The sequence below is a fragment of the Janthinobacterium algoris genome (assembly GCF_051380935.1).
Classification (GTDB): Bacteria; Pseudomonadota; Gammaproteobacteria; order Burkholderiales; family Burkholderiaceae_D; genus Janthinobacterium.
This window is the reverse complement of record NZ_JBNYXZ010000021.1, coordinates 1-56,719: the sequence shown is the minus strand read 5'-3', so window position 1 is coordinate 56,719 and position 56,719 is coordinate 1. Positions and strand designations below refer to the sequence as shown.

Sequence of the window (56,719 nt, the reverse complement as noted above, 5' to 3'; positions counted from 1 at the left end):
GGAAGCCCAGTTCGGCGACTTCGCCAACGGCGCGCAAGTGGTAATCGACCAATTCATCAGCTCCGGCGAAGTGAAGTGGGGCCGCGCTTCGGGCCTGGTCATGATGCTGCCGCACGGTTATGAAGGCCAGGGTCCTGAGCACTCGTCCGCGCGTCCTGAGCGCTTCCTGCAGCTGTGCGCAGACAACAACATGCAAGTGGTGCAGCCGACGACGGCTTCGCAGATCTTCCATTTGCTGCGCCGCCAGATGGTGCGCCAGTTCCGCAAGCCGCTGGTCATCCTGACGCCGAAGTCGCTGTTGCGCAACAAGGATGCCGGTTCGCCGCTGACCGACCTGGCCAAGGGCGGTTTCCAGACAGTCATCGGCGAAGTCGACGACAAAATCGATGCCAAGAAAGTCAAGCGCGTGGTCGCTTGCTCGGGCAAGGTCTACTACGACCTGGTCAACGCACGCAAGACCCGTGGCCAGACCGACACGGCCATCGTGCGCCTGGAACAGCTGTATCCGTTCCCGCACAAGTCGTTCGCTGCTGAACTGAAGAAGTTCCCGAATCTGGTCGAAGTTGTATGGGCCCAGGACGAGCCGCAAAACCAGGGCGCCTGGTTCCAGATCCAGCACAATATCTTCGAAGGCCTGGAATCGGGTCAGCGCCTGGCCTACGCCGGTCGTCCTGCTTCGGCGTCGCCTGCTGTCGGTTACTATGACAAGCACTACGCCCAGCAAAAAGATCTGCTGGAAACGGCATTCTCGAAGCTGAAGGGTTTTATCCTGACCAAGTAAGTGGCAGGATAAGGGGCGCCATGTCTATGCATGGCGCCTGCTCGCATACATCATGACGGAGCGCTGCCTTTGCTACGCAGGGGCGGCGCCGCAATAACAAAATAAACGGAGTTTTACATGGCACAAATCGAAGTCAAAGTTCCCCAGTTGTCGGAATCAGTTGCAGAAGCAACCCTGCTCGCATGGCACAAGAAAGTCGGCGAGCCAGTCGCGCGCGACGAAAACATGATCGATATCGAAACCGATAAAGTGGTGCTGGAACTGCCGGCACCTGCCGCTGGCGTGATCGTGCAAATCATCAAGGCCGACGGCGCCACCGTCGTCGCCGGCGAAGTCATCGCCATCATCGATACCGACGGCTCGGCCAAGGTCAGCCCGATGGAAGTGTCGGCTGTGCCTGCGCCAGCCCTGGCTGCCGCCGCGCAAGACGCCGCGACCGCCTCCGCACCAGCTGCCGCGACCAAAGGCGATGTCGCCATGCCTGCCGCTGCCAAGATCCTGTCCGAAAAAGGCCTTTCCGCTGGCGACGTCGCCGGTTCCGGCAAAGATGGCCGCGTGACCAAGGGCGATGCCCTGGCCGCTTCCGCCAAGCCAGCTGTTGCGCCATTGGCGCCAGCCGCTGCCAAGCCAGCGCTGCAGCAAGTTGCCACGCCGTCGGCTGCCAGCCTGGGCGACCGTCCGGAAGAGCGCGTGCCGATGAGCCGCCTGCGCGCGCGTATCGCCGAGCGCCTGCTGCAATCGCAATCGACGAACGCCATCCTGACCACGTTCAATGAAGTGAACATGCAGCCGGTCATCGACCTGCGCAACAAGTACAAAGACAAGTTCGAGAAAGAGCACGGCGTCAAGCTGGGCTTTATGTCCTTCTTCGTCAAGGCCGCCGTCGCTGCCCTGAAAAAATACCCGATCATCAATGCCTCCGTTGACGGAAACGACATCGTCTACCACGGTTACTTCGACATCGGCATCGCTGTCGGTTCGCCACGCGGCCTGGTCGTGCCTATCATCCGTAACGCGGACCAGCTGTCGATCGCCGACATCGAGAAAAAAATCGGTGAATTCGGCGCGAAAGCCAAGGAAGGCAAGCTGACGCTGGACGACCTGACGGGCGGCACGTTCTCGATCTCGAACGGCGGCACCTTCGGCTCCATGCTGTCGACCCCGATCATCAACCCGCCACAATCGGCCATCCTGGGCGTGCATGCGACCAAGGACCGCGCCGTTGTCGAAAACGGCCAGATCGTGGTGCGTCCGATGAACTACCTGGCCATGTCTTACGACCACCGCATCATCGACGGCCGCGAAGCCGTCCTGGGCCTGGTGGCGATGAAAGAAGCGCTGGAAGATCCTGCACGCCTGTTGCTGGACCTGTAAGCACTGTAGACCCCCGGCGTCGCCGCCGGGGCAATGTAGCTGATACCCCTTGCCAGAAGACGCAGCTGGCTGATCTCAATGAAAGAGGATTCCTATGAACGTCTCTGAAGAAATCAAGCGTCTGCACGAGTTGCACCTGGCGGGCGCCCTGAGCGACGCGGAATTCGCGCAAGCGAAAGCCAAGCTCCTGAGCAATATCAACCTGGACAAACCGGACAGCACGTCCGGCGCCGATGCCGCCTCCGGCCCGTCGAACGACCTGGTGCAGGAATTCAACCGCCTGCGCCGCTCGCGCAACGACCGCTGGCTCGGTGGCGTCTGCGGTGGCCTGGGCCGCGCTTCCGGCATGGAAGCGTGGATCTGGCGCCTCGTCTTCGTCCTGTTTACATTGACCTTCGGCTTCGGCGTGGTGATTTACCTTTTATTGTGGATTTTCGTACCAGACGAAGAGATTGGAATAACAAAACATGAGTACTAAACAATTTGACGTAGTTGTCATCGGTGCGGGCCCTGGCGGCTATATCGCCGCCATCCGCGCAGCCCAGCTGGGCTTTTCCGTCGCCTGCGTCGACGAGTGGTCGAACGCCAAGGGCGGCGCCGCGCCTGGCGGTACCTGCACCAACGTCGGCTGCATCCCGTCGAAAGCGCTGCTGCAATCGTCCGAGCATTTTGAACACGCGGGCCACAGCTTCGCCGAGCACGGCATCGATGTCGCCGGCCTGAAACTGAACCTGGGCCAGATGCTCAAGCGCAAAGACACGGTCGTCAAGCAAAACAACGACGGCATCCTGTACCTGTTCAAGAAGAACAAGATCGCCTTCTTCCACGGCCGCGCCGCTTTCGCTGCCGCCGCCGCTGGCGCGTATGAGATCAGCGTGACGGGCGAAGCCAACGAAACATTGAGTGCCAAGCACGTGGTCATCGCCACGGGTTCGAACGCACGCGAACTGCCGGGCGCACCATTCGACGAGAAACTGATCTTGTCGAACACGGGCGCATTGGCCATCGACGCCGTACCAGCCAAGCTGGGCGTCATCGGTGCCGGCGTGATCGGTCTTGAAATGGGCAGCGTCTGGCGCCGCCTGGGTTCCGACGTCACCGTGCTCGAAGGCCTGCCGGTCTTCCTGGGCGCTGTCGACGAGCAGATCGCCAAGGAAGCGTCGAAGTTGTTCATCAAGCAAGGCTTGAAGATCAACCTCGGTTGCAAGATCGGCGCGATCACGCCAGGCAAGAAAGACGTCACCGTGGAATTCGTGGACGCCAAGGGCGAAGCGCAAAAAGCCGTGTTCGACAAACTGATCATTTCGATCGGCCGTACGCCGAACACGAATGGCCTGGGTTTTGACAAAGTCGGCCTGCAGCTCGACGAGCGCGGCTTCATCGCCGTCGACGGCGACTGCAAGACCAACCTGCCGAACGTATGGGCAGTGGGCGACGTCGTGCGCGGCCCGATGCTGGCGCACAAGGCGGAAGAAGAAGGCGTTGCCGTGGCCGAGCGTATCGCTGGCCAGCATGGCCACACCAACTTCAACACGATTCCGTGGGTGATCTACACCTCGCCGGAAATCGCGTGGGTCGGCAAGACCGAGCAAACCCTGAAGGCCGAAGGCATCGCCTACAAGGCTGGCACCTTCCCGTTCATGGCCAACGGCCGTGCGCGCGCGCTGGGCGACACCTCGGGCATGGTGAAATTCCTGGCCGATGCGACCACCGATGAAATCCTTGGCGTGCACATCGTCGGCCCGATGGCCTCGGAACTGATTTCCGAAGCCGTCGTGGCGATGGAATTCAAGGCCTCGGCCGAAGACATCGCGCGCATCTGCCACGCGCACCCATCCTTGTCGGAAGCGACCAAGGAAGCGGCACTGGCCGTCGATAAGCGTACGCTGAACTTCTAAGCGGTACGGTACTTCGCAGCGGGCCGGCAAAGCAGTTTCTGCCTTGCCGGCCCGTTTGCGCTATGTCAAGAATCCCTGTTGAATCGAATCCCATGAACGTTGAAGAGTTTTACCAGCACGCGTTGCAGAAGCGCGATTTCAAGGCCGATGCCGCCCAGCGGCGCGCGGTCGACCGTCTGCAGCTGTGCTATGACGAGTGGGTGGCTTACAAAGGCCAGCGCTCGAGTACCTTCAAGCGCCTGCTCAACCGTCCCGCCGTACCGAAAGGCGTGTACATGTGGGGTGGCGTGGGGCGCGGCAAATCGTTCCTGATGGACAGTTTTTATTCGGTCGTGCCCCTGGTGCGCAAGACGCGCCTGCACTTCCACGAATTCATGCGCGGCGTGCACCAGCAGCTCGATGAATTGAAAGGCGTGGCCGACCCGTTAGATGAGGTGGCCAAGCGCATCGCCAAGAAATACCGCTTGATCTGCTTCGATGAATTTCACGTCTCCGACATCGCCGACGCGATGATCCTGTATAACCTGCTGTCGGCCCTGTTCGCCAATGGCGTGTCCTTCATCATGACCTCGAATTACGATCCGGACCTGCTGTATCCGGACGGCCTGCACCGCGACCGCATGCTGCCGACCATCGCCCTGCTGAAGGACAAGCTCGACGTGATGAACGTCGATGCGGGCGTCGATTACCGCGGCCGCGCGCTGGAGCAGGTGGAAAGTTACTATACGCCACTGGGCGCAGCGACCGACAAGGCCCTGCGCGACGCCTACACGCGCATCGCCGAGACGGCCGACGAAGACGCGCGCATCCGCATCGAGAGCCGTGAAATCCATTGCCTGCGCCGCGCGGGCGGCATCATCTGGTTCGACTTCGCCACCCTGTGCGGCGGCCCCCGTTCGCAAAATGATTACCTGGAAATCGCCAGCCGCTTCCATACGGTGATATTGTCCGGCATACCGGCCATGTCGGCGGCGCAGTCGTCCGAAGCGCGCCGCTTTACCTGGCTGATCGACGTGTTTTATGATCAAAAGGTTAAGCTGATCATGTCGGCCGAAGTGGCGCCCGAGCAGCTGTACACGAACGGCATGCTGGCCAACGAGTTTCACCGTACCGTTTCGCGTATCATCGAGATGCAATCGCGCGAATACATGGAAAAAGAACAGCGCGGCGCGGCCGACGCGATCGTTTGAGGCAGGGATAATGAAGATAATGGCAAATACACTATACAAGCTGGGAGCGGCGCTGGGTCTGACCCTGGCATTGTCCGCCTGCGCGCACCAGGGTGGTGCGGCGTTGGATGAGGTCGGCGCCCCGCAGGTGTCCGCCACCTTGTCGGTGGAAGAGGCGGACGCCAAGTTGAAGCAGTCAGCCAGCGAGCGCGAGGCGGCGGAAAATGAGTTTGTGGCGCGCGAACTGGAGTGCTACGACAAATTTTTCGTGAATAACTGCCTGGACAAGGCCAAGGAAAAGCGCCGCCTGATCCTGCTGCGCCTGCGCGCCGTCGAAGCGGAAGCGAACTATTTCAAACGGGCCGAGTCCGTGCGCCTGCGCGATATGGACTTGGCCAGGACGCAGGAAAGTGCGCGCCTCGATGCCGAGCAGCGGGCTGCGGCCATGCCCAAGCCCGTGAAGGTCGTCGCGCCCGAGCCGGCGCCGCCCAAGCCGGAAGGCAAGAGCGTTGCCGAGCGCGAGGCTGAGCAAGCGGCGAAGGTGGCGAGACAGGCTGCCGCCGACGCTGCCGACGCGCCGCGCCGCGCGGCCCGCGAGGCAGACTATGCGCGCAAGCAGGCTGACGCCGTGGCGCGCCAGAAACGCGTGGCGCAACGCCTGGCCCAGCGCCAGGCCGAAGCGCAGGCCAAGGCGGCAGCCGCCGCTGCCAGCACGCCGGCCGTTGCTATACCCGTGCCGCCTGCCAAGTAAAACCGCCGTGTAAGGGGCCATGCCGGAAATGGCGTGCCCTAACGCGCGCGGCAGGTTAAACTACGCACTCGCCGGTGATGCTGGCGCCGATGGCTGCCTGCGTACGCTGCGCGCACCGGTTTAACAACACTGTTACCAACACTGCCTGGAACGCAACACATGAGCGATGCACAGCATATAGAGCGGCGCCTGATTGAACTCAACGTGGAACACCGTGACCTCGATGCCGTCATCGAGTTGCTGATACTCGATGGTCACCATGACGAGCTGCAACTGCGCCGCCTGAAAAAGCGCAAATTGCAATTGAAGGATCACATCACCTTGCTGAAAATGCAGTTGGTGCCCGATGTTCCCGCCTGAGGGGCGCCAGTAGCGTCCAGTCCAGCCTTCACCTAAGTATATTTTGACCGATCACAATTTATTGCCCGCAAGCCCAGATGGCCAGCCTGCCGATCTGCCAGCCAGTCTGCCAGCCGAACCGCAGGCACCGCCTGGCAAGCACGATGCCGACATCGAGCGCCTGTTTGGCGCCGGCGGCCCGCTCGGTCCCGCCGTGGGCAGCTACAAGCCGCGCCGTTCGCAAACGGAAATGGCCAAGGCCATCGCCCATGCCATCGACAGCCAGACAACCCTGATCGCCGAGGCGGGCACGGGCACGGGTAAAACCTTCGCCTATCTGGTGCCGGCCTTGATGTGGGGTGGCAAGACTATTGTTTCCACCGGCACGAAGAACTTGCAGGACCAGCTATTCCTGCGCGATATCCCTACCGTGCGCGCCGCGTTGCAGGCGCCCGTCTCCGTGGCCTTGCTGAAGGGCCGCTCGAACTACGTTTGTCACTATCACCTGGAACGCACCCTGCAGAACGGGCGCATGACCTCGCGCGACGACGTGGGGCATTTGCGCGAAATTTCGCGTTTCATCAAGATGACCAGCTCCGGCGACAAGGCGGAGCTGGCCAAGGTGCCGGAAAACGCCATGATCTGGAACCTGGTGACGTCCACGCGCGACACCTGCATGGGCGCCGAGTGCCAGTATTACCAGGATTGTTTCGTCATGAAGGCCCGCAAGGAAGCGCAGCAGGCCGACGTGGTGGTAGTCAACCACCATTTGTTCTTTGCCGACGTGGCCCTGAAGGACACGGGCGTGGCGGAATTGCTGCCATCGGCTAACACCATCATCTTCGATGAGGCGCACCAGTTGCCCGACACGGCCACTTTATTCTTTGGCAATACGGTGTCCACCTCGCAAATCCTGGAGCTGTGCCGCGACGTGCTGGCCGAAGGGCTGGCGCATGCGCGCGGCATCGACTGGGCAAAAACCGTCACGGTGGTGGAAAAGGCGGCGCGCGACCTGCGCCTGACGTTCCCGCAGGATATCGTGCGTCTGTCGCTGCCCCAAATCGCCCCGTCGAGCGACTTCTTTCCCGCGCTGGACACCCTCAAAGATGAGCTTGACGGTATGGTGGCGGTGCTGGAAACCCAGGCGGAACGGGCGGAAACATTGGAGCAGTGCCGCGTGCGCGGCGTCGAGCTGGCGCAGCAGCTGAGCGGCTGGAAGTTCGATCCGAAGGCCAAGGTGGCGGCCGGCGAAGAAGCCGTGTTCTGGGTGGAAGCGTTTTCCAGCTCCTTGCAGTTGCATAAAACGCCATTGTCGATCGCGCCGATTTTTAATAACCAGCGCGAAGGCACGCCGCGCAGCTGGATTTTTACTTCCGCCACTCTGGCCGTGAAGAACGATTTCAAGCATTTTTCCGAACAGATGGGCTTGACGGGCGAACCGTCGCACACCTGGCCGAGTCCCTTCGACTATGTCCAGCAGGGCTTGCTGTTCGTGCCGCAAAACCTGCCGCAGCCGAACTCGCTGGGCTACACGGACGCCGTCATCGACTGCGCCTTGCCCATCATCGAGGCGGCGGGCGGGCGCACCTTCTTCCTGTGCACCACCTTGCGCGCCGTGAAGCGCGCGGCCGAGCGCCTGGCCGATGAATTCAAGCAGCGGGGCCTGAACTTTCCGCTGTTCGTGCAGGGCGACAAGGGCCGCACGGAATTGCTCGATCAGTTCCGCGCCGCCGGGAACGGCGTGCTGATCGGCAGCCAGAGCTTCTGGGAAGGCGTCGACGTGCGCGGCGATGCGCTCTCTCTGGTGATCATCGACAAGCTGCCGTTCGCGCCGCCTGACGATCCCGTGCTGGCCGCGCGCATCGAAGTGATGGAAAAGCAGGGCAAGAATGGCTTCATGCACCATTCCCTGCCGGAAGCCATTATCAACCTGAAGCAGGGCGCGGGACGGCTGATTCGTGACGAGGGTGACCGCGGCGTGCTGATGATCTGCGATCCGCGCCTCATTTCCAAGCCGTACGGCAAGCGCATCTGGCAAAGCCTGCCGCCCTTCAAGCGCACGCGCGATACCGCCGAAGTGGTGGAGTTCTTCCGCAACCTGCCTGCCAAGGGCGCCTAGTCGTCTTGCCGGCGCCATCAGCGCGCCGGCTTATTTCCCTTTGTTATCAAGCCACTAGCGCTTTCTGTGCGGCGCCTGCCTGCGTGCCTGGCATGCTAAAAATGGGCGTGATCGCGCCAGTTTCTGGCTTCTTTCCGCATGTCCAGGACGCCAGACACATCTTTGCGCCAGCGCAAACAGGGCCGTTGCCGGGCGGTCTACAGTGAACTCATGCCTTGCAGGATCAAGGCGCGGCGATGGCAGGGCCGCACGGGGAACAGGGGGATGCCATGGAGATCCGCTACGGCTGTTTCTTGAGCTATGCACACGGCCAATATGCGTTCATGAACAAGTTCAAGAACGATCTCATCGAGGCGCTGGCTTGCTATCTGGAGCCGCACCTCGACCGCGAGGAAGTGCTGTTCATCGACAGCGAGCAACTGGGTGGCGGCGACGATATCGACCTGCGCGTGGCGCGCGCCATGTGCCAGAGCGTCTGCATGATCGTGCTGTACACGCCCAAATATGAGGCGCACGGCTATACGCGGCGTGAATTTGCTGCCATGCAACTAATCGAACAGGAGCGGCGCGCCTGGTATGAACTGCCCAGCCACCTGATCATCCCCATCATCATGACGCGCCATCCGGACGGCTTGCCGTCGCAAATCACGGAGTCGGGCCTGTACGTCGATTTCTCCGGCTATACGCTGGCCAGCGGCGACCTGAAGTCGAATCCGCAATACCTGCCCGATATCGAACGCATCGTGCAGCGCATTGCCACGCATTACCACTTGCTCAAACGGTCGACACCGCCCGGCCACGATTGCAGCCGTTTCGTGTTGCCCGCTATCCCGCCGGAATGGCGCGCCATTCCGCCTCCCCACTTTCCACGTTAATCACGTAAAAGGTCCCGTCATGGAATGCCAACGCCTCTCCCTGCCACCTTTGAGCGCCCCTGGCGAAGTCGTCACCTTCTATTCTTACAAGGGCGGTACCGGCCGCACCATGGCCCTGTCGAACATTGCCGTCCTGCTGGCGCGGCGCGAAAACGCCAGCGTGCCCGTGCTGATGCTGGACTGGGACATGGAGGCGCCGGGCCTGCACCATTATTTCGAGCAGCACGAAGAGCGACCTGGCGTGCTCGAGTTCTTCGAGGCGTGCCGCCAGCAGCTCGAGCGCATCAGCCTGCAAAAGGCGGGCGCGCGCGCCGGCGGGCAGGCTAGGGGGCGCGAAGGTGGGGGACGCGAGGATGCGGCGCTGGCGCAGCGCGTGCTCGACGCCATCGACTGGCAGCAATATGTGGTGCGCGTCGACCAGGGCAGCCCGCTGTACCTGATGCGCGCGGGGCGTTTCGATGCCAGCTATAGCGAGCGCCTGGCGCAGATGCGCTGGGACCAGCTGTTCGACACCTGCCCGGCCCTGTTTCGCTGCTTCGCCGATACCCTGGCCCAGCATTTCCGCTATGTCCTGGTCGATTCCCGCACGGGCCGCACGGACAGTGCCGGCATCTGCACTACCTTGCTGCCGAATAAGCTGGTGGTGGTCTTCACGCCGAACCGGCAAAGCCTGGAAGGCGTCGATGCGCTCGTCACGCGGGCCATCGAGTACCGCCGCAGCCATGAAGACGAACAGCGTCCGCTGCTCGTGTATCCCTTGCCCTCGCGTATAGAAATGGGCGACGGCGCGCAGCGCGCCGAGTGGCGCCGCGGCGACGCGCACAAGGGTATCGCCGGCTTCCAGCCCCTGTTCGAGCGCTTGCTGCGTACCTCCTACGGTTTGCCGCAGATCTCCCTCGACAGCTATTTCGACGAAGTCCAGTTGCAGCAGACGAAAACCTTTGCCTATGGCGAGCAGCTGGCCGTGCGCATCGATCAGGGCGGCGACCGCTTTTCCCTCACGCGTACCTTCGAAGCGTTTCTGCACTGGCTGACGGGCGGCTACTTTGCATGGCAATCGAGCCGTGAAATCGCCTTGCTGGGCGCCATCAGCGAAGCGCGCCAGGCCTTGCTGCTCGAACCGGGCCGCGCCGTGGCGCTGCCGCTGGCGCGCGACTTGGCCCGCCTGGGCGAGCTATACCGCAAGGACGGGCGCAGCGCGCAGGCGCTCGATGCCTTCCGCCAGAGCGTTGAAATCCGCGTGCGCCTGCTGGGCGAGGAACATCCCGACAGCCTGGCATGCAAGAGCGGCATGGCGCGCCTGCTGCGCCAGCTGGGCAAGCTCGATGAAGCCCGCTTCCTGGAAGAGGACGTGCTGGACGTGCGCGAGCGCGTGCTGGGCAGCGAACATCCCGATACCCTGGTCGCCCGGGCCTGCCTGGCGCAAACCCTCTTGCTGCAAGGAGAGCTGGCGGCGGCGCTGCTGCTGCAAGATACCGTGCTGGCCATTTACGCGCGCCAGCTCGGTGGCGAGCATCCGCTGACTCTGGAGGCGATGGATGGCCGCGCCGCCACCTTGCTGCGCATGGGCCGGCTGGCGCAGGCGCAGCAAGTGCTGGGCACGGTGGTAGCGGCGCGCGAGCGCCTGTTTGGCGCCGAGCATGGCGACACCTTGCGCAGCAAGCTGGCTCTGGCGCAGGCGCTGGGACACGAAGGCGACCTGAAAGGCGCGCGGCGCATGTTTGTTGCCGTGCTGCAGGCGCAGGAGCGGCGCCTGGGCAGCGACCATGCGGCCACCCTGGCCACGCGCGACTTGCTGGCCGATATCGTGGCCGGGCAGGGCGACTGGGCCGGCGCGCGCCAGTTGCACGAAGACCAGGTGGCGGCGCGCGAGCGCATGCACGGGCTCGACCATCCTGAAACCCTGATGAGCCAGCGCAAACTGGCCGAAGCGCTGCTGCGGCGTGGCGAGCTTGATGCGGCGCGCAGCGTGCAGGAGCAGGTGCTGGAAGTGCATGCGCGCCTGCTGGGCGAAGATCACCTCGATACCTTGCACAGCAAGAAGCAATTGGCTGGCACCCTGCAGCAGCAGGGCGAGAGCGAGGCGGCGCGCCTGCTGGAAGACGCTGTGCTCAGCGGCAGTGACCGGCTGTTGAATGCGCCCGTCACGGGGCATGCGGACAGCGTGCTGGACGGCGCCCGGCATTTGCAGCAAACCATCCTGGCTGGCCGCGCCAACGGGTACGAAGGGGCCGAACCGGACACCCTGGCCAGCATGGTCTTGATGTTGCAAGGCATGATAGAGCGCGAACAGTATCCGCAGGCGGGCGAACTGGCCGAACATTTGAAGTCTTGCCTGCTGCGCCCGGGGGTGCCAGGCAAGCTGCGCAGGCGCGGCATGGCGCAGCTGAAAAGAATGTATAAATTGCAAGGTGATCTGAATGCTTTGCTGGCCTTGCAGGAAGATGAAGTGCAGGCGCTGGAAGGGGCGTTGTCGGAGGCGCGCATCGAGCAGCGCTGACGCTGCGCGCCATGTCCGCGCGGCGGCATAAATAATGCAATCTATCGGTGCGTGGCACGCGCAGTGTTGGCATTGCTTCAGGTAAAATCTCGTTATGAGAATTCTTATCAGTAACGACGACGGTTACCTGGCGCCAGGCTTGGCAGCCTTGGCCGACGCGCTCGCGCCCATTGCGGACATCGTCGTGGTGGCGCCCGACAGCAACCGCTCGGGCGCATCCAATTCGCTGTCCCTGGACCGGCCCTTGTCCGTGCACAAGGCTGCCAACGGCTTCTATTTTGTCAACGGCACGCCCACCGACTGTGTGCATGTGGCGCTGACGGGCATGCTCATCGAACGCCCCGACCTGGTGGTGTCCGGCATTAACAACGGCCCCAACATGGGCGACGACACTTTGTATTCGGGCACCGTGGCCGCCGCCACGGAAGGCTATCTGTTCGGCATTCCCTCCATCGCCTTTTCCCAGTCGCAGTTTGGCTGGGCCAACCTGGATGCGGCCGCCCGCGTGGCGAGAGAAATCGTCGAGCGCCAGTTTGACGCCCTGCAGAAACCGTATTTATTGAATGTGAATATACCCGCCATTCCTTACGCGCAAATGCAAGGCGTAGTAGCCACGCGCCTGGGTAAGCGCCATTCGGCCGAGCCCGTGATCCGCGCCCTCGATCCCCGTGGCCGTGAAATCTTCTGGATCGGCCCGGCCGGTGCCGCCAAGGAAGGCGGTCCGGGCACGGACTTCCATGCCGTTGAACATGGACAAGTATCGATCACGCCTCTGCAGATCGACCTGACGCATACCACCCAACTCGACGCACTGGCAAAAGGCCTGGCATGAACGCTCACTATGACTGACAAGCCGCGTACCTTCCCCCTTTCCCTCGATTCGCTGGCCGGCAAGCCTGCCAGGCAGGGCGGGGGGCAGTCGCTGGCGCAGTCGCGCATCGCCACGCCGCAGACGGCGATGCAAAATGCGGCGCAAACTGCGGCCAGGGGAGGCGCGCCGTACCACGTTGCCACGCTGCCCATCGCGCCGTCGCGCGCGCAGGCCATTGCCAACGAGCGGGCGCAGCCGGCCGTGGTGTCGCCGCCACGGCAAAACCCGCTTGTCTCGGACGCCGTGCGCCGGGCCATGGTGGCGCGCATCGCGAAACAGGGCGTCAAGGACCAGGTGGTGCTCGACGCCATGCAAGCCGTGCCGCGCCACCTGTTCATGGACGAGGCGCTGGCATCGCAGGCGTATATCGATGCCTCCTTGCCCATCGGCCACCATCAGACCATTTCGCAGCCGTATATCGTGGCGCGCATGATCGAAGTGATGCGCCAGGGCGGCAGTTTGCAGCGCGTGCTGGAAATCGGCACCGGCTGCGGTTACCAGGCGGCAGTGCTGTCGCTGGTGGCAAAAGAGGTGTTTTCGATCGAGCGCATCCGACCTTTACATGAGCTGGCGAAGGTCAATCTGCGCCCGCTGCGCGTGTCAAATCTGCGCTTGCAGTACGGAGATGGTATGCTTGGCCTGCCGCAGGCGGCGCCCTTCGACGGCATCATCCTTGCCGCTGCCGGCCTGGAAGTCCCGCAAGCCTTGCTGGAACAGCTGGCGCCCGGCGGGCGTCTGGTTGCGCCGGTGGGCGCTAAATTGCAACACTTACAACTCATTACCCGGGTGGGGAAAATGGAATGGACTAGCCAAACCCTGGAAGATTGCCATTTCGTGCCTTTGCGCCCGGGCACCATATGATCCCCGGATCAGCTAGCAAGCAGGACATACAATTACATGCGAATGATTAAGAAAAGTAACATACTTCTATGTAGCATCACCTTGGCCGCGCTGTTGAGCGGTTGCGGCACCACGGGCGTCCAGGCACCTGTCGTGGAGCGCCATCCATCGAGCAGCAGCGCCGCAGCCAGCGATCCGCGCGACCGCGACCCGGCTTTTTACACGGTCAAGCGCGGCGACACCCTGCTGCGCATCGCCCTGGAACACGGCCAGAATTACCGCGACCTGGTGGCCTGGAATGATTTGAGCAACCCGAACGACATCAAGGTCGACCAAGTGCTGCGCGTGCTGCCACCAAATGGCGACACGGGCGGCGCGCAGACGTCGGCCGTCGTCATGCCGCCCGTCACGGAAATCAAACCGGCCGCGCCTGTCGTGCCGAAGAAAACGGGCCCGCGCGGCGAGAAGCGCGCGTATTCCGACGCCACCCTGGCCGAATTGCGCGCCGATGGCGGCAGCAGCGACGTCAAGCCTGCACCTGCGCCAGCAGCAGCTGTCGCCGCCGCACCGGCAGCCGCTGCGGCCGCGCCTGCCGCACAAGCGGCTGGCGATGACAAGATCAGCTGGATGTGGCCTTCCGAAGGCAAGGTCATCGGCACTTTTGATGAAGGCAAGAACAAGGGTGTCGATATCGCCGGCAAGGCGGGCCAGCAAGTGGTGGCGGCCGGCGCGGGAAAAGTCATGTATGCCGGGAGCGGAATCCGTGGTTATGGTAATCTTGTCATCGTGAAGCACAGTAATAGCTTGTTGTCGGCGTATGCGCATAACCGCAGCATCCTGGTGAAGGAAGGGCAGAACGTCAACAAAGGCCAGGCCATCGCCGAAATGGGCGATTCCGATGCCGACCGCGTGAAGCTGCACTTTGAAATCCGCCAGCAGGGCAAGCCTGTCGACCCTTCGAAATTCCTGCCTAACCGTTAGGTAAAGCAATGACACACGCGCCGCACGATCAGCTGGACGATGAGCCGGAACTGCCGGAAGACGGGGCAGACGAAGTCGTGACGGACGAGGCCAGCGAGCTCGACGGTATTGATGCCGTCGACGCGGGCGAGGGCCGCGAAGTGGCCAGCGTCAGCGTGCTGGTCGAAAGTGTCGATGAGCTGAAAAAAGTGCTGGCGGCCGAACTGTCGACCGATACCACGCAGCACTATCTGAACCAGATCGGCACACGGCCCCTGCTGACGGCGGCGCAAGAGGTGCATTACGCCACCCTGGCCAAACAGGGCAATTTCGCAGCCCGGCAAACCATGATCGAGCACAACCTGCGCCTGGTCGTGTCGATCGCCAAGCATTACATCAACCGCGGCGTGGTCTTGCTCGACATGATCGAGGAGGGCAACATCGGCCTGATGCGGGCCATCGACAAGTTCGAGCCCGAGCGCGGTTTCCGTTTTTCCACGTACGCCACCTGGTGGATACGCCAGAGCATCGAGCGCGCCATCATGAACCAGGCGCGCACGGTGCGCCTGCCCGTGCACATGGTGCGCGAACTGAACCAGATCCTGCGCGGCAAATACCACCTGGAAGCCCAGCATCACGATGGCAAGGATGCCACTGCGGAAGACATCGCCCACCTGGTGGGCCGTCCCGTGGAAGAGGTGCAGGATATCCTGGCCCTGTCCGAGCACGCCACCTCGCTCGACGCGCCGCTCGACAACGATCCGCAGTCCTCGCTGATGGACATGCTGCCCGGCGCCAGCGAAGACAGCCCCGACGCGCGCGCCGAGCACCATGAAATGACGGTGCTGGTGCGCGACTGGCTGACCAAGCTGCCCGACAAGCAGCGCGTGGTCATCATGCGCCGTTTCGGCCTCGACAACGACGATCCGGCCACGCTGGAAACCCTGGCCGAAGAAATGGGCGTGACGCGCGAGCGCGTGCGCCAGATCCAGCAAGAAGCCTTGATCAAGCTCAAACGGGCCATGGCGGCGCGCGGCGTCGTGAGAGATTCCCTTTTGTAAGCCTCCCGGTCCGGCTGTTGCGGGCCTGCATCTGCTATCATACGCCCCGCTCGCGGCGCCTGACCTTTCCCCCATTCTTTCAAGTTCCAGCGCGGCCCTGCGTCCTGGCCCACTCTTACCTATTGATCGCTATGCAAGAAAATATCATCGAAATCAAATCGCTCGACATGGACGCCCGTGGCGTTGGCCATATTGAGAACGAAGACGGCTCGCCGGGCAAGGTCGTATTTGTCGAAGGCGCGTTGCCGGGCGAGCGCGTCAGCTTTGTGACGTTCAAGAAAAAGAAGAACTGGGAAATGGCCCGCATGACGGTGCTGCACCGCGAATCGTCCATGCGCGTGACACCCAAGTGCAAGCATTTCGATAACTGCGGCGGCTGCTCGATGCAGCATCTGGAGCCCTCGGCGCAAGTGGCGATCAAGCAGCGCGTGCTGGAAGATAACTTGTGGCATATCGGCAAGGTGCGTCCGCAAAGCATCATGCGCCCCATGTATGGCCCGACCTGGGGCTACCGCTACCGCGCGCGCCTATCGGTGCGCCACGTCAAGAAGAAAGACGCCGTGCTGGTGGGCTTCCACGAAAAGAAATCGGCTTTCGTTGCCGACATGGATAGCTGCGAAATCTTGCCGCCGCACATCTCGTCCATGCTGTTACCCCTGCGTGCACTGATCGGTTCGCTGTCCATTTTCGAGCAGATGCCACAGATCGAGCTGGCCGTGGGTGAAGACGTCACCGCCATGGTCTTGCGCATCATGGCGCCGTTGACGGCGGACGACGAAACGATATTGAAGGCGTTTGCCGACGAGTACGGCGTGCAATGGTGGTTGCAGGTGAAAGGCCCGGAAACGGCCGTGCCGTTCTATCCGCTCGACAAGCAACTGCACTATCTGCTACCGGAATTCGGCGTCAAGATGCCGTTCAAGCCTGTCGATTTTACGCAAGTGAACCACCACATCAACCGCGTGCTGGTGTCGAAAGCCCTGCGTTTGCTGGAAGTGCAGCCGACCGACCGCGTGGCCGACCTGTTCTGCGGCCTGGGCAATTTCACCCTGCCGCTGGCCACGCAAGGCAGCGCCGTGGTGGGCATCGAAGGCAGCACCACCCTGACGGAGCGGGCGCTGGAAAACGCCCTGGCCAACGGCCTGGCGGAAAAAACCTCGTTCTCGACGCGCAACCTGTTCGAAGTGACGACGGACGACCTGATCGCGCTGGGCAAGTTCGACCGCATTCTGGTCGACCCGCCCCGCGATGGTGCCATGGCCCTGTGCCAGGCGCTGGTCGGCTTGTCGCAAGTGCGTCCGGACCTGCTGCCGAAACGCATCGTGTACGTTTCGTGCAGCCCGTCAACCCTGGCGCGCGACGCCGGCATCCTGGCGCTGGAAGCGGGTTATGTGCTGAGCAAGGCGGGCGTGGTGAATATGTTCCCGCACACCTCGCACGTGGAGTCGATGGCGGTATTTGATTTGCCTCAATAAGTCTGCCTGGCGCGGCGGGTGGCCAGGCAGGCACCCGCCGCTGCCGTATTCAACGGCACGGCACGCTACCCCAATACCACTTACAGCGTGTTATAAAACTGGTCTGTCTTTTCCCGATACAGCGTCTTGCTTCACCCTCCCTCTGCCGTTTTTTTGATTGTCCAGTAGGACAACACGCCATACGCCACTGTCGCTGCGGCTTTTGCGCGAAGTGGTATTGCCCACTTTGAGGCCACTTTAAAACCACTTGACCGCCTATTTTTTCAGCAGCATGCTGTTCTTGCAGCTGCAAAAAAACAAAATCACAGGGTAGCTTTTTATTGAAGCAGAGTGGTATTTCCGCAAACCTGAACAGGAGACAGCGTGGAAAATTTAATACTCAAAAAAACAATCAGGAACATGATGGTATGTCTGGCCAGCGGTGGCGTGCTGGCGGCATGCGGTGGCGGCGGCGACGCCGGCGCGCCGGGTGGCTCACAATTGCTGGCGGCCAGCACGGTAGTCGCCTGCGTGCCATGGCAAGAGGGCGGCACCTACAATGCCGGCACGGTGGTCACTTACCTGGGCGCCAACTACACGGCCCTGGTGACACAGACCGATCACGTGGGCTCCGGCTGGAATCCCGTTTCCACACCGAGCCTGTGGAGCGCCGGCGGCACCTGCGATGGTGGCACCACGCCGACACCCACTCCCACCCCGACACCAACGCCAACGCCAACGCCAACGCCGAATCCAACCCCGACACCCACTCCGACGCCAACGCCGACCCCGACCGGCGGCACCTGCGCACTGGCGTGGGTGGCCGGTACGGCCTACAGCGCGGGCGCCACCGTCAGCTATGCGGGCACGAATTACCGCGCCAACTACTGGACGCAGGGCGACAACCCGTCGACCAGCAGCGGCGCCGCGGGCACGGGCAAGCCATGGACCAGCCAGGAGATCTGCAGCATCACGCCAACGCCAACGCCAACTCCAACGCCAACTCCAACGCCAACTCCAACGCCGACCCCGACCCCGACCCCGACCCCGACCCCGACCCCAACGCCAACGCCGACCCCGACCCCGACCCCGACTCCAACGCCAACGCCGACCCCGACCCCGACACCAACGCCAACGCCCGCGGGCCGCGAAGTGGGCTCGTACTTCGCGCAGTGGGGCGTGTATGGCCGCGACTATGAAGTAGCGAACGTGCATTCCAGCGGCGTGGCCGACAAGTTGACCTTCATTAACTATGCCTTCGGCAACATCTATTCGAAAAATGGCGGCTATGAATGCGCCATGATCACCAAGACGGAACCGGGCGCGACGAATCCGAATTCACCGGACGCGGGCACGGGCGGCGATGCCGAGGCCGACTACATCCGTACGCCGAAGCGCACCGTCGATGGCCAGGCCATCCCGTGGGACGCTCCCTTGTCGGGCAACTTCCTGCAGCTGAGAAAGCTCAAGGCGGCGCACCCGAACCTCAAATTGTTCATCTCGCTGGGCGGCTGGAGCTGGTCGAAGAATTTCTCCGTCGGTTCGGCCACCGATGCCCTGCGCAAGCAGATGGTGCGTTCCTGCATCGATATCTACATCAAGGGAAATTTGCCGGTGCAGGGCGGGCGCGGCGGCGTGGGCGCGGCGGCCAACATCTTTGACGGCATCGACATCGACTGGGAGTACCCGGTGGGCGGCGGCCAGCCGTACAACACGGTCAGCCCCAACGACAAGCGCAACTTTACCTTGCTGATGGCGGAATTCCGCAGCCAGCTCGATGCGCTCGGTGCCGCCAACGGCAAGCGCTACCTGTTGACGGCGGCTGTCGGTGCCGGCAAGGACAAGATCGACAACACGGAACCGGCCCTGTACTCGCAGTACATGGATTGGATCAACCTGATGACCTACGACTTCCACGGCGGCTGGGAAACCAGCACCAACTTTAACGCCCAGCTGTATGCTGACCCCGCCGATCCGTCGACGGGCATGGCACGCGAATACGTGGGCGACAAGGCGGTGCAATACATGATTGCCGCCGGCGTGCCGCGTAACAAGTTGCTGCTGGGCATACCGTTCTATGGCCGCGGCTGGACGGGCGTGGCGCCGGGACCGAACGGCGATGGCCTGTACCAGGCGGCCACGGGTACGGCGCCAGGCACCTACGAGTCGGGCATCGAGGACTATAAAATCCTCGTCGCCAAGGCCGGCACGCGCTATTACCATCCCGTGACCAAGCAGCTGTACCTGTACACGGGCGCGGGCGGCCAGTGGTGGAGCTATGACGACCCGACCGTCATCGGTACCAAGGTGAAATATGTCAAGGACCAGGGCTTGCGCGGCGCGTTTTCATGGGAACTCGATGGCGACGCCAACGGCGTCCTGGCGACGGAGGTGTGGAAAGTGCGGTAATGCGTCGTTAGGGTAGGGTGCGGCCGGACAGTGCATACTGTCCGGCCGCTTATGCATATAAAAAGGAGACAGGTAATGGCGGCCGTATCGACATTGGGACTCAATCAGGGGGTACAGGAGCTGAGCCGCGAGTGGCGCAGCTGGATCGCGGAAAACCTCATGCTGGGCAGTCACCCGTCGGCGCTGATGCCGGTGCTGCAACAGGCCGGCATCGCGGAAAGCCTGGCGCGCCGCGAGGTGGAGCTGGCGCTGCACAGCCCCTACCTGGCGGGCGCCGTGCGCCTGTCGAACCGGCTGGCCAAGCGCGACTGGGTGATCGATATCCAGCGCAGGCTGAACCATCTGCGTCCGACCGAGATTCCCCGCCGCGAGAAACTGACGGCGCACGAGTTTTTAACGGAGTTCTATTCCACCAATCAGCCCGTGATTATCACCGGCATGCTGGATGACTGGCCGGCGATCCGGAAATGGAGTCCGGCCTACTTCCGCGAGCACTACGCGCAGCGCGAGGTGGAAGTGCAGTTCGGCCGCGAAGCGGATGCGCAGTACGAAATGAACAGCGTGGCGCACAAGCGCAAGATGGCGTTTGGCGAATATGCCAGCCTGGTCGAGAGCAGCGGCACGAGCAACGATTTCTACATGACGGCGAACAACAATTCGCAGAACCGGCAAGCCTTGCGCGAGCTGTGGGACGATATCGGGCAACTGCCCGAATACCTGGAGCAGGATGGCGGCCCCACGGGCTTTTTATGGTTTGGCCCGGCCGGCACGGTGACGCCATTCCACCACGACCTGACTAACAACTTCATGGCGCAGGTGAAGGGGCGCAAGCGGCTGCGCATCATGGCTGCCTGCGAGGTGGCGCGCGTGTACAACCAGCGTCACTGTTTTACGCCCGTCGACGGGCGCGACATTGACTTGCAGCGCTATCCGCTGATGGCCGACGTGCAAGTGCGCGAATGCGTGCTGTCACCGGGCGAAATCCTGTTTTTACCCGTCGGTTGCTGGCATTTTGTCGAGGCGCTGGATATTTCCCTTACCGTGGCCTTTACCAATTTCAAATGGGATAACGATTTTTACAGTAAGTATCCGTCGAATCACGACTTTTGATCGCATTACCGAATGCTGCGAACCTGCCGCGAACAGCCGCCGTACAGGCGGCTTTTTTCACAGACGTAAAAAAGCCGACCCGAGGGTCGGCTTTCTAATTTCTAGCGCAGCGCTTAGTCGCGGCTGCCGCCGGCGAAACCCAACAGGGAAAGCAGGCTGGTGAAGATGTTGTACACGTCCAGGTAGATGCGCAGGGTGGCCGAGATGTAGTTGGTCTCGCCGCCGTTGATGATTTGCTGCACGTCATACAGGATGTAGGCCGAAAAGATGGCGATGGCGACCATGGAAATCACGATCGACAGTGCCGACAGGCCCAGGAAAATGTTCGCCACCGATGCCAGGATCAGCACGATCACGCCGGCGAACAGCCATTTGCCCATGGCCGAGAAGTCGCGCTTCGACACCGTGGCTATCGTCGCCATCACGGCCAGGATGGTGGCCGTGCCGCCGAACGCCGTCATGATCAGCATGCCGCCGTTCGAGTAGCCGAGCGTGCGCGTCAGGAGTGGCGTGAGCATCAGGCCCATGAAGAAGGTAAAGCCCAGCAGGACGGCGACGCCCAGGCCCGAGTTCTTGGTTTTTTCAATCGCGTACATGAAACCGAAAGCGACGACCATGAAGATGATGAAGCCCATGCCGCCGGTCAGCATCGGCAAGTGCATTTGCACGCCGATGAAAGCGCCCAGCACGGTCGGTATCATGGACAGCGCCAGCAGCCAGTAAGTGTTGCGCAAGACCTGGTGGCGTACTTGCTGCATGCCCCCCGACAGGTCAAAAGTGCGTTGCATGTTCTGATTCATAGTGCCTCCGTGTTGACAATTCAAATTACTACTTTGTTCAAGCATAGCATGGACCCCGGTTTTTACAAAAAAACCAGCTTAAGATTCCATTAAACGCAGATGAGTCAGTAAGAAGGGGTCTGCCTGTCTGGGTGATATGGGGTGGAGTATGGTAAAATCAAAGGTTGATTGAGCTATCAATTTATCGTTTTAAACCTTTCTTTTTATTGGAGTTTTCACACATGGCAATCGAACGCACCCTGTCGATCATCAAACCAGACGCAGTTGCAAAAAACGTAATCGGTCAAATCTACACCCGTTTTGAAAACGCTGGCCTGAAAATCGTTGCAGCACGCATGACCCAACTGTCGCGCGAACAAGCTGAAGGCTTCTACGCAGCGCACAAAGAACGCGGCTTCTTCAAGGATCTGGTCGACTTCATGGTTTCCGGTCCAGTCATGATCCAAGCCCTGGAAGGCGAAAACGCCGTTCTGGCCCACCGTGACCTGATGGGCGCGACCGATCCGAAGAAAGCAGAAAAAGGCACGATCCGCGCCGATTTCGCCGATTCGATCGACGCTAATGCCGTACACGGTTCCGACGCTGTCGAAGCTGCTAAAGTGGAAATCGCTTACTTTTTCCCAGAACTGAAGGCTTAATTGCCTTAGATAACGTTATTTCCTGGCGTTATCTGTGAAATAACTTATCACCCCCTGTTCCCGCTGCGCTGTGGTGGCTTTGACCTCCTGATGCGCGCGGGGACGGATTTTTAGAATAGACATGATCATGAATACGACGACCCTCACCAACTTGCTGGACCTCGATCCCGCGCAACTCATCGCCTATTGCGCCGAGTTGGGAGAGAAACCGTTTCGTGCGAAACAATTGCAACGTTGGATACATCAGTTCGGCGCTTCCGACTTCGACGCCATGACGGACCTGGCCAAGTCGCTGCGCGACAAGCTGGCCACGCGCGCCGAAGTGCGCGCCCCGGCCATCATCAGCGACCACACGTCGACGGATGGCACGCGCAAGTGGCTGGTCGACGTCGGTAATGGTAATGCCGTGGAAACCGTGTTCATTCCGGAAGAAAACCGCGGTACGCTGTGCATCTCGACCCAGGCCGGTTGCGCCGTGAACTGCCGTTTCTGCTCGACGGGCAAGCAAGGCTTCAACCGCAACTTGTCCGTGGGCGAGATCATCGGTCAGCTGTGGATGGCTGAATTTGAATTGCGCCGCACCAAGGGCATCGAGCCGGGTCCGAAAGGCGAGCGCCAGATCACCAACGTGGTGATGATGGGCATGGGCGAGCCCCTGCTGAACTTTGAGCCGACCGTCACGGCCCTGAAGTTGATGCTCGACGACAATGCCTACGGCCTGTCGCGCCGCCGCGTGACCCTGTCGACCTCGGGCGTGGTTCCGATGATGGACAAGTTGTCGCAGGAAGTGCCGGTGGCCCTGGCCGTCTCGCTGCACGCTTCGAACGATGCGCTGCGCGACGGGTTGATTCCTCTGAACAAGAAATACCCGTTGAAGGAATTGATGGCCGCCTGCAAGCGCTATCTGGAATTTGCGCCCCGCGATTTCATTACCTTCGAGTACTGCATGCTCGATGGCGTCAATGACAGCGACGAGCACGCGCGCGAACTGCTGGCGCTGGTGCAAGACCGCGAGTTCGGCGTGAACTGCAAGTTCAACCTGATTCCATTTAACCCCTTTCCCGAGTCGGGCCTGTTCCGCTCGAAAAACCCGCGCATCAAGGCATTTGCCCAGGTACTCATGGACGGCGGCATCATCACCACCGTGCGCAAGACGCGCGGCGACGATATCGATGCGGCTTGCGGCCAGTTGGCGGGCGAAGTCAAGGACCGTACGCGAGTACAGGAGCGCATGGAAAAGATGACTGAGTATCAACAAAAATTTGGCGCCAATTTCGGCAAGATCGTGGAGATCCGCTCCTGATGAGGGAAGGCATGGCTTACCAACGCTCGCTCGCTGTGGCCGCTGTCTGCCTGGCTGTGCTGCTGGTCGGCTGTGCTTCTGCTCCTTCCGCAAGCCGCGCCACGGCCGCTGGCCAGGACAAACAGGCGAGCGCCGATGAGCGCGCCGCGCTGCGCCTGCAGCTGGCCAGCGCGTATTATGCGCAAGGCCAGCTCGACGTGGCCCTGGCGGAAGCGGAGCAAGCCGTGCAGCTGGCGCCAAACGATGCGCAAGCCTATGGTGTGCGTGCCCTGATCCTGTCGGCACGGCGGCAAACTGTGCCTGCCGAGAAAGATTTCCTTTACGCTTTGCGCCTTGCGCCCCACAATCCTGAGTTGAGCAATAATTACGGCCTGTTTTTGTGCCAGACGGGACGCGCCGCGCAAGCGCTGGCGTATTTCGATGCGGCTCTGGCGGACGCGGCGTATGTGTCACCGGAAAAAGCGCTCAACAATGGGGGTGCTTGCAGCCTGGCCCTAAACGATTACCCGCGTGCCGGCGCGTATTTGATGCGCGCGGTACGGATCGCACCGGATGTGGCAGTAACGAATGCCGGCCTGGTGCGCGTGTATTACCAACAGCAAGACTACCGGCAAGCGGCTCATTATTTGCAGCGGCTCGGTAATATAGCAACAATGGAGAGCCAGGCGGCCGATGTGCTGTGGCTCGGGATCAAGGTGCAGCATAAGCTCGGGGATGCGGGTGCGGAAGCTGGCCTGGGGGCGCATTTGCGCAACCACCATTCCGGCTCCTCCGAATATGCTGCTTATCAGAATGGGGCGTTTGATGAGTGAGACAGGGATACCAATGAATTCAGAGTGGGCAGAAACGCCTCAGCAGCAGCCCCAGGGCAATCTGGCGTTGGCAGGCGCACAGTTGAAGGCACAGCGCGAAGCGCTGGGCTGGCCGGTGGAACAGGTGGCCGACCAGCTCAAGCTGGCGACGCGCCAGGTGATCGCGCTGGAAGCGGGTGATATGGCGGCCTTGCCGAACGTTGCCGTGGTGCGCGGTTTCGTGCGCGCCTATGCCAAGGTGGTCAAGCTTGACGCGGCGCCGCTGGTCGCCATGATCGAAGTGCACCCGGCGCCGGCGCAAGACCCGGCTGTCGCGCCCGTGCGGCGCGAGATTTCCGCCACGTTTTCCGAATCGCGCTTCCCGTCGATGACGCAGCGTTCGTCGAACCAGACTCCGCTCTGGATCGCCGGTGCCGTTGCCGTGGTCGTGGCTGCCGCTTTTGGTGCGTACAAGCTGGGCTATGTGCCGGCCAGCCTGCTGGCGCAAGCCGACAAGGAAGCCGTGCATCCGAACGTGGTGGGCCCCGTGGAAACGACCCTGGTCAAGTCGGGGCAGGATTTGTCGCCCGTGCAGACGCCGTCCGTGCCGCTGATCTCCGTGCCGCCGCCTGCGGGCAACGACACGCAGACGGGAGCGCCAGCCGCGTCCGTGCCGGCAGCCGCGCCAGTCGCGACGCCAGCGGCGGCGGTCGTTACGCCGCCGGTAGCGGCCGTGGTCTCGAACACGCTGGTGTTGAAGGTGGAGCAGGATTCCTGGGTCGAGATTCGCCGTCCTGGCGCCGCGCCGCTGATTTCGCGCATGGTCAAGGCTGGCAGCACGGAAACATTTGATATCGCCGGCCCGGCCACCCTGGTGGTGGGCAAGCCGGCTGCCGTGCAGGCAACCTTGCGCGGCGCGAAGCTGGACTTGCCGACTGTGGCGGGCGGCACGATCTCGCGCGTCAGCATCAAGTAACGTTTAAACCAGAAGTTTAAGTAAGCAAACTCACAAGACACTATTATGGCTACCTCGAAAACAGCGATCGGCTCCGGTCCTTCCGGCCGGCGCGACAGCCGCAAGGTGCTGATCGCGCACGGCCAGCGCCAGATCTGGGTGGGCGGCGACGCCCCCGTGGTGGTGCAGTCGATGACGAACACGGACACGGCCGATGCCATCGGCACGGCGATCCAGATCAAGGAACTGGCGCGTGCCGGTTCGGAACTGGTGCGCCTGACGGTGGACCGTCCCGAGGCGGCTGCGGCCGTGCCCTACATCCGCGAACAGCTCGACAAGATGGAGATCGACGTGCCGCTGGTGGGCGACTTCCATTACAACGGCCATACCCTGCTCAACGATTACCCCGATTGCGCGCGCGCGCTGTCGAAGTACCGGATCAATCCTGGCAACGTGGGCAAGGGCGCCAAGCGCGACACGCAATTTGCGCAAATGATCGAAGCGGCGTGCAAGTACGACAAGCCGGTGCGCATCGGCGTGAACTGGGGCAGCCTGGATCAAGCCTTGCTGGCGCGCATCATGGATGAAAACGCGGGCCGCAGCAACCCGTGGCCGGCGCAAGCCGTCATGTATGAAGCGCTGGTGACGTCGGCGATTGAAAACGCCGTGCGTGCCGAAGAGCTGGGCCTGGGGCGCGACAAGATCATCCTGTCGTGCAAGGTGTCTGGCGTGCAGGACCTGATCGCCGTGTACCGCGAACTGGCCCAGCGCTGCGACTATCCGCTGCACCTGGGCTTGACGGAAGCGGGCATGGGCAGCAAGGGCATCGTGGCGTCCACCGCGGCCCTGTCCGTGCTGCTGCAAGAGGGCATCGGCGACACCATCCGCATCTCGCTTACGCCCGAGCCGGGCGGCGACCGCACGCGCGAAGTCATCGTCGGCCAGGAGATATTGCAAACCATGGGCTTGCGCAAGTTCGCGCCCATGGTGATCGCCTGCCCGGGCTGCGGCCGCACGACGTCGACCACCTTCCAGGAATTGGCCGACAACATCCAGACGTATCTGCGCGAGCAGATGCCGGAATGGAAGAAAGCATATCCGGGCGTGGAAGCGATGAACGTGGCCGTCATGGGCTGCATCGTCAATGGTCCCGGCGAATCGAAGCATGCGAACATCGGCATCAGCCTGCCCGGCACGGGTGAATCGCCGGCCGCGCCCGTCTTTGTCGACGGTGAAAAAGTCGTCACCCTGCGCGGCGAGCGTATCGTCGAGGAATTCCAGGACATCGTCTTGAAGTATGTACAGAGTCACTACGGAAATACGGTTGCCGTCTGAGCCTGACCCGATAAAAAGTAAAGAAGAACACTATGTCCGAAAATAAAAAAGCAGAGAAAATTACAGGCGTGAAAGGCATGAACGACGTGCTGCCCGCCGACGCCCCGCTGTGGGAATTGTTTGAAAATACGGCGCAATCCGTGCTGCAAAGCTACGGCTTCCAGCAAATCCGCACGCCGATCGTAGAAGAAACGAAATTGTTCGCGCGCGCCATCGGCGCCGTGACCGATATCGTGGAAAAGGAAATGTATTCGTTCACCGATTCGATGAACGGCGACAACCTGACCTTGCGCCCTGAAGGCACGGCTGGCGTGGTGCGCGCCGTGGTCGAGCACAACCTCGTCTACGAAGGCCCGAAACGCCTGTGGTACAAGGGCCAGATGTTCCGCCATGAGCGCCCGCAAAAAGGCCGCTATCGCCAGTTCCATCAGTTCGGCGTGGAAGCCATCGGTTTCACGGGCCCGGATATCGACGCCGAGATCATCATGCTGTCGCGTCGCCTGTGGGATGACCTGGGCCTGGAAGGCATCCGCCTGGAGCTGAACTCGATCGGCGACGCGGACGAGCGCCTGCGCCACCGCGCCGACCTGATCGCCTACCTGGAAAGCCACAGCGAGCTGCTCGACGAAGAAGCCAAGCGCCGCCTGCACAGCAATCCGCTGCGCATCCTCGATACCAAGAACCCTGCCATGCAAGACCTGGTCAATGGCGCGCCGAAGCTGCTGGACTACTTGGGAGAGGAATCGCTGGCGCACTTCCACGGCGTGCAGAAGATCTTGAACCACAACAATATTCCATTCACCATCAATCCACGCCTGGTGCGCGGCCTCGATTACTACAATCGCACGGTGTTCGAGTGGGTCAGCGACAAGCTGGGCGCGCAAGGCACGGTGTGCGCCGGTGGCCGCTATGACGGCATGGTGGAAATGTTCGGTGGCAAATCGACGCCAGCCGTCGGTTTCGGCATGGGCGTTGAACGTCTGGTGCTGCTGATGAAGGACGCGGCTGAGCCGGAAGCGCCGGCCCAGTGCGACGTGTACCTGGTGCACCAGGGTGAGCAGGCAGGCCTGCAGGCATTCGTGCTGGCCGAACGGATTCGCGATGCGGGCCTCGACGTTGTGCTACATTGCGCAACGAGCAACGGTGGCGGCAGCTTCAAGACGCAAATGAAAAAGGCCGATGCCAGCGGCGCGGCGTTTGCCGTGATCATGGGCGACGATGAAATCGCCAACAATGTGGCCACGGTGAAAGCCATGCGCGAAGCCGATGCTGGCGCGCAGCAAAACACGGTGCCGTTCGACGATGTCGTCGATTACGTGGTGGACCAGATCATCGGCGACCACGATTGCGGCCACGACCACGGTCCTGGCGGTCACGTGCATCACCACCATTGATTTGAAGCAAGACCGTACTACCCTCGATCAACTACTCATTAAAACTGACGACCCATGGCATACGATCACGAAGAACAAGAACAACTGGCAACCCTCAAGGCCTGGTGGCAGCGCAATGGCAATCTGACCTCCTGGGTCTTGATCGTGGCGCTGGCGGGCTACAGCGGCTGGGCTGGCTGGCAGTACTACCAGCGCACGCAAGCTGCGCAAGCGGGCCAGCTGTATGACGAACTGCAAAACGCCATCGCCGCCAAGGACACCGCCAAGGTGATGCGCGCGGCCGGCGACATGCAATCGCGTTTCAGCGGCACGGCGTATGCGCAGATGAGCGCCCTGGCCGCGGCCAAGGTGGCGTTTGACGCGAATGACTTGAAAACGGCCAAGACCCAGCTGCAATGGGTGACCGAGCACGGCACGGAAGAGTACAAGGTCATCGCCAAGCTGCGCCTGGCGGGTGTCCTGCTGGACGAAAAAGGCTACGATGAAGCATTGAAAGTGCTGGCGACGGCCAGCGTGGCGCAATTTGCCGGCGCCGTGGCCGACCGCAAGGGCGATATCCTGGTGGCGCAAAACAAGCTGGCCGATGCACGCACGGCCTACCTGGCCGCGCTGGCAGCAACGGACAAGAACAATCCAGGTCGTCAATTGATTCAGGTCAAACTGGAGGCGATTGGCGGTACGGTACCGGAAGACAAGGCCAAGGCTGACAAGGCCGCCGCCTGACAGGAACACTGATGGTTCGGCCATGCGGCGCTTTACGCCGCCTGCCATGCCCTTACAAGTACAAGAAAAAGGTTGGATAACACTTATGCGTGTCACTGAAAAGCTGGTAGCTGCAAGTCTGTTGGCCCTGATGGCCGGTTGCTCGTCCTGGAACCCGTTTGCCTCGAAAGACCCGAAAGTCGAACCGGCCAAGCTGGTCGAGTTAAAATCGAGTATTGCCGTACGCGACGCCTGGAAGTATTCGATCGGCAAGGCCGGCGTGTACGCGTTTACGCCTGCGCTGGCCGGCAACAGCCTGTACGTGGTCAATGCCGATGGCGCGCTGGCGCGCCTGGATGCGGCCAGCGGCCGGGAAACGTGGCGCATCAAGGCCGGCAGCGACATCACCTCCAGTGCCGGTAGCGATGGCACGCTGGTGGCCGTGGGCGCCGCCAAGGGCGCCGTGCTGGCCTTCGATGCCGATGGCAAGCAGCTGTGGAAGGCACAGGCGTCCAGCGAAGTGCTGACCCCGCCTGTCGTGGGACAGGGCGTGGTCGTGGTGCGCAGCGTGGACAACCGCATCGTCGGCTTCGATGCCAAGACGGGCGAGCGCAAGTGGACGGTGCAGCGCGCCACGCCGGCACTGACCCTGCGCAATGCGCCTGGCATGGTACTGGGCGGCGCGAATGTCTATGTGGCCCAGCCGGGCGGCAAGTTGCTGGCACTGACGGCCGCCACCGGTGTGGTACGCTGGGAGATCGTCGTCAGCGAACCGCGCGGCGCCACCGAACTGGAGCGCGTCTCCGATATCGCCGGCACGCCGGTGGTGTTCGAAGGCGAAGTGTGCGCCGTCACGTACCAGGGCAAGGCGGGCTGCTTCGATGCCGCCACGGGCGTGCCGCGCTGGACCAAGCCGATCTCGTCCGATGTGGGCGTGGCCGTCGACCAGCGTTTCGTGTTTGCCGCCGACGCCCAGGGCGCCGTGGTGGCGTTCAGCCGCGAAGGCGGCCAGGGCGCCTGGAAGAATGAGGCGCTGGCGCGCCGCCGCTTGTCGACGCCGGCTTCTTTTGGCCGCAGCGTCGCCGTCGGTGACTATCAAGGTTACATCCACTTCCTGTCACGGGAAGATGGCGCATTAATAGGTCGTGTCAGCACCGACGGTAGTCCGATTGTTTCGGCTCCCGTTGTGGCAGGTTCGAATTTGATTTTTCAAACCCAATCAGGGACAGTGACCGCTCTCGCGGTCGAGTAATACAATGAAGCCGGTAATTGCACTAGTAGGTCGACCCAATGTTGGGAAATCGACTTTATTCAATCGTCTGACCCGCTCGCGCGATGCGCTGGTGGCGGATTTGCCTGGGTTGACGCGCGATCGTCACTATGGCGAAGGCCGTGTCGGCGAACGTCCCTTCCTGGTCATCGATACGGGTGGTTTCGAACCCGTCGCCAAGGAAGGCATCATGCACCAGATGGCACTGCAGACCAAGCAGGCCGTGGCCGAGGCCGACGTGGTGGTGTTCATCGTGGACGGCCGCCAAGGCCTGACCCCGCATGACAAGACCATCGTTGACTTCCTGCGCAAGAGCGGCCGCCCGGTCTTGCTGGTGGTCAATAAAAGCGAAGGCATGCGCTATACGGCCGTCGTGTCCGAATTCTATGAATTGGGCATGGGCGATCCGTATGCGATCTCGTCGGCGCACGGCGACGGCGTCAACGACCTCGTCGAAGTGATGCTGGACCTGGCCTTCGCGCAGCGTCCGGATGAGCCTGAAGAGCTGGAAAAGACCGACCGCGGCATCAAGATTGCCCTCGTCGGTCGTCCAAACGTGGGCAAGTCGACCCTCATCAACACCCTGCTGGGCGAAGAGCGCGTGATCGCCTTCGACATGCCGGGCACGACGCGCGACTCGATCGAGATTCCGTTCGAGCGCGATGGCCAGCAATACACGCTGATCGACACGGCCGGTATCCGCCGCCGCGGCAAGGTATTTGAAGCGATCGAGAAATTCTCGGTGGTGAAAACCCTGCAATCGATTTCCGAAGCCAACGTGGTGGTGCTGATGCTCGACGCGCAGCAGGATATTTCAGAGCAAGACGCGCATATCGCCGGCTTCATCCTGGAATCGGGCCGCGCGCTGGTGGTGGCCGTGAATAAATGGGATGGTTTGCAATCGCACGAACGCGACGAGATCAAGATCGATATCGACCGCAAGCTCGATTTCCTGTCGTTCGCGCAGATGCATTTCATTTCGGCGCTGAAGGGTACCAACATCGCTCCACTGATGAAGTCGCTCAACGCCGCGTATGCGGCCGCCATGTGCGATCTGTCGACGCCGAAACTGACGCGCGCCCTGATCGAGGCCGTGGAGAAGCAGGAGCCGCGCCGCAAGGGCTCGATCCGTCCGAAGCTGCGCTATGCTCACCAGGGTGGCATGAACCCGCCTGTGATCGTTATTCACGGCAATGCGCTCGACGCCGTTGGCGATCCCTACAAGCGCTATCTGGAAAAACATTTCCGCGATACGTTTGCCCTGGTCGGTACGCCACTGCGCATCGAACTGCGCACGGGTAAAAACCCGTTTGCGCGCACGCCGAGCAAGTAATGATTTAACCGCTGGATTAAGTGCATATTAAGGCGCCGCAGAGATAATGCGGCGCCGACAGCCAATTCAATGGCTCTTGCACGAAATGAAAGTGTTAATGCGCCATGCGCGACAGCGATCGTGAAAACAGGTTACAGTAGCTATGACGCATCTTTCTTTCTTTGAAAGGTGTGAGAGCACTTGAAATCAAGCGAGTCGCCTCCAATTCTTACACAACAACATAAACAACGGAGCTGTTATGAGCAACAAAGGGCAACTGTTACAAGACCCATTCCTCAATGCATTACGCAAAGAGCATGTTCCTGTCTCGATCTACCTGGTCAATGGCATTAAATTGCAGGGCCATATCGAATCGTTCGATCAATATGTCGTATTGCTGCGCAATACGGTGACACAGATGGTGTACAAGCATGCCATCTCGACAGTGGTGCCGGCCCGTGCCGTCAATCTCAATATTGAATCTGAAGCGGAGTAAAGCGTTGAGCTTGACGGCCCAGCGCCTTTCACCCTCCGTCGCCCCCGTCCGCGCCAGCGGCGCTGATGCGTTTGCATCGGCGTCGGCGTGCGTCGCCACTTATCTGATGCCATCATGCGCGCGGCACTAGTCGGGGTTGACTTCGGTCACAGCGACTTCGCCGCCAGCATGGAGGAACTCATGCTGTTGTCGCGCTCGGCTGGCGTAGACCCGATTTCCACCATCACGGCCAAACGTTCCAGTCCCGATTCCGCCTATTTCGTCGGCAGTGGCAAGGCCGATGAAATTGGCGACGTGGTCGTCAATGACGGCCTGGAAATCGTCATTTTTAACCATGCCCTGTCACCTGCCCAACAGCGCAATCTGGAAAAGCGCCTGAATGTGCGGGTGCTCGACCGCACCAGCTTGATCCTCGACATCTTCGCGCAGCGCGCCAAGAGCCACGAGGGCAAGTTGCAAGTCGAGCTGGCCCAGTTGCAGCATCTGGCCACGCGCCTGATCCGCGGCTGGACCCACCTTGAGCGGCAAAAGGGCGGGATCGGCTTACGCGGTCCCGGCGAGACGCAGCTCGAGACCGACCGTCGGCTGATCGGCGACCGTGTCAAGGCCTTGCGCGCCCGCCTGGAAAAGCTGCACAAGCAGCGCGAAACGCAGCGCCGCGCGCGCGGCCGCAATCACACATTTTCGGTGTCCCTGGTCGGCTATACCAATGCCGGCAAGTCGACCCTGTTCAATGCCGTGACCAAGGCTGGCGTGTATGTTGCCGACCAGTTGTTCGCCACCCTGGACACCACCTCGCGCCGGGTTTACCTGGGCCAGGAAGTGGGCAATGTGGTGATCTCCGACACGGTCGGTTTCGTGCGCGAATTGCCGCATCAACTGGTGGCCGCTTTCCGCGCCACGCTCGAAGAAACCATCCATGCCGATTTGCTGCTGCACGTCGTCGACGCTGCGTCGCCGGTGCGCATGGAGCAGATCGAGCAGGTCAACCTGGTCTTGAAAGAGATCGGCGCCGATCATATTCCGCAAATCCTCGTGTGGAACAAGATCGATGCGGCCGGGCTGGAGCCATCGGTGGAGCGCGATGAATATGCTACGATCAGTCGCGTCTTCGTCAGTGCGCAGAAGGGTAGCGGTCTCGACCTGCTGCGCGATGCGATTGTCGAGATGGCCAGGAAGGCGCCCGGTTCGGCGTACCTGTATCAGAACGACGCAGCACCGCAGGAAGATCAGTTGGACGGTCAGTACGACCAGCACGATGGCGCCGCCCCGGACCAGGACGAAGAGCCTGGCGAGGACGATAGGATTTCCACCCACTCCCAAGTCGGAACACGATAGTTATGCTTGTCTCCCTACTCAAAAAAACAGGCTTGAAGTTGTCCCTGAACGATCCCCGCTGGGGCAATCGCAAGGACGACGGCAAGAAAGCCCAAGAAGGCAAAAAGCCCGGCGAAGGTCCGCCGGACCTCGATCAGTTGTGGCGCGATTTCAATCAGCGCCTGAATGCCTTTTTCGGACAGAAGAACCGTCCCGACAACGGCGGCAATAACAACGGCGGTGGCGGTGGTCCGCGTCCCGACATGAAGGGCGCCGGCATCACCGCTGGCGTGGTCGGCGTGATCGCCGTCTTCATCTGGCTCGCCAGCGGCGCCTTCATCGTGCAAGAGGGCCAGAGCGGCGTCGTGCTCACGTTCGGCAAGTATAGCCACACCACGCCGGCCGGTTTCAACTGGCGCTGGCCGTACCCGTTCCAGACTGACGAAACCGTCAACGTGTCGCAGGTGCGCACGGTGGAAGTCGGTTACCGCCAGTCGCTGCGCAACAAGCAGGCCAGCGAGTCGCTGATGCTGACGGACGATGAAAACATCATCGACATCCAGTTCGCGGTGCAATACACGCTGAAAGACCCTGTGGCGTGGCTGTTCAACACGCGCGACCAGGAAGATACCCTGCGCCAGGTCGCCGAAACGGCGATCCGCGAAGTGGTGGGCCGCAGCAAGATGGACTTCGTGCTGTATGAAGGCCGCGAAAAGGTCGCTTACGATACGCAGCAACTGATGCAGCAAATTCTCGACCGCTACAAAGTAGGTGTCGCTATCACCAACGTGACGATGCAGGCCGTGCAGCCGCCGGAGCAGGTGCAAGCCGCCTTCGACGATGCCGTCAAGGCCGGCCAGGACCGCGAACGCCAGAAGAATGAAGGCCAGGCTTACGCCAACGACGTCATTCCAAAAGCCCGCGGCGCCGCTTTCCGCCTGATGGAGGAAGCCGCCGCCTACAGTGCGATGGTGACCGAGAACGCCGCAGGTAATGCTTCGCGCTTCAAGCAGGTGCTGGTCGAGTACCAGAAGGCACCGGTCGTCACGCGCGACCGCATGTACCTGGAAACGATGCAGCAAGTGTTCAGCAGTGCCAGCAAGGTTATGGTTGACGCGAAGACGGGCAGCAATCTGCTGTATCTGCCGCTCGACAAGCTGATCGCCCAGACGGCTGCCACCGATGCCGCTGCCGCCCGTGCTGGCGCGACACCCGCAGCCAACACCGTTTTGCCACAGGAAGCCATGCCGACAGTAGAAGTCAATACGCGCCGCTCTTCGCGTGAACGGGAGAGTCGCTAATGAACCGTATCGTAGCCGCCCTGATCGCGGGCTTTATCGCGATCATGCTCTTGTCGTCGACCGTGTTTGTGGTCGACCAGCGTAAGTATGCGGTCGTCTTCGCCCTCGGTGAAGTCAAGGAAGTCATCAGCACGCCGGGCCTGTATTTCAAACTGCCGCCGCCGTTCCAGAACGTGCTGTACCTGGACAAGCGCATCCTGACCCTGGATACGCCGGAACCGGAACGCTTCATCACGGCCGAGAAGAAGAACATCCTCGTCGACGCTTATGTGAAATGGCGCATCGCCGACCCACGGCTGTATTTCCGCAGCTTTGGCGGCGATGAAAAGCCGGCCCGCAACCGCATGTCGCAAATCGTCAAGGCAGCGCTGAACGATGAAATCACCAAGCGCACCGTGCGCGAAGTGATCTCGGGCCAGCGCGGCAAGGTGATGGAAGCGATTTTGGCCAAGGTGTCGGCGGAAGCCAAGGCCATCGGCGTGGAAATCGTCGACGTGCGCCTGAAGCGTGTCGACTACGTCGAGCAGATCAACAACTCCGTGTACGAGCGCATGAAGTCCGAGCGCGTGCGCGTGGCCAATGAGCTGCGTTCGACCGGTTCGGCCGACTCCGAGAAAATCCGCGCCGACGCCGACAAGCAGCGCACGGTGATCCTGGCCGAAGCATATCGTGAAGCCGAGAAGATCCGCGGCGAGGGCGATGCCAAGGCATCGCAGATCTATGCGGAAGCGTTTGGCCGGAATCCGGAGTTCTACAAGTTCTACCGTAGCCTGGAAGCCTACCGCGCCACCTTCAAGGACAAGGGCGACGTGATGGTGGTCGATCCGAGTTCGGAATTCTTCAAGTACTTCAAGGGCGGCGGTGCAGCCGGTTCGGCCAAGAAGTAAGGCAGCATCCAGACTGCACCTGGCCGCAAGGGCGGGTGGCAGCAGCAGCGGGGCCGGCGTCAATGCCGGCCCCGTTTTTTTGGTGTGCCCAGGCTGTGGCGGGAAGGCGTAAAATGCGGTGTTTTTAGAACTGTGCGGCAGCGATTCGGACAACTTATCCCTAAAGGCCCGTGTTTTCGCGTAAAATATCAGGTTCGGCCTCTTGCCTGGCGCGCCCGCCGCTGCCTCGCATGATGCATTTTTTCAACTTTCTTCCGTATCTCGCTCCCTCATGCCGAATTGGCTTTTGCCCGAAAATATTGCCGATGTTCTGCCGTCGGAAGCGCGCAAGATCGAAGAGCTGCGCCGCCTCATGCTGGATAATTTCCGTCTGTACGGATATGAACTGGTCATGCCGCCGCTGCTCGAGTATCTGGAATCGCTGATGACTGGCGCTGGCAAGGATACCGACCTGCGCACGTTCAAACTGGTCGACCAGCTGTCGGGCCGCATGCTCGGCCTGCGTGCCGACATGACGACGCAAGTGGCGCGCATCGACGCGCACCTGCTCAACCGTGCCACCGTAACCCGTCTGTGCTACGCCGGCAGCGTGCTGCATACCCGTCCTTCGGGTCTGCACGCCACCCGCGAACCGCTGCAGATCGGCGCCGAAATCTATGGCCACGCCGGCCTGGAAGCGGACGCCGAGATCCAGGAACTGGCGCTCGCTTCGCTGGCACTGGCCGGTTTCGATAGCGTCCGCCTGGATTTGTCGCACGTTGGCCTGTTGCGCGCTATCATTGCGCAAGATGCCGCTGCCGTGCGCGACGAGGCTGCGCTGTACACCTTGTTGCGCGCGAAAGATGCGCCTGGCCTGCGTGCGCTGACGGCTGCCTACGATCCCGTCACGCGCGATGCGCTGCTGGCCTTGCCGAACCTGTACGGCGACATCGACGTGCTGGCGCGTGCGCGCGAAGTGCTGCCGCCGCTGCCGGGCGTGCTGAAAGCGCTGGCCGAACTGGCCGCGCTGGCCGCGACTGTGGAAACTAAGGCTTTGGGCCGCGCCGAAGTGGCGATCGACCTGGCCGACCTGCGCGGCTACCAATATGAAAGTGGCGCGATGTTTGCGCTGTATGTACCTGGCTTGCCGAACGCGGTTGCGCGCGGCGGCCGTTATGACCACGTCGGCGAAGCGTTCGGCCGGGCACGTCCCGCGACCGGCTTCTCGCTCGATTTGCGCGAACTGGCGCGCTTGTTGCCGACCGCGGAACGGAAGCATTCGATCCGCGCGCCGTGGGGCAGCGCGCCAGAATTGAAGGAAAAAATCGCCGAGTTGCGCAAGGCGGGCGAGGTCGTGATCCAGAGTATGCCGGGTCACAGTAATGAACAAGACGAGTTCGAGTGCGATCGCGTGCTGGTACTTGCCGATAATGGTAGTAGCTGGATTCTTAAAAACTTAGGTTGAGTGATGTCAAAGAAAATTATGGCAAAGAACGTTGTTGTCATCGGCACCCAATGGGGCGATGAAGGTAAAGGCAAGATCGTCGATTGGTTGACCGATCACGCTCAAGGTGTGGTGCGCTTCCAGGGCGGCCACAATGCAGGCCACACGCTGGTCATCGGCGGCGTCAAGACTGCGCTGCAGCTGATCCCGTCGGGCATCATGCGTCCAGGCGTCGCCTGCTACATCGGTAACGGCGTGGTCGTTTCCGTGCCGGACGTGCTGCGCGAAATCGACAAGCTCGAAGCCGTCGGCGTCGAAGTCGCCTCGCGCCTGAAAGTGTCGGACGCCGCGCCGGTGATCTTGCCTTACCACTCGGCACTCGACCTGGCCCGTGAAGCTGCGCGCGGCGCGGCCAAGATCGGCACCACCGGCAAGGGCATCGGCCCGGCCTACGAAGACAAAGTAGCGCGCCGCGCCATCCGCGTCGCCGACCTGCTGAACGAGAGCCGTTTCGCTGAAAAACTGGCGGAAAACCTCGACTACCACAACTTCGTGCTGGAGCACTACCTGAAAGCTCCGCGCATCGATTACCAGAAGACCCTCGACGACGCGCTGGCTTATGTGCCGCGTCTGCGTCCGATGGTCACCGACGTGTCGAGCGCGCTGTACAAGGCGCACAAGGCCGGCGCCAACCTGTTGTTCGAAGGCGCGCAGGGTTCCCTGCTCGACGTCGATCACGGCACCTATCCGTTCGTCACCTCGTCGAACTGCGTGGCCGGCAATGCCGCTGCCGGTTCGGGTGTCGGTCCCGGCATGCTGCACTACATCCTGGGCATCACCAAGGCTTACACGACGCGCGTCGGTTCCGGCCCGTTCCCTTCGGAACTGCCAACGGATGCAGGCGTCGGTCACCACCTGGCGCAAGTCGGCCATGAATTCGGCACTGTGACGGGCCGTGCCCGCCGCTGCGGCTGGTTTGACGCCGCCTTGTTGCGCCGTTCCGTGCAGATCAACGGCGTGACGGGCATGTGCCTGACCAAGCTGGACGTGCTGGACGGTATCGAAACGCTGAAACTGTGCACCGGCTACACCATCGACGGCGTGGCCACGGACATCTTCCCATCGGGCGCTGAAGAAGCCGCCCGTTGCGTACCTGTGTACGAAGAGATGCCAGGCTGGACGGAAAGCACGGTCGGCGCGAAATCGCTGGCTGCCCTGCCAGCAACAGCGCGCGCTTACATCAAGCGTATTGAAGAACTGGTCGGCGTGCCGGTGGACATGGTTTCGACCGGTCCGGATCGTGAAGAAACGATCGTGCTGCGCCACCCATTCGAGTAAGCTGCTGGACACAATCCGCCGCAAGGCGGATTTTTTTAATCACGCTAATAATAAGATTTCACTATCATGACTACCCCACAATCGAACGATCAACATCTCTGGGTCAACTGGGAAGAGTACCACCGCCTGATCGAGCGCCTGGCGCTCAAGGTCTACGAATCGGGCTGGAAATTTGACCAGGTATTGTGCCTGGCGCGCGGCGGCGTGCGTCCTGGCGACGTGTTCTCGCGCATTTTTGATTTGCCGTTGGCCATCCTGTCGACCAGCTCCTACCGCGAAGACGCGGGCACGGTGCGCGGCGACCTCGATATCGCCAAGTACATGACCATGACCAAGGGCCCGCTGGCTGGCCGCATCCTGCTGGTTGACGACTTGGCCGATTCGGGCGTCACCCTGGACAAGGTCACGCGTCACCTGAAAGAAAATTTCCCTGACGTGACCGAAGTCAAATCGGCCGTGATCTGGCTGAAAGGCTGCTCCGTCGTGCGTCCTGACTACTTCCTCGACGAGCTGCCGCACAACCCGTGGATCCATCAGCCGTTCGAAGACTACGACGGCCTGCGTCCGCACCAGTTGGCGGCGTGGATCAAGAAGGGCGAAGCAGGCAAGTAATTGCGTGCGCTCTTGCAAAAAAAAGACGATCATGTATCGTCTTTTTTTTCATCTGAAGGAATCTGGCATGACCATTCTGCACACGGCGCGGCTGCGCCTCGAACCCGTCACCGACAGGCATTACCACGCCATGCATGCCATGAACTCGGATACCGAAGTGATGACCTACCTGAATGCGGGCCAGCCGGAGACGGAAGAGCACACGCGCGCCGCCGTTGCCCGCATCATGGGGCGCTGGGTGGAATGGGGCTATTCGTGGTGGGCCTTGATCCGTACCGAAGATGCTGTGCTGGTGGGGCTGGCCTGCTTGCAGCATATCGGCGGCGACAAGGCGAAGCCGCACGAAATCGGCTGGCGCCTGGCGCGGGCTGGCTGGGGGATGGGCTATGCCAGCGAAGCGGCGCAAGCCATCGTCGCGCATGCCTTCGACGTCGTCGGCGCGCCCGAGGTGGTGGCCGTGGCCCATCCCGACAACGCCGCCTCGATCAAGGTCATGACGCGCCTGGGCATGCAATACGTGGGCATGGAACGCCATTACGACCTCGATAGCGTGGTGTACCGCCTGGCGCGCCCATGACGGCAGTGTCGAAGCCTCTGAAGCTGGGCAGCAGCTATGGCGTGCGGTTTTCGCCCGATGGCATGCGCCTGGCCGTGCTGGGGCGCGATCTGATCCTGTGGGACGTGGCGGCGCGGACCAAGCTGTGGCGCGGCAAATTCATCGCGCACATGTCGGGCATGGCATTCTCGCCTGACGGCGGCCGCCTGTCCATCAAGAGCACGACGGGCCAGATGGCCGTGGTGGATGCCCAGGCGGGTCAGTTGCTGCTGAACTTCCAGAACAAAAGGGATGGCGAAGGCTGCGGTCCCGCGTGGTCGCCGTGCGGCCGGTATCTGGCCGACGGCGGCTGGGATGGCCGTCTGCGGATGCGCGAGGCGCAGACGGGTGAGGTGCTCTTCACGCAGGTGCATCCTGGCGAGATGCTGCGCGGTGTCTACGCCATCGATGGCGGGCGGCGTTTGCTGGTCCAGCATGGCGTCAAATCGGTGGACGAGGGGCTGCTGCAGCCGCCCGACTACTGCAGCGTGTGGGACTGGCCCTTGCAGGCGGGAGGCGGGCGCGTGGTGCTGTCGCTGCCTGGCCTGATGTCGTGCGCGCCATCGCCGGACGGCGAGCGTCTGGCCGCGCTGCACCATGCCGGTGGCAAAGAGTATTTGTCCGTGCATGCGCTGGCCGATGGCAGCTGTCTGGCCACGGTGCCCGTGGAAGCGGGCGGCGGCACGGGCAACGCCTTGCGCTGGCTGCCCGACGGCAGCGCGCTGGGACGCCTTGGCAAGGGCAAACTGCTGTTTTACGGCTGGCCGGGGCTCGATGTCCTGGCACAAGAAGATTTTACGTATCCCTGCGCGCTGGACTTTTTGCCGGGTTCGCCACTGGCCGCCATCGGCTCCTGGGAATCTGGCATGCTGATGGATTTGAACATAGACAAGGAAATCGCATGATCACCTGTTATTTGCGCTACATCATCGACCCGTACAAACTGCGGGAATTCGAAGCCTACGGCAAGCTGTGGATACCGCTGGTGGAACGCTTCGGCGGCCAGCACCACGGCTACTTCCTGCCGTCCGAAGGCGCCAGCAACGTCGCGCTGGCCATGTTCTCGTTTCCCAGCCTGGCCCTGTACGAGCAGTACCGCAGGGACTCGATGCTGGATGCCGAGTGCCAGGCCGCCTTCCGCTACGCCGAAGAGACGTGCTGCATCGTCAGCTATGAGCGCAGTTTTTTCCGCCCCGTGTTTGCCTGACGGCGCTTCGCCACGCCTCAATCCTCGGCCTGGAATTCGCTGGCCGAGACGAACAAATCCCACGACGCGATGAACAGGGCCGCCACCACGGGGCCGATGACGAAGCCGTTCAGGCCAAACAGGGCCATGCCGCCGACGGTCGACAGCAGCACCACGTAGTCGGGCATCTTGGTATCCTTGCCCACCAGGATGGGACGCAGCACGTTGTCGACCAGGCCGATGACGAAGACGCCGAAGGCGGCCAGGCCGGCGCCTTGCCAGATCGCGCCCGTGGCCAGGAAGTAGACGGCCACGGGCGCCCATACGAGGGCGGCGCCGACGGCCGGCAGCAGCGACAGGAAAGCCATCAACACTGCCCACAGCAAGGGTGCTGGCACATCCAGGAACCAGAACGCCAGGCCGCCGAGGGCGCCCTGGGCGATCGCCACGAGGATGTTGCCCTTCACGGTGGCGCGGATCACCGTGGTGAAATTGGTGAACAGGCGCTGCTTGTACTTGCGGCTCAGCGGCACGGCGCCCTTGATGCGGGCCGACAGGGTGGAGCCATCGCGCATGAGGAAAAACAGCAGGTACAGCATGATGCACAGGCTGGTGAGGAATTCGAAGGTGTACAGGCCCACATTGATGGCTTTCACCGCCACCACCTGGCTCACCTGCGTGGCGCCCTCGGCCAGCTTGTCTTGCAGGCTGGCCAGGCTGGTCAGGTTGAAGCGCTCGAGAAAATTGATCAACCATTGCGGCAGTACCGCCATGATTTTATTGAAGAACATGGCGACCGTGATTTCGCCCGAACGTACCATCTCCACTACGCTGGCCGCCTGGTTCACCAGCGACACGGAAATGAGCGACAGCGGCAGGATCACGATGACGACGATGAGCAGCAAGGTCAGCAGCGACGCCAGGCCGGCGCGGCCCCTGGTTTTTAGCAGCAGCCAGCGGTACACGGGCGCGAACAGGATCGCCAGGACGACGCCCCAGAAGATGGCGCCCGCATACGGCGCCAGTATCCAACCGAAGCCGATGGTGACGATGCTCAAGAGGAGCAAGAACACTTTCTGGTGCAGCGTGAGTGTATGCATGGGCGGTAGCGCAATGATAAAGGTTGAGTTGTGCCATCATAAGCGAGGCGTGGTGCGGCGCGCCATACAATTGTCGCCTTGGTAGTCTGTGCGCGAGCGCACCTGGCGCCGGCGGGCCGGCTACGTGGTGGCGGCAATTCCAGTAAGCTGTCGTTCCAGGCGCTCCATCCTGGGCGCCTTTGACTTCTTTTGACTTCTTTTGACTTCAGGAACGCGCGTGACCGATCACATTCACTTTTATGAACCTGCGCAGGGCCACGGCTTGCCGCACGATCCCTTCAACGCCATCGTGGGGCCGCGTCCGATCGGCTGGATCGCCACGCGCAGCGTTGATGGCGTGCTCAATCTGGCCCCCTACAGTTTTTTCAATGCCTTCAATTACACGCCGCCGCTGATCGGTTTTTCCAGCATCGGCCGCAAGGATACCTTGCGCAATATCGAGCAGACGGGCGAATTCGTGTGGAACCTGGCGACGCGTCCGCTGGCCGAGGCCATGAATGCCAGCTGCGCGCCGGCGCCGCCCGAGGTCGACGAATTCGCGCTGGCCGGCCTGACGCCGGACGCCTCGCGCATCGTCAAGGTGCCGCGCGTGGCCGAAAGCCCCGTGTCCTTCGAATGCCGGCGCACGCAGATTATCGAGCTGCAAGGACTCAACGGGGAAGGCGTCGGCAGCTGGCTGGTGCTGGGCGAAGTGGTGGGCGTGCATATCGCGCGCCATCTGCTCGTGGATGGTGTGTACGACACGGCCGCCGCCGCCCCCATCCTGCGCGGCGGCGGACCGGCCGATTATTTTGAAATCGGTCCGGACAGCCTGTTCCAGATGCGCCGCCCAAGCTACCCGTGAACGGGAGCAGGCTATTTCTGCATGATGGGGTCGCGCCCGAGGGTGCGTGCCAGTGCGCCGCCGTCGCCGCGCCAGAATTCGCGGTCGGCCAGGCGTACGCGCTCGGCCGCGTGCTGCATGTGTTCCATGGCCGCCTGGCGCGCCCGCTGCGGGTCGCCGTCGGCGATCGCCTGCACGATCTTTTCATGTTCGCGTCGCACTTCGATGGAAAAGTCCGTGCGCCGCGCTTCGTTCGCGCGCGTCACCTTGACGGCCGAGCGGATCGGGTCGGCGAACATGGCGACGAACTTCGGCCAGTAAGGATTGCCCGTCGCCTCGGCGATGCACAGGTGCAGGCGCACGTCTTCTTCCACGCCATCGACACCGGCCGCCACCGCTTCCTCGATGCGCCGTAGCGCATGTTCGATATCGGCCAGCTGGCCCGGCGTGCGCCGCACGGCTGCCAGCGCGGCGATTTCCGCTTCCAGTCCCTGCCGCACCTCGATCAGGTTCAATAGCGATTGCACCGACTGCTCCGTCAGCGCGTCGCCCCGTTCACCGCTCTTCGCGCCATCTTGCGCGCACACGAAGGTGCCACTGCCCTTGCGTGTGGCAACGATGCCGTCTGCCTGCAGCAGGGCGATGGCTTCGCGCAGCACTGTGCGGCTGACGCCGAAGTGACTGGCCATGGCTTGCTCCGAGGGCAGGCGCGTGCCGCCGGCCAGGCCATCGTGGTGGAGCTGCTGGCGCAGCCGCGCCGCCACCCGCGCGCCCAGGGTGCCGGTGGTGAAACTGCCCGCGGCGGGCTCCGGCGCGGGAAGGGTAAAGCTGAACGTGCGGTCCATCGGGTGCATCCTTGTGCTAGCGGTTCTCATGGGGCTTGCCTGCTTGCCATTATATGGAATATACAGCTTGACACACACAAAACACACACATAATATACATCCATACAAATTTTAGACAAGTTGCCAGCCACCACCGGTGGACCATAAAAACCCGGCACGGTCGATCCCCCAGCGATCAGGAGACAAGCATGGAAGTGTCACAAGCAATGCCGGGCCAGTCGGCAGGCGCGGCCGCAAGCCAGAAAACCATCGACGACGCCGTCTACCGCAAGGTGACCTGGCGCATCATTCCCTTCCTCATGCTGTGCTACATCGTCGCTTATCTCGACCGTGTGAATGTGGGCTTCGCCAAGCTGCAAATGCTGGCCGACCTGCAGTTTTCCGAAACCGTGTACGGCCTGGGAGCCGGTGTGTTCTTCCTCGGCTACTTCCTGTTCGAAGTACCCAGCAATGTCATGCTGCACAAGATCGGCGCGCGTGTGTGGATCGCCCGCATCATGATCACCTGGGCCATCATCTCGGGCGCCTTCATGTTCGTCACCACGCCGACCCAGTTTTACGTCATGCGTTTCCTGCTCGGCATCGCCGAGGCGGGTTTCTTCCCCGGCATTATTCTTTATCTGACCTACTGGTATCCGTCCGAGCGCCGCGCGCGCATGGTGTGCACCTTCATGGCAGCCATTCCCGTGGCAGGCCTGATCGGCGGTCCCCTGTCTGGCTGGATCATGGAAACCTTCGCCGGCTGGCACGGTTATGCGGGCTGGCAGTGGATGTTCGTGCTCGAAGCGATTCCCGCCGCCCTGATGGGCGTGGCCGTGCTGCTGTACCTCGATAACAGCATCCGCGCCGCGAAGTGGCTGACGGAAGATGAAAAAGTCATCCTTGAGCAGCGCATCGCCACGGAAGCGCAGGGCAAGGTGTCGCATCCGTCGATCCGCGCCATGTTCGCCGACCCGCGCATCTGGGTCATGGCCCTGATCTATTTCTGCTGCGTGATGGGGCAGTATTCGCTGACCTTCTGGCTGCCCAGCCTGATCAAGGCGGCTGGCGTGACGGGCGTGCTGAATATCGGTCTGTTCACGGCCATTCCGTATTCGTTTGCCGTGGCGTCGATGATCCTGCTGGGCCGCAGCTCGGACAAATACCGCGAACGCCGCTGGCACATGGCCATCCCGCTGGTGGTCGGCGCCGCCGCCATCGTCTGCAGCGCGCTGGCCGGCGCCCACAACACGGGCTGGGCCATCTTCTTCCTGACGATCGCCGCCGGCGGCATCCTGGCCGCTTCGCCCATGTTCTGGAGCCTGCCGACGGCTTTCCTCGGTGGCGTCTCGGCGGCTGCCGGCATCGCCGCCATCAACTCGGTGGGCAACCTGGCCGGCTTCGCGGCGCCGTACATGATCGGTTCCATCAAGGACCTGACGCAATCGACCGACATCGCCATCTACCTGCTGGCCGGCATCCTGGTGTTTGGCGCCTTCATCATCATGCGCGTGCCGGCCAAGCTGGTAAACAAATAAGGGGAGCAAACAATGACTGCAACAATCGAAAAAGTGGGCGTGATCGGCCTGGGCGCCATGGGCATGGGCATCGCGCAATCGTTGCTGCGCGCTGGCTTCGAAGTGCATGCCTGCGACGTGCGCCCTGACACCGTGCAAAAGCTCGTTGACAACGGCGCCTATGCGGCACAGTCGCCTGCCGCGCTGGCGGCGCAGGTGCAAGCCTTGCTGATCGTCGTCGTCAATGCGCAGCAGACGGAGAGCGTGCTGTTTGGCGAGCAGGGCGCCGCCAGCGCTCTGGCGCCGGGCAGCGTGGTGATCGCCTGCGCCACCGTGGCGCCCGAGTTTGCCGAGGCCCTGGGCACACGCTTGGCAGCCATGGGGCTGCGCTTCATCGACGCGCCCATTTCCGGTGGCGCGGCCAAGGCGGCTGCCGGCGAGATGTCGGTGATGGCGGCCGGCGCGCCCGATGCTTTTGACGCCTGTGCCGGCATTTTCGATGCCATCTGCGCCAGGCTGTACCGGCTGGGCAAACAGCCGGGGCAAGGCTCCAAGGTCAAGATGATCAACCAGCTGCTGGCCGGCGTGCACATCGCCGCCGCCGCCGAAGCGATGGCGCTGGGCTTGCGTGCCGGCTGCGATCCGGACGCCCTGTACGAAGTCATTTCGAACAGCGCCGGCAGTTCCTGGATGTTCCAGAATCGCGTGCCGCATATCCTGAAGGGCGACTATACGCCGTTGTCGGCCGTGAATATCTTCGTCAAGGATTTGGGCATCGTGCTCGATTACGCGAAGAAAAGCGTGTTTCCATTACCTCTGTCGGCCACGGCGCACCAGATGTTCATGCAGGCGTCGGCCGCCGGTTTTGGCGGCGAGGACGACTCCGCCGTCATCAAGCTTTTCCCTGGAATTACATTGCCGGCAAAAGCGTAACTGAATCAAGAAGGAACCATCATGACTGTATTACTGGGATGTATCGCCGACGATTTCACGGGTGGCACCGACCTGGCCGGCATGCTGGTCAAGGCCGGCATGCGCACGGTGCAATTGATCGGTGTGCCGCAAGGGCCGCCACCTGGCGACGTCGATGCCGTCGTCATCGCCCTCAAGTCGCGCACGAATGCACCTGAGGACGCGGTGGCCGAGTCGCTGGCCGCGCTGGCCTGGCTGCAGCAGGCGGGATGCCGCCAGTTCTACTTCAAGTACTGCTCCACGTTCGACTCCACGCCGCGCGGTAATATCGGTCCCGTGGCGGAGGCGTTGATGCGGGTGCTCGACACGGACTTCACGATTGCCTGCCCCGCGTTCCCCGCCAACGGACGCACCGTCTACAAGGGCAACCTGTTCGTCGGCGACGTGCCGCTGGCCGAATCAAGCATGCGCGATCACCCTTTGACACCGATGACGGATTCCAACCTGGTGCGCGTGCTGCAGCAGCAGGTGCAAGCCAAGGTGGGCCTGGCCGATTTTTCCGTGGTGGAGAAGGGCGCCACCGCCATCGCCCAGCGCTTCACCGACCTGCGCGGGCAGGGCTGCCATTTCGCCGTCGTCGATGCCGTCTCGAACCGCGACCTGGAAGCCATCGGCGCGGCCTGCGCCGACTTGAAACTGATTACGGGAGGCTCCGGCATCGCACTGGGACTGCCGCACAATTTCCGCCAGCGGGGCCAGCTGGCGCCGTCGCCTGCAGGGCAGGCCGGGCGCTTGCCGCCGGCGTCTGGTTTCCGTGCCGTGATCTCGGGTAGCTGCTCGGTGGCCACGCAGCAGCAGGTGGCGCACCTGCGCGAACTGGCGCCGTCATTCCACGTCGACCCACTGCAACTTGCCGCGGGCGGCGAGGTGGTGGACGCGGTGGTGGAGCAGGCACTGGAATGGGCTGGCGCGCACCTGGCGCAAGGCCCTGTCCTGATTTACGCCACGGCCACGCCGGACGCCGTGCGTGCCGTGCAGGCGCAGCTGGGCGTGGAGCGGGCCGGCGCCCTCGTCGAGGAAACCCTGGCCGCCATCGCACAAGGGTTGGTGCGCCTGGGCGTGGGCCAACTGATCGTCGCTGGCGGCGAAACTTCGGGCGCTGTCGTCAAGGCGTTGGGTGTGGCTGGCTTGCGCATTGGTCCCGAGATCGATCCTGGCGTACCCTGGACGCAAGCCTTGCCTGCGCCGGGCGACGATGGCAGGGCGCCTTTGGTGCTGGCCCTCAAGTCCGGCAATTTCGGCACGGTGGATTTCTTCAGCAAGGCCTGGCAGGTGCTGGCATGAATACCGCTGCGATTCACACTTCTTCAGAAGAGATGCGCCAGCGCGAGCAGATCGTCGACTTCGGTAAATCGCTGTTCCAACGGGGCTTGACTGCCGGCAGCAGCGGCAACTTGAGCGTGCGCCTGTCCGATGGCTGGCTGCTGACGCCGACGAATGCCAGCCTGGGGCGGCTCGATCCCGCGCAATTGTCTAAGCTGGACTGGGACGGCAACTTGCTCAGCGGTGCGCCGCCGTCAAAAGAGGCATTTCTGCACCGCGCCATGTACCAGGAACGGGGCAGCGCCGGTGCCATCGTGCATTTGCACTCGACACATTCGGCGGCCGTGTCGTGCATGTGCGGCCTGAATCATGACGATTGCATCCCGCCGCTCACGCCATACTTTGTGATGAAGGTGGGGCGTTTGCCGCTGGTGCCATATCACCGTCCGGGCGACCCGGCGCTGGCGGGGGCGATTGGCGCCATGGCGCGCAAGCATTCGGCCGTGCTGCTGGCCAACCACGGTCCCGTGGTCTCTGGCACCAGCCTGGAAGCGGCCGTGTATGCGGCCGAGGAACTGGAAGAGACGGCCAAGCTGTTCCTGCTGCTGCGCGACGTACCCACGCGCCCGCTCGACGCGGCGCAGATCGCGGACTTGAAGCACACATTCAAACTTGACATATAAGAAATCCAGGAGATACGCATGCCCCGTTTTGCCGCCAATCTGACCATGATGTTTAACGAAGTGCCTTTCCCGCAGCGCTTTGCCGCCGCCGCGCAAGCGGGCTTCCAGGGCGTCGAATTCCTTTTTCCGTATGACCACGCGCCGCAGGAGGTAGCCGGCTGGCTGCGCGAGCACGGCTTGCAGAATGTGCTGTTCAACCTGCCGCCGGGCGACTGGGCTGCAGGTGAGCGGGGCATCGCCTCGCTGCCGGGCCGCGAAGCGGAGTTCCGCGCGGGCGTGGCGCGTGGCATCGAGTATGCGCTGGCGCTGGGCACGCCGCGCGTGCACATGATGGCGGGCCTGCTGCCCGTGGGCGCCGATATCGAATTGCACCGCGCCACCTACCTGGTCAATTTGAAGTACGCGGCGCAGGCCGTGGGCGAGCATGGCATTGAACTCTTGATCGAACCGATCAACGGACGCGACATGCCTGGCTACTTCCTCGTCACGCAGGCGCAGGGCCATGCGTTGCGCCTTGAGTCGGGCGCTTCCAACGTCAAGGTGCAGATGGATTTTTATCACACGCAGATCGTCGAAGGCGATATCGCCATGACGTTCAGGAACAACTTCGATGGCATCGGCCACGTGCAGATCGCCAGCGTCCCGACGCGCCATGAACCGGACGATGGCGAAGTCAATTACCCGTATTTATTCAGGCTGCTCGATGAGCTGGGCTACCAGGGCTGGATCGGCTGCGAATACCGTCCGCGCGGACGCACCGAGGATGGCCTGGGCTGGCTCGCCGCCTACAACGACAAACAAGGAGAATTGAAATGAAAGTACTGATCACCGGCGGCGCCGGTTTCCTGGGACAGCGCCTGGCGCGCCAGCTGCTGGCGCAAGGTCGGTTGACGGACAGCCACGGCCAGTTGCAGGCTATCAGCGAGCTGGTACTGGTCGACGTGGTGGCTGCGCATGACTTTAACGATGCAAGGGTCAAGGTGGTCACCGGCGACATCGCCGACGGCATCCTGATGCGCGCCACCATCGATGCGCAGACGGCATCCATATTCCATCTTGCCGCCATCGTCAGCGGCCAGGCGGAAGCCGATTTCGAGCTGGGCATGCGCATCAACCTCGACGCTTCGCGCCTGCTGCTCGACATCTGCCGCGAACTGGAGCACAAGCCGAAGGTTGTGTTTACCAGCTCCGTGGCCGTGTATGGTGGCCAGTTGCCGGACGTGGTGCAAGATACGACGGCCTTGAATCCCCAGTCATCGTACGGCGCGCAAAAGGCCATCGGCGAATTGCTGCTCAACGATTACAGCCGCCGCGGCTTTGTCGACGGGCGCGTGCTGCGCCTACCGACCATCAGCGTGCGCCCGGGCAAGCCGAACAAGGCGGCATCGTCTTTCGCCAGCGGCATCATCCGCGAACCCTTGAATGGCGAAGCGGCTGTCTGCCCCGTGGCCACCGATTTGCGTCTGTGGCTGCTGTCGCCGCGCGGCGCCATCGCCTCCCTGATCGCCGGCCACGAACTGGCGGGCGAGATGTTTGGTGCCAGCCGCACGGTGAACTTGCCTGGCCTGTCGGTCAGCGTCGGCGAGATGATCGCCGCGCTGGAGCAAATCGCTGGCGCGGACGTCGTGGCCCGCATCAGCTATGCGCCCGATCCTGCTGTCGAGCGCATCGTCCAGAGCTGGCCCGGTGCCTGGGACACGGCCCGCGCCGAAGCCCTGGGCTTGACGGCCGATGCGGATTTCGCCAGCATCATCCGTGCGTACATGGACGACGTCAATGCGGCTGCTTAGACTGACTTGGGCAGCTGCGAGCGGCGATAGTCGAGCGGCGTGCTGCCCACCAGTTCCGTAAAACTGCGGCTGAAATGGGCCTGGTCAAAAAAGCCCAGTGCATGCGCCAGGCTGGCCAGGTCGGGCGCATCGGGCTGCGCCAGGCGCCAGATCGCCTCCTGCAGACGGTAGCGCTGAATCACCCATTTCGGCGGCACGCCCACGTAGTTGGCGAACAGGCGCTGCAGCCTGCGTTCGCCTATGGCCATTTTTTCGCACAGTTGCGCCACACTTGCCGGACCGTTGTGGGCCGCTGCCGCGGCAGTCAAGCGCGCGGCCAGCAGGGCAGCATCATCGATCTGCGGCAGCCTTGCCAGCAGCAGTGCCTGTGCCTGCGCCACCATGGCCAGATCGTCGGACTCGCCTAACACCCGCGCCTCGGCTTGGGCTGCCGGCATGCCCAGCGGCGCATCTGTCGCGATGGTCGTGTCGGTGAAGGTTGACAGTGGCTGCGCGATGAACGGGCGCAGGCCGCCCGGCGCGAAACGCACGCCCAATACTTTGCCCGCACCGCTCAAAGGCCTGTCAAAGGCGCCGCGCACCACGCCATGGATGGCGGTGCGGCCAGCGTCGAAAACCAGGTGTGCGTTCGGGTACGGCAGCACGCGCTGCGTCTCCGGCGCGCAGCCCCGCCTGTCCCATTCGACCACCCAGTAATACTCGATGAACGGTGCCAGCGCGGCAGCCGGTGGATAGGTCGCCAGGCGTATCCGGCGCGCCGCCGCCTGTGGATCGACGATGCCTTTCGGTGCTTGCCCGCGCGCGTCGAGCAGATTGGCCGCGTTGTCGGTTTTATCCAATACTTGTCTCCTGCGCGGCTTTAAGCTGGCTCTCTCGCATTGATCGAAAGTGAATCATGAAATCACACAGTTTGTCTGGCCTGATGCTGGCCGCATGTTGTCTATCGGTGGCGCCAGCCGGCGCCACCTCGTCTGCAGAGGGAGATCATCGCATGCACGCGCACGCTACGGGAAGTTTTAGCATCACCATGACGCCGGCCACGGCGCCGCAACGCGCGGGGCGCACAAGCTTGGGAAGGGTGCTGCTCGAGAAGGTGTATGCGGGAGACCTTGTCGCCACTTCCACGGGGCAGATGCTCAACGGCGTCACCGACACCCAAGGCGCGGCCGGCTATGTCGCCATGGAAGCCATCACGGGCGTCCTGCAGGGAAAAGAGGGCAGCTTCGTGGCGCAGCATGCGGGCACGATGGCCGACGGCAGGCAGGAGCTGAGCATCGTCATCGTGCCGCATTCCGGCACGGGGCAACTGACGGGCATCAGCGGGACCCTGACCATACGCATTGAAAATGGCCAGCATTTCTACGACATCGACTATTCGCTGCCGGAGCCATAAGCGGGCCCAGGCACGGCCCAGGCACCGATGGCAGCTTATTTACCCAGCATCGACGCCACATTGTCCGTGCCCGGCGCGCCGAACAGCTGCTGCTTGAGGAGGTGCAGCTGGTCGCGCACTTGCGCCGCTTTTTCGAACTCCAGGTTCTTGGCGTGGTCGACCATCAGTTTTTCCAGGCGCTTGATTTCTTTGCTGACCTGCTTTTCGCTCATGGCTTCGAACTTTGCCGCTTCCTGCGCCACTTGCAAGGTTTCGCGCGCTTCCTGCGGGCTGTAGACGCCGTCGATCATTTCGCGGATCGATTTTTTCACGCCGACCGGAATGATGTTATTGGCCGTGTTGAAGGCGATCTGCTTGGCGCGGCGCCGTTCCGTCTCGTCGATGGCGCGGCGCATGGAATCCGTGATGCGGTCGCCGTACAGGATCGCCGTGCCGTTCAGGTTACGCGCGGCGCGACCGATGGTCTGGATCAGGCTGCGCTCGGAGCGCAAGAAGCCTTCCTTGTCCGCGTCGAGGATGGCGACCAGCGACACTTCCGGCAAGTCCAGGCCCTCGCGCAGCAGGTTGATCCCCACCAGCACGTCGAAGGTGCCCAGGCGCAGGTCGCGCAGGATTTCCACGCGTTCGACCGTTTCGATATCGCTGTGCAGGTAGCGCACCTTGATGCCATGGTCACCCAGGTATTCCGTCAATTGCTCCGACATGCGCTTGGTCAGGGTCGTCACGAGCACGCGCTCGTCCTTCTTGATGCGCTCGACGATTTCCGACATCAGGTCGTCCACCTGCGTGCTGGCGGGACGCACGATTATCTGCGGGTCGACCAGGCCCGTGGGGCGGACCACCTGTTCGACCACCTGGTCCGAATGGGTCTTTTCGTAGTCGCCCGGGGTAGCCGAGACGAACACGGTCTGGCGCATCTTCTGCTCGAATTCCTCGAATTTCAAAGGCCGGTTATCGAGCGCCGACGGCAGGCGGAAGCCATAGTCGACCAGGTTCGTCTTGCGCGAGCGGTCGCCGTTGTACATGGCGCTCAACTGGCCCGTCAGCACGTGCGACTCGTCGAGGAACATCAAGGCGTCGGGCGGCAGATAGTCGACCAGGGTCGGCGGCGGTTCACCCGGCAGCGCGCCGGACAGGTGGCGCGAATAGTTCTCGATGCCCTTGGTAAAACCGATTTCCGCCATCATTTCCAGGTCGAAGCGCGTGCGCTGTTCCAGACGCTGCTCTTCGATCAGCTTGTTTTCCTTGCGGAAGAACTCCAGACGCTCGCGCAGCTCGTCCTTGATGGTTTCCACGGCGCGCAGCACGGTGGAGCGGGGCGTCACGTAATGCGAACCCGGGTACACGGTGAAGCGGGGGATTTTTTGCCGCACGCGGCCCGTCAGCGGGTCGAACAGTTGGATCGATTCGATCTCGTCGTCGAACATTTCCAGGCGCACGGCCAGTTCCGCATGCTCGGCGGGGAAGATGTCGATGGTATCGCCGCGCACGCGGAAGGTGCCGCGGCCGAAGTCGACCTCGTTGCGCGTGTACTGCATCTGGATCAGACGCGCGATGACGTCGCGCTGGCTGACCCTGTCTTTTACGCGCAACGTCAAAATCATCTGGTGGTATTCGTTCGGGTTACCGATACCGTAGATGGCCGAGACGGTGGCGACGATGATGACGTCGCGCCGCTCCATCAGCGACTTGGTGCACGACAAACGCATCTGCTCGATGTGCTCATTGATCGACGAGTCCTTTTCGATGAACAGGTCGCGCTGCGGCACGTAGGCTTCGGGCTGGTAGTAATCGTAGTAGCTGACGAAGTATTCGACGGCATTCTGCGGGAAAAAGTCGCGGAACTCGCTGTACAGCTGCGCCGCCAAGGTCTTATTCGGCGCGAAGACGATGGCCGGCCGGCCCATGCGCGCGATGACGTTGGCCATGGTGTAGGTCTTGCCGGAACCGGTCACGCCCAGCAGGGTCTGGAAGGCCAGGCCGTCGGCAATCCCCTCGGACAACTGGGCGATCGCCGACGGCTGATCGCCGGCCGGAGAGAAGGGCTGGTGCAGCTTGAAGGGGGAATCCGGGAAAGAGATAATTGCGCTTTCCGCCTCGCTGGCGGTAGATAATTCGGGCATGTGAATCAGACCTTTGTTAGAATAGTGCTCTGCTGGCGGCCCTGGCGTTGTATTCGGGGCGCTGTCTACAACTCCGCTGTGAACCTGCTTCCAATCGAATCCAATCTTATCATGACGAACCCAACTGTTTCTGCCAGTCTGTTTAGCGCCATCGAGATGGCCCCACGCGACCCGATCCTGGGCATCACCGAAGCATTTAACGCGGACCAGAATCCCGCCAAAATCAATCTGGGCGTTGGCGTCTATTATGACGACAACGGTAAAGTGCCTCTGTTAGCTTGCGTACGCAAGGCAGAAGCCATCCTGATCGAACAGGGCACGCCACGCACCTATCTGCCGATCGAAGGCCTGGCTGCCTACGACAAGGCGGTGCAAGAACTCGTATTTGGCGCCGATAGCGCCGTTATTCAAGAGCGCCGCGCCATCACCGTGCAAGCCATCGGCGGCACGGGCGCATTGAAGATCGGTGCCGACTTCCTGCAGCGCTTCGCGCCGGGCGCACACGTCTACATCAGCGACCCGAGCTGGGAAAACCACCGCGCGCTGTTCGAGAACGCCGGTTTCGTCGTGAATAACTACACGTACTACGATGCTGCCACCCATGGCGTGAACTTCGACGGCATGCTGGCCAGCCTGAATGCCATGCCAGCCGGCTCCATCGTCGTGCTGCATGCCTGCTGCCACAACCCGACCGGCGCCGACCTGAGCGTGGCCCAGTGGGATCAGATCATCAGCGTGGTCACGTCGCGCGGCCTGGTGCCGTTCCTGGACATGGCTTACCAGGGCTTTGCCAACGGCATCACCGAAGATGGCGCTGTGGTGCGCCGCTTTGCCGACGCGGGCGGCCCGCTGCTGGTATCGAACTCGTTCTCGAAATCGTTCTCGCTGTACGGCGAGCGCGTAGGCGCCCTGAGCGTCGTCGCTGCCAGCGCCGATGAGGCGGCCCGTTTGCTGTCGCAGCTGAAGCGCGTCGTGCGCACCAACTACTCGAACCCGCCTACGCATGGCGGCAAAGTGGTCGCCACCGTGCTGGCTACGCCGGAACTGCGCCAGTTGTGGGAAGAGGAACTGGCCGGCATGCGCGTGCGCATCCGTGAAATGCGCAATGCCTTCGTGGAAAAACTGAAGGCCAAGGCACCAGGCCACGACTTCGAATTCGTGCGTCAGCAAATCGGCATGTTCTCGTACTCGGGCCTGAGCAAGGAACAAGTGGCGACCCTGCGCGAGCAATCGATCTACGCCGTCGACACGGGTCGTATCTGCGTGGCAGCGTTGAATTCGCGCAATATCGACATCGTTATTGACGCGATCGCCAAAGTGCTTTAAGATATTGCTTCTTCGGCGCTGCATGCAAGTGTGGCGCTGATGGCAGTGGAAAGTCGGCGATGGTCGTGTTTGTCGAGATGCAGTATGCGTCTTGCAAATACGAAACAAGCGACATATAATATTGCCTCTTTTCCCTGATAGCTCAGTTGGTAGAGCGACGGACTGTTAATCCGCAGGTCCCTGGTTCGAGTCCAGGTCGGGGAGCCAGAATTCGAAAGGCCACGTTGAAAAACGTGGCCTTTTTTGTTTTTCACCACAGGCGCGAGTGGTGGCAAAAGTAGAATTTCCCTATGGGAATCTGGACATCTGAATAGTTGCCCTATATAATACGGCCTCTTTTCCCTGATAGCTCAGTTGGTAGAGCGACGGACTGTTAATCCGCAGGTCCCTGGTTCGAGTCCAGGTCGGGGAGCCAGAATTCGGAAGGCCATGTTGAAAAACATGGCCTTTTTTGTTTTCCGCCGCCGCCAGCAGGGCTTGCCTGTGCGTGATCGCGTTTTGCGCTATCCTGAATGCATCACTTCAGGAGCACCTTCCCATGACTTGTACCTCCGCCTTGCGCCACATCGTCCTGTGCGACTTTCTCGATGGCATCACCTCCGCCAAGCATGCCGAACTTGTGTATGAGTTTTCCCAGCTCAAGCAGCGTATTCCCGGCGTGCGGCAATTTGAATGGGGGCCGAATGTCAGTCCGGAAGGCCTCGATGATGGCTTTACCGATTGCTTTACCCTGACCTTCGACGATGCCGGCGCGCGCGACGTGTATCTGACCCACCCGGCCCACTTGACCTTTGTCGAGCAACTCAAGCCATGGCTGGGCCGCGTGCTGGTATTTGATTACTATCCGCAAGAGCAGCCCGGCTGACCGTCGGGCAAGGTGAGGCAGGAAAAATACACCTTTTTCAGGCCGAAATATGGACATCGCAAAATTTACCCTATAGAATGCGGCCTCTTTTCCCTGATAGCTCAGTTGGTAGAGCGACGGACTGTTAATCCGCAGGTCCCTGGTTCGAGTCCAGGTCGGGGAGCCAGAACATCAGCAGTATCGAAAAGCCCAGCCTTTAGCGGTTGGGCTTTTTGCGTTTCCGAGCTAATTCCGTGTCTAGTTGTGCGCAAAACGGCAGTCTGTCGGCGTCAGGCGCGCTTATTTGCTCGCTTGAATTGTCTCCAGCGTCTTGATGATGGCTTCTTGAAATTTCAGCGGTTCATCCTGGTGTATTTGATGCCCGGAATGCTCAAATAAGAACAACCCTTTCTTTGGCGCCTTCAAGGTCTCAAAATACGCTTTCGTGATCCTGGTCGAGGTCTGGATATCGTTTTTGCCGACGAAGAAATACACCGGGCAGTCAACGCTTTTCAAGGTCTTGGGCAGATCAATCTTCATGACCTCGTTCCATACGGGCGACCAGGTCTTTGACCATTGAAGAAAGCCCGTCTTGAAATCCGCACTCGTTGCAAATTCCTTGCCATCCTTGTAAAAAAGCCATTTCCTTAAATAAAACATGCTTTCGTCACTAGTAAACGGGAAGCTGATGCTGTCCAGTTCCTGGCTGGCGAGGGCATTGTCCTTGAAATGCACTTTCAAGGTTTTCAGCAATTCTTTTTCGCTGTCCAGCTGGCTCACGACAGGATTGGACGCGAAATACGCATGCAGTAGTTCCGGGCGATTCTTGACGATATAAAAGCCCAGGACGTTGCCCCAGGAACTGCCCAGCAAGTATATTTTTTCCTGCTTTAACTCTTTGCGCACAAATTGTATAACTTCATACGTATCCTTCTCCATCTGCCCAACGGACGGCTGGGTGGGGGAGGGATTTAGTTTCAATGTTTTTCCGGCGTCCCGCTGGTCCCATTGCACAATCGTAAATTTGCTTTTCAGGCTATTCGTAAAGGCATCCGCGCCCTTGATCATGGAGCTTCCCGGGCCGCCGGATAAAAACAGCAGGACGGGTTTGCTCGCGTCGTCTGTCTTGATTTCCACAAGCTGCTGTATGCCGCCAATGTCGGGCGTCAGGGTGGTGGTGACTTCAGTCGAGACGGGTTGCGCTTCTGGCATGGTTTGCGCTTGGCATCCATAGAAGGGAAACAGGGCTGTAAAGAGTACTGCCAAGGTCATTTTTTTTATCATGGTTTGAGGATCAGTTTCAGGTTGCTTGCAAGGGCGCCGCATTGCACGCGTGCATTGAGCGGCGCAGTTGAACAGCTATCTATCGCATGGCCTCCAGCGGGTACGTCGATATGCCTCCTTGTCAGAAAGTTGGTGTCGTAGAAATTGGCCTTGCCCGGCATGCAGCCGCAGCCCTTCCAGCGCCAGCGAGCACGACGGCACGCAGCGCCAGCCGATGACGGCGTGGGCGGCCGGCACCTGGCGCAAGTCGCCGCGCGTGGCGCTGTACAGCGCTGCGGCGAAGCCATCGTCATCGTCGCGCTGGACGCGAAAGCGATAGGGGACGGGCAAGCGGCAAGGCGTGCATCGGTGCTCCGGTAAGTTGTGCGGATGGCGGAGGTTGGTGGCGGTTGGTTGCAAATAAGCAGACGTGTTTGCCATGCTGCCAAGTTTTCCGCGTACTTGCAATCATTTCAAGCAAGCCGCAGGCATTCAGTCTTTATGCCGCTATGCCAGTGAGGTGTACTGTCAATAGCGGACACTCTTGTTTCAAGCCGCCTGTGGTTGTTTGCTGAATTTTTCAGCAAACAACGCGGGCGGAACATTGCCGAGGCGCGAGTGGCGCCGCTGGC

General features: G+C 61.7%; 53 protein-coding genes and 3 tRNA genes (1 of these 56 cut by a window edge). 49 read left to right on the top strand and 7 right to left on the bottom strand.

The window, feature by feature from the left end:
• From ACQ4W7_RS24715 to ACQ4W7_RS24635, 17 genes are all read left to right on the top strand, one after another.
• Window positions 1-781 carry the final stretch of a 2-oxoglutarate dehydrogenase E1 component gene (locus ACQ4W7_RS24715; protein WP_426070715.1) on the top strand. The gene continues 2,072 nt to the left of window position 1, outside the view, so 781 of the gene's 2,853 nt are visible here — the last part of the coding sequence; the start codon falls outside the window, past its left edge; its stop codon occupies window positions 779-781.
• A 117-nt stretch (window positions 782-898) separates the two neighbouring features.
• Entirely contained in the window at window positions 899-2,155 is a 1,257-nt protein-coding gene (gene odhB, locus ACQ4W7_RS24710) for a 2-oxoglutarate dehydrogenase complex dihydrolipoyllysine-residue succinyltransferase (RefSeq protein ID WP_436507388.1), read from the top strand.
• A gap of 94 nt (window positions 2,156-2,249) precedes the next feature.
• The gene (locus ACQ4W7_RS24705; RefSeq protein WP_426070713.1) at window positions 2,250-2,633 is read left to right on the top strand and encodes a PspC domain-containing protein; all 384 of its coding nucleotides are present in this window, start codon (window positions 2,250-2,252) and stop codon (window positions 2,631-2,633) included.
• Complete coding sequence (gene lpdA, locus ACQ4W7_RS24700; protein WP_426070712.1) at window positions 2,623-4,053, top strand: dihydrolipoyl dehydrogenase; 1,431 nt, start codon at window positions 2,623-2,625, stop codon at window positions 4,051-4,053. The genes ACQ4W7_RS24705 and lpdA overlap by 11 nt, the downstream gene beginning before the upstream one ends.
• 92 nt (window positions 4,054-4,145) lie before the next feature.
• Window positions 4,146-5,243: a cell division protein ZapE gene (zapE, locus tag ACQ4W7_RS24695; RefSeq protein ID WP_071076265.1), complete on the top strand. Its 1,098-nt coding sequence runs from the start codon at window positions 4,146-4,148 to the stop codon at window positions 5,241-5,243.
• A 19-nt stretch (window positions 5,244-5,262) separates the two neighbouring features.
• The gene (locus tag ACQ4W7_RS24690) at window positions 5,263-5,973 is read left to right on the top strand and encodes a hypothetical protein (RefSeq protein WP_436534031.1); all 711 of its coding nucleotides are present in this window, start codon (window positions 5,263-5,265) and stop codon (window positions 5,971-5,973) included.
• Between the two features lie 159 nt (window positions 5,974-6,132).
• A complete protein-coding gene (locus tag ACQ4W7_RS24685) occupies window positions 6,133-6,333 on the top strand; it encodes a YdcH family protein (protein WP_010399897.1) in 201 nt (66 codons plus the stop codon).
• A 61-nt stretch (window positions 6,334-6,394) separates the two neighbouring features.
• A complete protein-coding gene (gene yoaA / locus ACQ4W7_RS24680) occupies window positions 6,395-8,431 on the top strand; it encodes a DNA repair helicase YoaA (RefSeq protein WP_436534029.1) in 2,037 nt (678 codons plus the stop codon).
• Between the two features lie 269 nt (window positions 8,432-8,700).
• Window positions 8,701-9,306 (top strand): toll/interleukin-1 receptor domain-containing protein, encoded by a 606-nt coding sequence (locus tag ACQ4W7_RS24675; RefSeq protein ID WP_215408711.1) that lies wholly within the window; start codon window positions 8,701-8,703, stop codon window positions 9,304-9,306.
• 19 nt (window positions 9,307-9,325) lie between these two features.
• A complete protein-coding gene (locus tag ACQ4W7_RS24670) occupies window positions 9,326-11,806 on the top strand; it encodes a tetratricopeptide repeat protein (protein ID WP_436534027.1) in 2,481 nt (826 codons plus the stop codon).
• Between the two features lie 94 nt (window positions 11,807-11,900).
• Entirely contained in the window at window positions 11,901-12,638 is a 738-nt protein-coding gene (gene surE / locus ACQ4W7_RS24665; protein ID WP_436534025.1) for a 5'/3'-nucleotidase SurE, read from the top strand.
• A 9-nt stretch (window positions 12,639-12,647) separates the two neighbouring features.
• The gene (locus ACQ4W7_RS24660) at window positions 12,648-13,538 is read left to right on the top strand and encodes a protein-L-isoaspartate(D-aspartate) O-methyltransferase (RefSeq protein ID WP_436534023.1); all 891 of its coding nucleotides are present in this window, start codon (window positions 12,648-12,650) and stop codon (window positions 13,536-13,538) included.
• 42 nt (window positions 13,539-13,580) lie between these two features.
• Window positions 13,581-14,498, top strand: a complete 918-nt coding sequence (locus tag ACQ4W7_RS24655; RefSeq protein ID WP_426070873.1) for a peptidoglycan DD-metalloendopeptidase family protein — start codon at window positions 13,581-13,583, stop codon at window positions 14,496-14,498.
• A gap of 8 nt (window positions 14,499-14,506) precedes the next feature.
• The gene (gene rpoS / locus ACQ4W7_RS24650) at window positions 14,507-15,538 is read left to right on the top strand and encodes an RNA polymerase sigma factor RpoS (protein ID WP_436534021.1); all 1,032 of its coding nucleotides are present in this window, start codon (window positions 14,507-14,509) and stop codon (window positions 15,536-15,538) included.
• 131 nt (window positions 15,539-15,669) lie between these two features.
• Entirely contained in the window at window positions 15,670-17,013 is a 1,344-nt protein-coding gene (gene rlmD / locus ACQ4W7_RS24645) for a 23S rRNA (uracil(1939)-C(5))-methyltransferase RlmD (RefSeq protein ID WP_436534019.1), read from the top strand.
• 399 nt (window positions 17,014-17,412) lie between these two features.
• Window positions 17,413-19,401: a glycosyl hydrolase family 18 protein gene (locus tag ACQ4W7_RS24640; RefSeq protein WP_436534017.1), complete on the top strand. Its 1,989-nt coding sequence runs from the start codon at window positions 17,413-17,415 to the stop codon at window positions 19,399-19,401.
• Window positions 19,402-19,476: 75 nt separating this feature from the next.
• Window positions 19,477-20,511, top strand: coding sequence for a cupin-like domain-containing protein (locus ACQ4W7_RS24635; RefSeq protein ID WP_436534015.1), 1,035 nt, complete (start codon window positions 19,477-19,479; stop codon window positions 20,509-20,511).
• Between the two features lie 113 nt (window positions 20,512-20,624).
• Here the strand turns inward: ACQ4W7_RS24635 and ACQ4W7_RS24630 are convergent, their stop codons facing one another.
• Window positions 20,625-21,311: a Bax inhibitor-1/YccA family protein gene (locus tag ACQ4W7_RS24630; RefSeq protein WP_116745129.1), complete on the bottom strand. Its 687-nt coding sequence runs from the start codon at window positions 21,309-21,311 to the stop codon at window positions 20,625-20,627.
• 221 nt (window positions 21,312-21,532) lie between these two features.
• Between ACQ4W7_RS24630 and ndk the strand changes: the two genes are divergently transcribed.
• From ndk to ACQ4W7_RS24535, 19 genes are all read left to right on the top strand, one after another.
• Window positions 21,533-21,949, top strand: coding sequence for a nucleoside-diphosphate kinase (gene ndk, locus ACQ4W7_RS24625; protein WP_070223377.1), 417 nt, complete (start codon window positions 21,533-21,535; stop codon window positions 21,947-21,949).
• Window positions 21,950-22,076: 127 nt separating this feature from the next.
• Window positions 22,077-23,252: a dual-specificity RNA methyltransferase RlmN gene (gene rlmN, locus ACQ4W7_RS24620; protein WP_034752035.1), complete on the top strand. Its 1,176-nt coding sequence runs from the start codon at window positions 22,077-22,079 to the stop codon at window positions 23,250-23,252.
• A gap of 11 nt (window positions 23,253-23,263) precedes the next feature.
• A complete protein-coding gene (gene pilW / locus ACQ4W7_RS24615; RefSeq protein ID WP_436534013.1) occupies window positions 23,264-24,064 on the top strand; it encodes a type IV pilus biogenesis/stability protein PilW in 801 nt (266 codons plus the stop codon).
• A 13-nt stretch (window positions 24,065-24,077) separates the two neighbouring features.
• Complete coding sequence (locus ACQ4W7_RS24610) at window positions 24,078-25,019, top strand: RodZ domain-containing protein (RefSeq protein ID WP_436534011.1); 942 nt, start codon at window positions 24,078-24,080, stop codon at window positions 25,017-25,019.
• Between the two features lie 45 nt (window positions 25,020-25,064).
• Window positions 25,065-26,333 (top strand): flavodoxin-dependent (E)-4-hydroxy-3-methylbut-2-enyl-diphosphate synthase, encoded by a 1,269-nt coding sequence (gene ispG, locus ACQ4W7_RS24605; protein ID WP_426070699.1) that lies wholly within the window; start codon window positions 25,065-25,067, stop codon window positions 26,331-26,333.
• A gap of 32 nt (window positions 26,334-26,365) precedes the next feature.
• Window positions 26,366-27,727, top strand: a complete 1,362-nt coding sequence (gene hisS, locus ACQ4W7_RS24600) for a histidine--tRNA ligase (RefSeq protein ID WP_436534008.1) — start codon at window positions 26,366-26,368, stop codon at window positions 27,725-27,727.
• A gap of 54 nt (window positions 27,728-27,781) precedes the next feature.
• On the top strand, window positions 27,782-28,450 hold the full coding sequence (locus ACQ4W7_RS24595) for a YfgM family protein (RefSeq protein ID WP_436534006.1): 669 nt from the start codon (window positions 27,782-27,784) through the stop codon (window positions 28,448-28,450).
• A gap of 85 nt (window positions 28,451-28,535) precedes the next feature.
• The gene (gene bamB, locus ACQ4W7_RS24590; RefSeq protein ID WP_426070696.1) at window positions 28,536-29,681 is read left to right on the top strand and encodes an outer membrane protein assembly factor BamB; all 1,146 of its coding nucleotides are present in this window, start codon (window positions 28,536-28,538) and stop codon (window positions 29,679-29,681) included.
• A gap of 4 nt (window positions 29,682-29,685) precedes the next feature.
• Complete coding sequence (gene der, locus ACQ4W7_RS24585; RefSeq protein WP_010399874.1) at window positions 29,686-31,032, top strand: ribosome biogenesis GTPase Der; 1,347 nt, start codon at window positions 29,686-29,688, stop codon at window positions 31,030-31,032.
• Between the two features lie 238 nt (window positions 31,033-31,270).
• Window positions 31,271-31,507: an RNA chaperone Hfq gene (gene hfq, locus ACQ4W7_RS24580; RefSeq protein WP_008450615.1), complete on the top strand. Its 237-nt coding sequence runs from the start codon at window positions 31,271-31,273 to the stop codon at window positions 31,505-31,507.
• A 114-nt stretch (window positions 31,508-31,621) separates the two neighbouring features.
• Entirely contained in the window at window positions 31,622-32,845 is a 1,224-nt protein-coding gene (gene hflX / locus ACQ4W7_RS24575; protein ID WP_436534004.1) for a GTPase HflX, read from the top strand.
• A 2-nt stretch (window positions 32,846-32,847) separates the two neighbouring features.
• The gene (gene hflK, locus ACQ4W7_RS24570; protein WP_426070694.1) at window positions 32,848-34,125 is read left to right on the top strand and encodes an FtsH protease activity modulator HflK; all 1,278 of its coding nucleotides are present in this window, start codon (window positions 32,848-32,850) and stop codon (window positions 34,123-34,125) included.
• The gene (gene hflC, locus ACQ4W7_RS24565) at window positions 34,125-35,012 is read left to right on the top strand and encodes a protease modulator HflC (RefSeq protein WP_034789029.1); all 888 of its coding nucleotides are present in this window, start codon (window positions 34,125-34,127) and stop codon (window positions 35,010-35,012) included. The genes hflK and hflC overlap by 1 nt, the downstream gene beginning before the upstream one ends.
• 271 nt (window positions 35,013-35,283) lie before the next feature.
• On the top strand, window positions 35,284-36,456 hold the full coding sequence (locus ACQ4W7_RS24560) for an ATP phosphoribosyltransferase regulatory subunit (RefSeq protein ID WP_282406441.1): 1,173 nt from the start codon (window positions 35,284-35,286) through the stop codon (window positions 36,454-36,456).
• 3 nt (window positions 36,457-36,459) lie between these two features.
• The gene (locus ACQ4W7_RS24555; protein WP_034789024.1) at window positions 36,460-37,773 is read left to right on the top strand and encodes an adenylosuccinate synthase; all 1,314 of its coding nucleotides are present in this window, start codon (window positions 36,460-36,462) and stop codon (window positions 37,771-37,773) included.
• Window positions 37,774-37,839: 66 nt separating this feature from the next.
• Window positions 37,840-38,385 (top strand): phosphoribosyltransferase, encoded by a 546-nt coding sequence (locus tag ACQ4W7_RS24550; protein WP_034752020.1) that lies wholly within the window; start codon window positions 37,840-37,842, stop codon window positions 38,383-38,385.
• 67 nt (window positions 38,386-38,452) lie between these two features.
• Window positions 38,453-38,962: a GNAT family N-acetyltransferase gene (locus ACQ4W7_RS24545; protein ID WP_426070691.1), complete on the top strand. Its 510-nt coding sequence runs from the start codon at window positions 38,453-38,455 to the stop codon at window positions 38,960-38,962.
• Window positions 38,959-39,885: a WD40 repeat domain-containing protein gene (locus tag ACQ4W7_RS24540; protein ID WP_436534000.1), complete on the top strand. Its 927-nt coding sequence runs from the start codon at window positions 38,959-38,961 to the stop codon at window positions 39,883-39,885. Before ACQ4W7_RS24545 ends, ACQ4W7_RS24540 begins: the two co-directional genes overlap by 4 nt.
• On the top strand, window positions 39,882-40,187 hold the full coding sequence (locus tag ACQ4W7_RS24535; protein ID WP_436533998.1) for an NIPSNAP family protein: 306 nt from the start codon (window positions 39,882-39,884) through the stop codon (window positions 40,185-40,187). Before ACQ4W7_RS24540 ends, ACQ4W7_RS24535 begins: the two co-directional genes overlap by 4 nt.
• A gap of 17 nt (window positions 40,188-40,204) precedes the next feature.
• On the opposite strand, the gene ACQ4W7_RS24530 is transcribed toward ACQ4W7_RS24535, so the two are convergent.
• On the bottom strand, window positions 40,205-41,266 hold the full coding sequence (locus tag ACQ4W7_RS24530; RefSeq protein WP_436533996.1) for an AI-2E family transporter: 1,062 nt from the start codon (window positions 41,264-41,266) through the stop codon (window positions 40,205-40,207).
• A gap of 217 nt (window positions 41,267-41,483) precedes the next feature.
• Here ACQ4W7_RS24530 and ACQ4W7_RS24525 point away from each other — a divergent pair, with 217 nt between their 5' ends.
• Window positions 41,484-42,110 (top strand): flavin reductase family protein, encoded by a 627-nt coding sequence (locus ACQ4W7_RS24525; RefSeq protein WP_436533994.1) that lies wholly within the window; start codon window positions 41,484-41,486, stop codon window positions 42,108-42,110.
• 11 nt (window positions 42,111-42,121) lie between these two features.
• Here ACQ4W7_RS24525 and ACQ4W7_RS24520 read toward each other — a convergent pair whose 3' ends face one another.
• On the bottom strand, window positions 42,122-42,964 hold the full coding sequence (locus ACQ4W7_RS24520; protein ID WP_426070686.1) for a FadR/GntR family transcriptional regulator: 843 nt from the start codon (window positions 42,962-42,964) through the stop codon (window positions 42,122-42,124).
• Between the two features lie 158 nt (window positions 42,965-43,122).
• Here ACQ4W7_RS24520 and ACQ4W7_RS24515 point away from each other — a divergent pair, with 158 nt between their 5' ends.
• From ACQ4W7_RS24515 to denD, 6 genes are read left to right on the top strand one after another with little or no spacing between them, the layout of a single operon-like run.
• Window positions 43,123-44,451: an MFS transporter gene (locus ACQ4W7_RS24515; RefSeq protein ID WP_426070685.1), complete on the top strand. Its 1,329-nt coding sequence runs from the start codon at window positions 43,123-43,125 to the stop codon at window positions 44,449-44,451.
• 12 nt (window positions 44,452-44,463) lie between these two features.
• Window positions 44,464-45,363 carry an L-threonate dehydrogenase gene (gene ltnD, locus ACQ4W7_RS24510; RefSeq protein ID WP_436533991.1) on the top strand — a complete coding sequence of 300 codons (900 nt, stop codon included), beginning with the start codon at window positions 44,464-44,466 and terminating at the stop codon, window positions 45,361-45,363.
• Window positions 45,364-45,384: 21 nt separating this feature from the next.
• Window positions 45,385-46,686: a 3-oxo-tetronate kinase gene (otnK, locus tag ACQ4W7_RS24505; RefSeq protein ID WP_436533989.1), complete on the top strand. Its 1,302-nt coding sequence runs from the start codon at window positions 45,385-45,387 to the stop codon at window positions 46,684-46,686.
• Window positions 46,683-47,348 (top strand): 3-oxo-tetronate 4-phosphate decarboxylase, encoded by a 666-nt coding sequence (otnC, locus tag ACQ4W7_RS24500; RefSeq protein WP_436533987.1) that lies wholly within the window; start codon window positions 46,683-46,685, stop codon window positions 47,346-47,348. The genes otnK and otnC overlap by 4 nt, the downstream gene beginning before the upstream one ends.
• 18 nt (window positions 47,349-47,366) lie before the next feature.
• Entirely contained in the window at window positions 47,367-48,164 is a 798-nt protein-coding gene (gene otnI, locus ACQ4W7_RS24495) for a 2-oxo-tetronate isomerase (RefSeq protein ID WP_436533985.1), read from the top strand.
• Window positions 48,161-49,138 (top strand): D-erythronate dehydrogenase, encoded by a 978-nt coding sequence (gene denD / locus ACQ4W7_RS24490; RefSeq protein ID WP_436533983.1) that lies wholly within the window; start codon window positions 48,161-48,163, stop codon window positions 49,136-49,138. Before otnI ends, denD begins: the two co-directional genes overlap by 4 nt.
• On the opposite strand, the gene ACQ4W7_RS24485 is transcribed toward denD, so the two are convergent.
• Window positions 49,135-49,977 carry a DUF6597 domain-containing transcriptional factor gene (locus tag ACQ4W7_RS24485; RefSeq protein WP_436533981.1) on the bottom strand — a complete coding sequence of 281 codons (843 nt, stop codon included), beginning with the start codon at window positions 49,975-49,977 and terminating at the stop codon, window positions 49,135-49,137. The two genes, denD and ACQ4W7_RS24485, sit on opposite strands and share 4 nt — an antisense overlap.
• A 56-nt stretch (window positions 49,978-50,033) precedes the next feature.
• Between ACQ4W7_RS24485 and ACQ4W7_RS24480 the strand changes: the two genes are divergently transcribed.
• A complete protein-coding gene (locus tag ACQ4W7_RS24480) occupies window positions 50,034-50,531 on the top strand; it encodes a DUF3224 domain-containing protein (RefSeq protein WP_436533979.1) in 498 nt (165 codons plus the stop codon).
• Between the two features lie 35 nt (window positions 50,532-50,566).
• Here ACQ4W7_RS24480 and uvrB read toward each other — a convergent pair whose 3' ends face one another.
• Window positions 50,567-52,654, bottom strand: a complete 2,088-nt coding sequence (gene uvrB, locus ACQ4W7_RS24475) for an excinuclease ABC subunit UvrB (protein ID WP_436533977.1) — start codon at window positions 52,652-52,654, stop codon at window positions 50,567-50,569.
• 111 nt (window positions 52,655-52,765) lie between these two features.
• Between uvrB and ACQ4W7_RS24470 the strand changes: the two genes are divergently transcribed.
• The 5 genes from ACQ4W7_RS24470 to ACQ4W7_RS24450 all read left to right on the top strand — a co-directional run bounded on the left by ACQ4W7_RS24470 (window position 52,766) and on the right by ACQ4W7_RS24450 (window position 55,011).
• Window positions 52,766-53,980, top strand: a complete 1,215-nt coding sequence (locus ACQ4W7_RS24470) for an amino acid aminotransferase (RefSeq protein WP_436533975.1) — start codon at window positions 52,766-52,768, stop codon at window positions 53,978-53,980.
• Window positions 53,981-54,111: 131 nt separating this feature from the next.
• Window positions 54,112-54,187, top strand: a tRNA-Asn gene (locus tag ACQ4W7_RS24465).
• Between the two features lie 132 nt (window positions 54,188-54,319).
• Window positions 54,320-54,395: transfer RNA gene (locus ACQ4W7_RS24460), tRNA-Asn, on the top strand.
• A 123-nt stretch (window positions 54,396-54,518) separates the two neighbouring features.
• Window positions 54,519-54,845 (top strand): Dabb family protein, encoded by a 327-nt coding sequence (locus tag ACQ4W7_RS24455; protein ID WP_436533973.1) that lies wholly within the window; start codon window positions 54,519-54,521, stop codon window positions 54,843-54,845.
• A gap of 90 nt (window positions 54,846-54,935) precedes the next feature.
• Window positions 54,936-55,011 (top strand) — tRNA-Asn (locus ACQ4W7_RS24450).
• 113 nt (window positions 55,012-55,124) lie between these two features.
• Here ACQ4W7_RS24450 and ACQ4W7_RS24445 read toward each other — a convergent pair.
• The gene (locus ACQ4W7_RS24445) at window positions 55,125-56,096 is read right to left on the bottom strand and encodes an alpha/beta fold hydrolase (protein WP_436533971.1); all 972 of its coding nucleotides are present in this window, start codon (window positions 56,094-56,096) and stop codon (window positions 55,125-55,127) included.
• A gap of 87 nt (window positions 56,097-56,183) precedes the next feature.
• Window positions 56,184-56,438 carry a hypothetical protein gene (locus ACQ4W7_RS24440; protein WP_436533969.1) on the bottom strand — a complete coding sequence of 85 codons (255 nt, stop codon included), beginning with the start codon at window positions 56,436-56,438 and terminating at the stop codon, window positions 56,184-56,186.
• Between the last annotated feature and the right edge of the window lie 281 nt (window positions 56,439-56,719).

Coding starts and splice junctions, on each gene's coding strand:
- hflC (WP_034789029.1), top strand. CDS start 34,125: ATGAACCGTATCGTAGCCGCCCTGATCGCGGGCTTTATCGCGATCATG.
- odhB (WP_436507388.1), top strand. CDS start 899: ATGGCACAAATCGAAGTCAAAGTTCCCCAGTTGTCGGAATCAGTTGCA.
- ACQ4W7_RS24530 (WP_436533996.1), bottom strand. CDS start 41,266: ATGCATACACTCACGCTGCACCAGAAAGTGTTCTTGCTCCTCTTGAGC.
- ACQ4W7_RS24515 (WP_426070685.1), top strand. CDS start 43,123: ATGGAAGTGTCACAAGCAATGCCGGGCCAGTCGGCAGGCGCGGCCGCA.
- ACQ4W7_RS24560 (WP_282406441.1), top strand. CDS start 35,284: ATGCCGAATTGGCTTTTGCCCGAAAATATTGCCGATGTTCTGCCGTCG.
- zapE (WP_071076265.1), top strand. CDS start 4,146: ATGAACGTTGAAGAGTTTTACCAGCACGCGTTGCAGAAGCGCGATTTC.
- ACQ4W7_RS24445 (WP_436533971.1), bottom strand. CDS start 56,096: ATGACCTTGGCAGTACTCTTTACAGCCCTGTTTCCCTTCTATGGATGC.
- uvrB (WP_436533977.1), bottom strand. CDS start 52,654: ATGCCCGAATTATCTACCGCCAGCGAGGCGGAAAGCGCAATTATCTCT.
- ACQ4W7_RS24640 (WP_436534017.1), top strand. CDS start 17,413: ATGATGGTATGTCTGGCCAGCGGTGGCGTGCTGGCGGCATGCGGTGGC.
- hflK (WP_426070694.1), top strand. CDS start 32,848: ATGCTTGTCTCCCTACTCAAAAAAACAGGCTTGAAGTTGTCCCTGAAC.
- denD (WP_436533983.1), top strand. CDS start 48,161: ATGAAAGTACTGATCACCGGCGGCGCCGGTTTCCTGGGACAGCGCCTG.
- ACQ4W7_RS24535 (WP_436533998.1), top strand. CDS start 39,882: ATGATCACCTGTTATTTGCGCTACATCATCGACCCGTACAAACTGCGG.
- rlmN (WP_034752035.1), top strand. CDS start 22,077: ATGAATACGACGACCCTCACCAACTTGCTGGACCTCGATCCCGCGCAA.
- ACQ4W7_RS24540 (WP_436534000.1), top strand. CDS start 38,959: ATGACGGCAGTGTCGAAGCCTCTGAAGCTGGGCAGCAGCTATGGCGTG.
- hfq (WP_008450615.1), top strand. CDS start 31,271: ATGAGCAACAAAGGGCAACTGTTACAAGACCCATTCCTCAATGCATTA.
- otnK (WP_436533989.1), top strand. CDS start 45,385: ATGACTGTATTACTGGGATGTATCGCCGACGATTTCACGGGTGGCACC.
- surE (WP_436534025.1), top strand. CDS start 11,901: ATGAGAATTCTTATCAGTAACGACGACGGTTACCTGGCGCCAGGCTTG.
- ACQ4W7_RS24675 (WP_215408711.1), top strand. CDS start 8,701: ATGGAGATCCGCTACGGCTGTTTCTTGAGCTATGCACACGGCCAATAT.
- otnI (WP_436533985.1), top strand. CDS start 47,367: ATGCCCCGTTTTGCCGCCAATCTGACCATGATGTTTAACGAAGTGCCT.
- ACQ4W7_RS24520 (WP_426070686.1), bottom strand. CDS start 42,964: ATGAGAACCGCTAGCACAAGGATGCACCCGATGGACCGCACGTTCAGC.
- ACQ4W7_RS24550 (WP_034752020.1), top strand. CDS start 37,840: ATGACTACCCCACAATCGAACGATCAACATCTCTGGGTCAACTGGGAA.
- ispG (WP_426070699.1), top strand. CDS start 25,065: ATGGCTACCTCGAAAACAGCGATCGGCTCCGGTCCTTCCGGCCGGCGC.
- ACQ4W7_RS24470 (WP_436533975.1), top strand. CDS start 52,766: ATGACGAACCCAACTGTTTCTGCCAGTCTGTTTAGCGCCATCGAGATG.
- ACQ4W7_RS24690 (WP_436534031.1), top strand. CDS start 5,263: ATGGCAAATACACTATACAAGCTGGGAGCGGCGCTGGGTCTGACCCTG.
- ACQ4W7_RS24555 (WP_034789024.1), top strand. CDS start 36,460: ATGTCAAAGAAAATTATGGCAAAGAACGTTGTTGTCATCGGCACCCAA.
- ACQ4W7_RS24455 (WP_436533973.1), top strand. CDS start 54,519: ATGACTTGTACCTCCGCCTTGCGCCACATCGTCCTGTGCGACTTTCTC.
- ACQ4W7_RS24480 (WP_436533979.1), top strand. CDS start 50,034: ATGAAATCACACAGTTTGTCTGGCCTGATGCTGGCCGCATGTTGTCTA.
- hisS (WP_436534008.1), top strand. CDS start 26,366: ATGTCCGAAAATAAAAAAGCAGAGAAAATTACAGGCGTGAAAGGCATG.
- ACQ4W7_RS24630 (WP_116745129.1), bottom strand. CDS start 21,311: ATGAATCAGAACATGCAACGCACTTTTGACCTGTCGGGGGGCATGCAG.
- bamB (WP_426070696.1), top strand. CDS start 28,536: ATGCGTGTCACTGAAAAGCTGGTAGCTGCAAGTCTGTTGGCCCTGATG.
- otnC (WP_436533987.1), top strand. CDS start 46,683: ATGAATACCGCTGCGATTCACACTTCTTCAGAAGAGATGCGCCAGCGC.
- ACQ4W7_RS24610 (WP_436534011.1), top strand. CDS start 24,078: ATGAATTCAGAGTGGGCAGAAACGCCTCAGCAGCAGCCCCAGGGCAAT.
- rpoS (WP_436534021.1), top strand. CDS start 14,507: ATGACACACGCGCCGCACGATCAGCTGGACGATGAGCCGGAACTGCCG.
- ACQ4W7_RS24670 (WP_436534027.1), top strand. CDS start 9,326: ATGGAATGCCAACGCCTCTCCCTGCCACCTTTGAGCGCCCCTGGCGAA.
- ACQ4W7_RS24635 (WP_436534015.1), top strand. CDS start 19,477: ATGGCGGCCGTATCGACATTGGGACTCAATCAGGGGGTACAGGAGCTG.
- ACQ4W7_RS24595 (WP_436534006.1), top strand. CDS start 27,782: ATGGCATACGATCACGAAGAACAAGAACAACTGGCAACCCTCAAGGCC.
- ACQ4W7_RS24705 (WP_426070713.1), top strand. CDS start 2,250: ATGAACGTCTCTGAAGAAATCAAGCGTCTGCACGAGTTGCACCTGGCG.
- der (WP_010399874.1), top strand. CDS start 29,686: ATGAAGCCGGTAATTGCACTAGTAGGTCGACCCAATGTTGGGAAATCG.
- ACQ4W7_RS24685 (WP_010399897.1), top strand. CDS start 6,133: ATGAGCGATGCACAGCATATAGAGCGGCGCCTGATTGAACTCAACGTG.
- ACQ4W7_RS24545 (WP_426070691.1), top strand. CDS start 38,453: ATGACCATTCTGCACACGGCGCGGCTGCGCCTCGAACCCGTCACCGAC.
- ACQ4W7_RS24660 (WP_436534023.1), top strand. CDS start 12,648: ATGACTGACAAGCCGCGTACCTTCCCCCTTTCCCTCGATTCGCTGGCC.
- ltnD (WP_436533991.1), top strand. CDS start 44,464: ATGACTGCAACAATCGAAAAAGTGGGCGTGATCGGCCTGGGCGCCATG.
- lpdA (WP_426070712.1), top strand. CDS start 2,623: ATGAGTACTAAACAATTTGACGTAGTTGTCATCGGTGCGGGCCCTGGC.
- ndk (WP_070223377.1), top strand. CDS start 21,533: ATGGCAATCGAACGCACCCTGTCGATCATCAAACCAGACGCAGTTGCA.
- ACQ4W7_RS24655 (WP_426070873.1), top strand. CDS start 13,581: ATGATTAAGAAAAGTAACATACTTCTATGTAGCATCACCTTGGCCGCG.
- hflX (WP_436534004.1), top strand. CDS start 31,622: ATGCGCGCGGCACTAGTCGGGGTTGACTTCGGTCACAGCGACTTCGCC.
- pilW (WP_436534013.1), top strand. CDS start 23,264: ATGGCTTACCAACGCTCGCTCGCTGTGGCCGCTGTCTGCCTGGCTGTG.
- rlmD (WP_436534019.1), top strand. CDS start 15,670: ATGCAAGAAAATATCATCGAAATCAAATCGCTCGACATGGACGCCCGT.